Source organism: Candidatus Rhodobacter oscarellae, assembly GCF_001078595.1.
In the GTDB taxonomy this organism is placed as follows: Bacteria; Pseudomonadota; Alphaproteobacteria; order Rhodobacterales; family Rhodobacteraceae; genus Rhodobacter_B; species Rhodobacter_B oscarellae.
Genome location: NZ_LFTY01000001.1, coordinates 689483 through 735530 on the forward strand (window position 1 = coordinate 689483; position 46048 = coordinate 735530).

The 46048-nt window shown below is 63.4% G+C and carries 57 protein-coding genes, 1 tRNA gene, 2 rRNA genes and 1 pseudogene (2 of these 61 cut by a window edge); 27 read left to right on the forward strand and 34 right to left on the reverse strand.

Translation table 11 applies throughout. The features are described from left to right. The 5 genes in view from AIOL_RS03220 to AIOL_RS03240 are tightly spaced (at most 19 nt apart) and all read right to left on the reverse strand, a layout consistent with a single transcriptional unit that may run on beyond the window. Window positions 1-66 carry the beginning of a transporter substrate-binding domain-containing protein gene (locus AIOL_RS03220; protein WP_152912336.1) on the reverse strand. It extends 732 nt beyond the left edge of the window, so the window shows 66 of its 798 coding nt (coding positions 1-66); its start codon is at window positions 64-66; its stop codon lies beyond the left edge, outside the window. A gap of 19 nt (window positions 67-85) precedes the next feature. Beyond that, window positions 86-1003, reverse strand: a complete 918-nt coding sequence (locus tag AIOL_RS03225) for an isoaspartyl peptidase/L-asparaginase (RefSeq protein ID WP_049641559.1) — start codon at window positions 1001-1003, stop codon at window positions 86-88. A 3-nt stretch (window positions 1004-1006) separates the two neighbouring features. Next, the gene (locus tag AIOL_RS03230; protein WP_049641560.1) at window positions 1007-1741 is read right to left on the reverse strand and encodes an amino acid ABC transporter ATP-binding protein; all 735 of its coding nucleotides are present in this window, start codon (window positions 1739-1741) and stop codon (window positions 1007-1009) included. Next, window positions 1741-2412: an amino acid ABC transporter permease gene (locus tag AIOL_RS03235; protein WP_049641561.1), complete on the reverse strand. Its 672-nt coding sequence runs from the start codon at window positions 2410-2412 to the stop codon at window positions 1741-1743. Before AIOL_RS03235 ends, AIOL_RS03230 begins: the two co-directional genes overlap by 1 nt. 2 nt (window positions 2413-2414) lie before the next feature. Further along, complete coding sequence (locus AIOL_RS03240; protein ID WP_049641949.1) at window positions 2415-3077, reverse strand: amino acid ABC transporter permease; 663 nt, start codon at window positions 3075-3077, stop codon at window positions 2415-2417. Between the two features lie 498 nt (window positions 3078-3575). Here AIOL_RS03240 and AIOL_RS25805 point away from each other — a divergent pair, with 498 nt between their 5' ends. Beyond that, entirely contained in the window at window positions 3576-3812 is a 237-nt protein-coding gene (locus AIOL_RS25805) for a hypothetical protein (RefSeq protein WP_152912337.1), read from the forward strand. Here the strand turns inward: AIOL_RS25805 and AIOL_RS03245 are convergent. The 13 genes from AIOL_RS03245 to nth form a co-directional block, all read right to left on the reverse strand. Then, window positions 3809-4294, reverse strand: a complete 486-nt coding sequence (locus AIOL_RS03245; RefSeq protein ID WP_160314395.1) for a hypothetical protein — start codon at window positions 4292-4294, stop codon at window positions 3809-3811. The genes AIOL_RS25805 and AIOL_RS03245 overlap by 4 nt on opposite strands. After that, window positions 4248-5435, reverse strand: a complete 1188-nt coding sequence (locus tag AIOL_RS24835) for a hypothetical protein (protein WP_152912339.1) — start codon at window positions 5433-5435, stop codon at window positions 4248-4250. Before AIOL_RS24835 ends, AIOL_RS03245 begins: the two co-directional genes overlap by 47 nt. A gap of 275 nt (window positions 5436-5710) precedes the next feature. Next, window positions 5711-8491, reverse strand: coding sequence for a formate dehydrogenase subunit alpha (gene fdhF / locus AIOL_RS03255; protein ID WP_049641564.1), 2781 nt, complete (start codon window positions 8489-8491; stop codon window positions 5711-5713). Between the two features lie 11 nt (window positions 8492-8502). Continuing rightward, a complete protein-coding gene (locus AIOL_RS03260) occupies window positions 8503-9138 on the reverse strand; it encodes a LysE family translocator (RefSeq protein ID WP_049641565.1) in 636 nt (211 codons plus the stop codon). Beyond that, window positions 9135-9431 (reverse strand): hypothetical protein, encoded by a 297-nt coding sequence (locus AIOL_RS03265; RefSeq protein ID WP_049641566.1) that lies wholly within the window; start codon window positions 9429-9431, stop codon window positions 9135-9137. The genes AIOL_RS03260 and AIOL_RS03265 overlap by 4 nt, the downstream gene beginning before the upstream one ends. Next, entirely contained in the window at window positions 9428-9925 is a 498-nt protein-coding gene (locus tag AIOL_RS03270) for a hypothetical protein (RefSeq protein ID WP_049641567.1), read from the reverse strand. The genes AIOL_RS03265 and AIOL_RS03270 overlap by 4 nt, the downstream gene beginning before the upstream one ends. Before the next feature lie 13 nt (window positions 9926-9938). Further along, on the reverse strand, window positions 9939-10421 hold the full coding sequence (locus AIOL_RS03275) for a hypothetical protein (RefSeq protein WP_049641568.1): 483 nt from the start codon (window positions 10419-10421) through the stop codon (window positions 9939-9941). Between the two features lie 3 nt (window positions 10422-10424). Next, window positions 10425-10805, reverse strand: coding sequence for a VOC family protein (locus AIOL_RS03280; protein WP_235438854.1), 381 nt, complete (start codon window positions 10803-10805; stop codon window positions 10425-10427). Then, the gene (locus AIOL_RS03285) at window positions 10805-11338 is read right to left on the reverse strand and encodes a Spy/CpxP family protein refolding chaperone (protein ID WP_053101166.1); all 534 of its coding nucleotides are present in this window, start codon (window positions 11336-11338) and stop codon (window positions 10805-10807) included. Before AIOL_RS03285 ends, AIOL_RS03280 begins: the two co-directional genes overlap by 1 nt. A 25-nt stretch (window positions 11339-11363) precedes the next feature. Beyond that, window positions 11364-13052 (reverse strand): NAD(P)H-dependent oxidoreductase subunit E, encoded by a 1689-nt coding sequence (locus tag AIOL_RS03290; RefSeq protein ID WP_049641569.1) that lies wholly within the window; start codon window positions 13050-13052, stop codon window positions 11364-11366. Between the two features lie 85 nt (window positions 13053-13137). Next, window positions 13138-14019: a LysR family transcriptional regulator gene (locus AIOL_RS03295; RefSeq protein WP_049641570.1), complete on the reverse strand. Its 882-nt coding sequence runs from the start codon at window positions 14017-14019 to the stop codon at window positions 13138-13140. 323 nt (window positions 14020-14342) lie between these two features. Beyond that, a complete protein-coding gene (locus tag AIOL_RS03300) occupies window positions 14343-15335 on the reverse strand; it encodes an adenosine kinase (protein ID WP_049641571.1) in 993 nt (330 codons plus the stop codon). Continuing rightward, window positions 15332-15976 (reverse strand): endonuclease III, encoded by a 645-nt coding sequence (gene nth, locus AIOL_RS03305; RefSeq protein WP_049641572.1) that lies wholly within the window; start codon window positions 15974-15976, stop codon window positions 15332-15334. Before nth ends, AIOL_RS03300 begins: the two co-directional genes overlap by 4 nt. 106 nt (window positions 15977-16082) lie before the next feature. On the opposite strand from nth, the gene AIOL_RS03310 reads away from it, so the two are divergent. Beyond that, a complete protein-coding gene (locus tag AIOL_RS03310; RefSeq protein ID WP_049641573.1) occupies window positions 16083-16688 on the forward strand; it encodes a Hint domain-containing protein in 606 nt (201 codons plus the stop codon). A gap of 9 nt (window positions 16689-16697) precedes the next feature. Here the strand turns inward: AIOL_RS03310 and AIOL_RS03315 are convergent, their stop codons facing one another. Further along, on the reverse strand, window positions 16698-17840 hold the full coding sequence (locus AIOL_RS03315) for a flavin monoamine oxidase family protein (protein WP_049641574.1): 1143 nt from the start codon (window positions 17838-17840) through the stop codon (window positions 16698-16700). 95 nt (window positions 17841-17935) lie between these two features. Between AIOL_RS03315 and AIOL_RS03320 the strand changes: the two genes are divergently transcribed. The 6 genes from AIOL_RS03320 (at window position 17936) to AIOL_RS25380 (ending at window position 22282) form a co-directional block, all read left to right on the forward strand. Then, window positions 17936-18910 carry a glutathione S-transferase family protein gene (locus AIOL_RS03320; protein WP_049641575.1) on the forward strand — a complete coding sequence of 325 codons (975 nt, stop codon included), beginning with the start codon at window positions 17936-17938 and terminating at the stop codon, window positions 18908-18910. 69 nt (window positions 18911-18979) lie between these two features. Continuing rightward, the gene (locus tag AIOL_RS03325) at window positions 18980-19834 is read left to right on the forward strand and encodes a bifunctional helix-turn-helix domain-containing protein/methylated-DNA--[protein]-cysteine S-methyltransferase (protein WP_049641576.1); all 855 of its coding nucleotides are present in this window, start codon (window positions 18980-18982) and stop codon (window positions 19832-19834) included. Window positions 19835-19929: 95 nt separating this feature from the next. Further along, the gene (locus AIOL_RS03330) at window positions 19930-20592 is read left to right on the forward strand and encodes an OmpA family protein (RefSeq protein ID WP_049641577.1); all 663 of its coding nucleotides are present in this window, start codon (window positions 19930-19932) and stop codon (window positions 20590-20592) included. A gap of 58 nt (window positions 20593-20650) precedes the next feature. Further along, a complete protein-coding gene (locus AIOL_RS03335; protein WP_049641578.1) occupies window positions 20651-21421 on the forward strand; it encodes a FadR/GntR family transcriptional regulator in 771 nt (256 codons plus the stop codon). Between the two features lie 3 nt (window positions 21422-21424). Beyond that, window positions 21425-21907 carry a metal-dependent hydrolase gene (locus tag AIOL_RS03340; protein WP_049641579.1) on the forward strand — a complete coding sequence of 161 codons (483 nt, stop codon included), beginning with the start codon at window positions 21425-21427 and terminating at the stop codon, window positions 21905-21907. A 234-nt stretch (window positions 21908-22141) separates the two neighbouring features. Beyond that, complete coding sequence (locus AIOL_RS25380; protein ID WP_160314396.1) at window positions 22142-22282, forward strand: hypothetical protein; 141 nt, start codon at window positions 22142-22144, stop codon at window positions 22280-22282. Window positions 22283-22414: 132 nt separating this feature from the next. Here the strand turns inward: AIOL_RS25380 and AIOL_RS03345 are convergent, their stop codons facing one another. The 6 genes from AIOL_RS03345 to AIOL_RS03370 form a co-directional block, all read right to left on the reverse strand. After that, window positions 22415-22969 carry a F0F1 ATP synthase subunit B gene (locus AIOL_RS03345; RefSeq protein WP_049641580.1) on the reverse strand — a complete coding sequence of 185 codons (555 nt, stop codon included), beginning with the start codon at window positions 22967-22969 and terminating at the stop codon, window positions 22415-22417. Window positions 22970-22973: 4 nt separating this feature from the next. Then, window positions 22974-23525, reverse strand: coding sequence for a F0F1 ATP synthase subunit B' (locus tag AIOL_RS03350; protein ID WP_049641581.1), 552 nt, complete (start codon window positions 23523-23525; stop codon window positions 22974-22976). Between the two features lie 74 nt (window positions 23526-23599). After that, window positions 23600-23836 carry a F0F1 ATP synthase subunit C gene (locus AIOL_RS03355; RefSeq protein WP_049641582.1) on the reverse strand — a complete coding sequence of 79 codons (237 nt, stop codon included), beginning with the start codon at window positions 23834-23836 and terminating at the stop codon, window positions 23600-23602. Window positions 23837-23893: 57 nt separating this feature from the next. Further along, a complete protein-coding gene (locus AIOL_RS03360; RefSeq protein WP_049641583.1) occupies window positions 23894-24643 on the reverse strand; it encodes a F0F1 ATP synthase subunit A in 750 nt (249 codons plus the stop codon). Next, window positions 24636-24977 carry an AtpZ/AtpI family protein gene (locus AIOL_RS03365; RefSeq protein WP_049641584.1) on the reverse strand — a complete coding sequence of 114 codons (342 nt, stop codon included), beginning with the start codon at window positions 24975-24977 and terminating at the stop codon, window positions 24636-24638. The genes AIOL_RS03360 and AIOL_RS03365 overlap by 8 nt, the downstream gene beginning before the upstream one ends. A 147-nt stretch (window positions 24978-25124) precedes the next feature. Beyond that, window positions 25125-26021, reverse strand: a complete 897-nt coding sequence (locus tag AIOL_RS03370) for a LysR substrate-binding domain-containing protein (RefSeq protein ID WP_049641585.1) — start codon at window positions 26019-26021, stop codon at window positions 25125-25127. 102 nt (window positions 26022-26123) lie between these two features. On the opposite strand from AIOL_RS03370, the gene AIOL_RS03375 reads away from it, so the two are divergent. Continuing rightward, window positions 26124-26333 (forward strand): hypothetical protein, encoded by a 210-nt coding sequence (locus AIOL_RS03375; protein ID WP_049641586.1) that lies wholly within the window; start codon window positions 26124-26126, stop codon window positions 26331-26333. Between the two features lie 3 nt (window positions 26334-26336). Here the strand turns inward: AIOL_RS03375 and AIOL_RS03380 are convergent, their stop codons facing one another. Beyond that, the gene (locus tag AIOL_RS03380; protein WP_049641587.1) at window positions 26337-26708 is read right to left on the reverse strand and encodes a MarR family winged helix-turn-helix transcriptional regulator; all 372 of its coding nucleotides are present in this window, start codon (window positions 26706-26708) and stop codon (window positions 26337-26339) included. Between the two features lie 145 nt (window positions 26709-26853). Here AIOL_RS03380 and AIOL_RS03385 point away from each other — a divergent pair, with 145 nt between their 5' ends. Continuing rightward, window positions 26854-27228, forward strand: a complete 375-nt coding sequence (locus AIOL_RS03385; RefSeq protein WP_049641588.1) for an ArsR/SmtB family transcription factor — start codon at window positions 26854-26856, stop codon at window positions 27226-27228. A gap of 34 nt (window positions 27229-27262) precedes the next feature. Here AIOL_RS03385 and AIOL_RS03390 read toward each other — a convergent pair whose 3' ends face one another. Continuing rightward, entirely contained in the window at window positions 27263-28150 is an 888-nt protein-coding gene (locus AIOL_RS03390) for a DMT family transporter (RefSeq protein WP_049641589.1), read from the reverse strand. Next, the gene (locus tag AIOL_RS03395) at window positions 28147-29028 is read right to left on the reverse strand and encodes a LysR family transcriptional regulator (protein ID WP_049641590.1); all 882 of its coding nucleotides are present in this window, start codon (window positions 29026-29028) and stop codon (window positions 28147-28149) included. Before AIOL_RS03395 ends, AIOL_RS03390 begins: the two co-directional genes overlap by 4 nt. A gap of 108 nt (window positions 29029-29136) precedes the next feature. Here AIOL_RS03395 and AIOL_RS03400 point away from each other — a divergent pair, with 108 nt between their 5' ends. Both AIOL_RS03400 and AIOL_RS03405 read left to right on the forward strand, forming a co-directional pair. After that, the gene (locus tag AIOL_RS03400; protein WP_049641591.1) at window positions 29137-29733 is read left to right on the forward strand and encodes an FMN-dependent NADH-azoreductase; all 597 of its coding nucleotides are present in this window, start codon (window positions 29137-29139) and stop codon (window positions 29731-29733) included. A gap of 90 nt (window positions 29734-29823) precedes the next feature. Then, window positions 29824-30342, forward strand: coding sequence for a hypothetical protein (locus AIOL_RS03405; protein WP_049641592.1), 519 nt, complete (start codon window positions 29824-29826; stop codon window positions 30340-30342). Window positions 30343-30375: 33 nt separating this feature from the next. Here the strand turns inward: AIOL_RS03405 and AIOL_RS03410 are convergent, their stop codons facing one another. Next, a complete protein-coding gene (locus tag AIOL_RS03410) occupies window positions 30376-30753 on the reverse strand; it encodes a VOC family protein (RefSeq protein ID WP_049641593.1) in 378 nt (125 codons plus the stop codon). Window positions 30754-31013: 260 nt separating this feature from the next. On the opposite strand from AIOL_RS03410, the gene ffh reads away from it, so the two are divergent. The 13 genes from ffh (at window position 31014) to trmD (ending at window position 39426) form a co-directional block, all read left to right on the forward strand. After that, window positions 31014-32510: a signal recognition particle protein gene (gene ffh, locus AIOL_RS03415; protein WP_049641594.1), complete on the forward strand. Its 1497-nt coding sequence runs from the start codon at window positions 31014-31016 to the stop codon at window positions 32508-32510. After that, window positions 32507-33034: a GNAT family N-acetyltransferase gene (locus AIOL_RS03420; protein WP_049641595.1), complete on the forward strand. Its 528-nt coding sequence runs from the start codon at window positions 32507-32509 to the stop codon at window positions 33032-33034. Before ffh ends, AIOL_RS03420 begins: the two co-directional genes overlap by 4 nt. A gap of 151 nt (window positions 33035-33185) precedes the next feature. Continuing rightward, entirely contained in the window at window positions 33186-33716 is a 531-nt protein-coding gene (locus AIOL_RS03425) for a GNAT family N-acetyltransferase (protein WP_049641596.1), read from the forward strand. Beyond that, window positions 33713-34270 carry a GNAT family N-acetyltransferase gene (locus tag AIOL_RS03430; RefSeq protein ID WP_049641597.1) on the forward strand — a complete coding sequence of 186 codons (558 nt, stop codon included), beginning with the start codon at window positions 33713-33715 and terminating at the stop codon, window positions 34268-34270. The genes AIOL_RS03425 and AIOL_RS03430 overlap by 4 nt, the downstream gene beginning before the upstream one ends. Before the next feature lie 2 nt (window positions 34271-34272). Beyond that, window positions 34273-34809 carry a GNAT family N-acetyltransferase gene (locus AIOL_RS03435; protein WP_049641598.1) on the forward strand — a complete coding sequence of 179 codons (537 nt, stop codon included), beginning with the start codon at window positions 34273-34275 and terminating at the stop codon, window positions 34807-34809. Beyond that, window positions 34806-35330 (forward strand): GNAT family N-acetyltransferase, encoded by a 525-nt coding sequence (locus tag AIOL_RS03440; protein WP_049641599.1) that lies wholly within the window; start codon window positions 34806-34808, stop codon window positions 35328-35330. The genes AIOL_RS03435 and AIOL_RS03440 overlap by 4 nt, the downstream gene beginning before the upstream one ends. Continuing rightward, on the forward strand, window positions 35327-35830 hold the full coding sequence (locus tag AIOL_RS03445) for a GNAT family N-acetyltransferase (protein ID WP_053101168.1): 504 nt from the start codon (window positions 35327-35329) through the stop codon (window positions 35828-35830). The genes AIOL_RS03440 and AIOL_RS03445 overlap by 4 nt, the downstream gene beginning before the upstream one ends. Next, a complete protein-coding gene (locus AIOL_RS03450; protein WP_082152395.1) occupies window positions 35827-36450 on the forward strand; it encodes a GNAT family N-acetyltransferase in 624 nt (207 codons plus the stop codon). Before AIOL_RS03445 ends, AIOL_RS03450 begins: the two co-directional genes overlap by 4 nt. After that, on the forward strand, window positions 36443-36742 hold the full coding sequence (locus tag AIOL_RS03455) for a chorismate mutase (protein ID WP_049641600.1): 300 nt from the start codon (window positions 36443-36445) through the stop codon (window positions 36740-36742). The genes AIOL_RS03450 and AIOL_RS03455 overlap by 8 nt, the downstream gene beginning before the upstream one ends. Window positions 36743-36787: 45 nt before the next feature. Further along, the gene (gene rpsP, locus AIOL_RS03460; RefSeq protein WP_049641601.1) at window positions 36788-37198 is read left to right on the forward strand and encodes a 30S ribosomal protein S16; all 411 of its coding nucleotides are present in this window, start codon (window positions 36788-36790) and stop codon (window positions 37196-37198) included. 18 nt (window positions 37199-37216) lie between these two features. Then, complete coding sequence (gene rimM, locus AIOL_RS03465) at window positions 37217-37747, forward strand: ribosome maturation factor RimM (RefSeq protein WP_049641602.1); 531 nt, start codon at window positions 37217-37219, stop codon at window positions 37745-37747. A gap of 30 nt (window positions 37748-37777) precedes the next feature. Continuing rightward, window positions 37778-38581: a hypothetical protein gene (locus tag AIOL_RS03470; RefSeq protein WP_049641603.1), complete on the forward strand. Its 804-nt coding sequence runs from the start codon at window positions 37778-37780 to the stop codon at window positions 38579-38581. Window positions 38582-38622: 41 nt separating this feature from the next. Continuing rightward, window positions 38623-39426: a tRNA (guanosine(37)-N1)-methyltransferase TrmD gene (gene trmD, locus AIOL_RS03475; RefSeq protein ID WP_049641604.1), complete on the forward strand. Its 804-nt coding sequence runs from the start codon at window positions 38623-38625 to the stop codon at window positions 39424-39426. An 18-nt stretch (window positions 39427-39444) separates the two neighbouring features. On the opposite strand, the gene AIOL_RS03480 is transcribed toward trmD, so the two are convergent. Both AIOL_RS03480 and AIOL_RS03485 read right to left on the reverse strand, forming a co-directional pair. After that, a complete protein-coding gene (locus AIOL_RS03480) occupies window positions 39445-40200 on the reverse strand; it encodes a TIGR02186 family protein (RefSeq protein ID WP_049641605.1) in 756 nt (251 codons plus the stop codon). Next, window positions 40200-41117, reverse strand: a complete 918-nt coding sequence (locus tag AIOL_RS03485) for a sulfite exporter TauE/SafE family protein (protein WP_049641606.1) — start codon at window positions 41115-41117, stop codon at window positions 40200-40202. The genes AIOL_RS03480 and AIOL_RS03485 overlap by 1 nt, the downstream gene beginning before the upstream one ends. A 343-nt stretch (window positions 41118-41460) precedes the next feature. On the opposite strand from AIOL_RS03485, the gene AIOL_RS03490 reads away from it, so the two are divergent. Further along, a tRNA-His gene (locus AIOL_RS03490) sits at window positions 41461-41537 on the forward strand. A gap of 61 nt (window positions 41538-41598) precedes the next feature. On the opposite strand, the gene AIOL_RS24840 is transcribed toward AIOL_RS03490, so the two are convergent. Then, the gene (locus tag AIOL_RS24840; protein ID WP_152912340.1) at window positions 41599-41790 is read right to left on the reverse strand and encodes a hypothetical protein; all 192 of its coding nucleotides are present in this window, start codon (window positions 41788-41790) and stop codon (window positions 41599-41601) included. A gap of 67 nt (window positions 41791-41857) precedes the next feature. Between AIOL_RS24840 and AIOL_RS03500 the strand changes: the two are divergent. Next, window positions 41858-42958: pseudogene (locus AIOL_RS03500) on the forward strand (IS3 family transposase). 248 nt (window positions 42959-43206) lie between these two features. On the opposite strand, the gene rrf reads toward AIOL_RS03500, so the two are convergent. Together rrf and AIOL_RS03510 are read right to left on the reverse strand one after the other, a co-directional pair. Further along, window positions 43207-43321: ribosomal RNA gene (gene rrf, locus AIOL_RS03505) — 5S ribosomal RNA — on the reverse strand. Between the two features lie 137 nt (window positions 43322-43458). Then, window positions 43459-46048: ribosomal RNA gene (locus AIOL_RS03510) — 23S ribosomal RNA — on the reverse strand; it runs 236 nt beyond the window's last position.

Consider the following 46048-nt stretch of genomic DNA (forward strand, 5'->3'; position numbering starts at 1 on the left):
GGCCGATCCGGCCATTGCCGCGCACATCGTCGCCGCAGTTAGGGTCTTCTTCAGAAATGATTGCATCTCTTGTCCTCCTTGAACTTCAGAGTTGGTCAGATTGCCGCTTCTCCGGGGCAGACATGCCGTCTTGCCAGTACCAATACGAAACAGGTACCTCGCCGTTCATCGAAACGACTCGATGGTTGTTTTTGGTATCGAACGCATGAATCACCACCTCGCCGAGGAACCCGGTTCCAAGGTCGAGGAGGTCTTCGGCGGCGCGCTCAACCGCCGCATCAAGGGAAAGGCCGAATTTCAGCCCTTCGATAACTGAATGTGCCGTGTTGCAGCGCATGGTCATTTCGCCGGTATGGGTGCAGGCCACCGCGCCAAAGCGGCTGTCGGCATAGAACCCAGCACCGGGGATCGGGCTGTCGCCCAGGCGGCCCGGATATTTCCAGGCCCAGCCGGATGTGGATGTGGCCACGCCCGCACCGCCGGTTTGATCCATGCCCAGAAACACAGTGGTGTCGCGCACGCGCTCCGGGTCAGTGATGACGTTCGAGAGCGGCACCAGCGGGATATCAGGAAACGCAGCGCGCTCTTCGTCGCTGAGAACCATATCCAGCTTCTTGCTCCAGACTCGCTTGCTGTCCGGAAACAGCATGTCCTGCGTGTTGAAACCGATTTCATCTGCGAACCTGCGAGCGCCCTGCCCGGTCAGCATAACATGCGGCAGGCGGCGCATGACCTCGCGCGCCAGCGCCGCGACATGCAACGTACCGGGCACCGCGCCAACGGTGCCGACTTCACGCGTGGTGCCATCCATCACAGCGCCATCGCATTCCATCTCGCCGATCATGTTGGGCCAACCGCCATAGCCAACCGAACGCACCGTCTCAGCCGCCTCGACATGGCTGATCCCAGCGACAAGCGCGTCAACCGCGCCGACACCGGCTTTCAACTGATCGATGCTATGTGCGAAACCGGGTTCGGCTTCCATGTTGGCAATCAGGATCAAGCGTCAGTCCTTTCTGATCTGCGATAGGAATTGCCGAATGCGCGGCACGGCAAGGCCGCCGTTCTCAGCAAAAAATTCTTCTGTCGGCATGTCCACCAGCAGCTTGCCGGCTTCCATGAACACGATGCGTGTCGAAATGCTGCGGGCAAAGGCCACCTCATGGGTCACGAAGACCATCGTGGTGGCTTCGGTGGCCAGTTTTTGCAGGATGTCCAGCACTTCGCCGGTGGTCTCCGGGTCCAGCGCCGATGTCACCTCGTCCAGCAAAATATAGCGCGGCTGCATCGCCAGAGCGCGGCAAATCCCAACCCTCTGGCGCTGACCGCCGGACAATTGCTGCGGGTATTTATCGGCGTGCCCAGCCAATCCCACCTTGGCCAGCAAGGCGCGCGCCTGTTCTTCGGCTTCGGCCTTGGATTTGCCCAGAACCTCAACCGGCGCCAGGGTGATGTTACCCAGCGCAGTCATATGCGGATAGAGGTTGAACAGCTGGAACACCGTCGCCGAGATCCGGCGCGACGCCGCCAGACCGGCCTTGGTCGTCACATCATTCCCGTCAACGGTTATCGTGCCCCCGCTGGGCCGCTCCAAACCGTTGATACAGCGAATGAGCGTCGACTTCCCCGACCCCGAGGCCCCCAGAACCGTGACGATCTCACCGGCATTAACGTCCAGAGTGACGCCGTCCAGAACGGTGCTGTCATCGAAAGTTTTGACCAGATCCTTGATGCGTATCATCAGACCTCTCCCCAAGCGTAAGACCTGCGAATCCGACGTTCCAGACGCGCGCCAGAATGCGCCAGGATCTTGGCACACACATAGTAAATCGACCCGATGACCGCCCAGACGATGAACGGCTCCAGGGTCCGAAGATTGAGGATATTGCCGATCTTGGTCAGATCGAACACACCGATAACCGAGATCAAGGACGTCACCTGCAGCTGGTTGACCAGGATCCCCACAATCGGCCCGATGCTGAATGCCAGGGCCTGCGGACCGATCACCCGGCGCAGGATCTGGATGCGACGCAAGCCAAAGGCCTCGGCGGCATCAATCTGATCGCGATCGATGGATTCAATCCCCGCGCGGATAATCACAAAGGCAAAGGCCGCCGTGTTCAGCGACAAAGTGATGAAGGCCGCCGAGGCCGGTGTCATGCGGATTTGCATCAACGCCGGGATGCCGAAGAACACCAGGAAGAGCTGCACCAGCACAGGCGAATTCTTGAGCGCCTCAGTCACCGCCACGATCAGCGGGTTCACGAAGGGAAACCGGAAGTGATGCACCACCGCGAACCCCAGACCCAAAAGAAGCCCCGCCACGGTCGTCGTCAGAAACAGGGCCAGAGACACGCCCAGACCCTGCGCCAGAAGCACCAAGTCAAATGGCGTGAAGTCAGCAAAACGCATCGTCAGGCTCCAGTCATGAAACGGTTGAGCCGTCGGTGCCACGCCACGATGGCCAGCGAGAGCGCGGTCGTGAAGGACGCGTAGAGCACCAGCAGCACGGCGTAGACCTCAAAGGGTTTGAAGGTCTCCGCAGCCACGATCTTGGCCACGCCCGTCAACTCATTGACGGTGATCGTGGACAGGATCGAAGAGGTCAAAACAAGGTTGATCAGGACAGAGCCTACGGGCCGGACGGAGACTCGCAGCGCAATCGGCAGGACGATGCGAAGGAATACTTTGACGTCGTTCAACCCCGACACCCGCGCGGCCTCGATCACGCCGCGGTCGATGGATCTGATGCCGGACAGGATGACATCGGACACGAAAGCACCGCCAGCAAGCGACAGCGCAATCACCCCGGTCTCAAAGGCGCCGATATAGATGCCCAGCTCCGGCAGCCCGTAGAACAGAAAGAAAAGCTGCACCAGAAACGGCACGTTGCGAAAGATATCACTATAGGCATGCGCGACCCAACGCAGCGCGCTGCGTTGCGATGCGCGCATTGAGGCCACGATGCCACCAAGGATCACAGCGCCGATGATCGCCAGCAAACAGGCAAAGATCGTCAGGGCAAAACCCTGAAGCAAAAACCCAATATAGGGCTCGATCACTCGCCAGACTCGCATGGTATCCTTCCACATGTGAAATCGCTTTCACTTTTTGATCATCGCAATTGGATCAAGACCTGTCAATAGACCTGAACCGTGAGCTGACAAGATTTTTGAGAATCGCGGATGGGCTATCCGTATGCGCTGAAACTCTAGCAATATCAGATCAAAAAGGCGGCGTCGCTGTGCCCGTTGGGCCTAATTCTGCAGCTATGGCCCCTGCCTTGCTGACCAGGCGGGGCGAGAAATTGAGCTGCGAAATATTGCCATAGGGGTCAGGCGGGGGGCGGGTCAGCGGGCGGGTCGCGGGGGTCGTTTCCGAGGGGTTAACCCTGCGCGCGGCGGATCCGGGGGCGGGGCCGCGAATCGGTGGGTTAACGCCTTATTTTGTGGAGAAATCGTCGGTCGGCAAAGCGTCGGCAAAGTGTCGGCCTTGCGTATGGCACCTTGTATGGCAAATGGTGGGGTTAATAGACCGCGCGGTGGGTTTGGGGCTTGTTGAGGGGCTGAGGGGTGGTGCGTGAGATCACGCAGCCTACCGCTTGCTTAGATTGCCGCTCTGTGGACAAAGCGGCCAAATGGCCGCCTTGGGTTGCCGCGCGTCGGATTTGTCACTCCTGGACTGGGCATGCTTACGCAGGAAACCAGAAAAAGATCCATGGGCACGCCGTTTTCTTTGACATTAAGAAAGGAAGTAAAACAATTTTGCTTTTGAAAGTCGATGTGACTTATTTCGACCACATTAAAATTTAACTCCCACGTACGAACAACCGTTTTCCAAGTAGTCCAACATAACCTCCAAAGAACGTTTCAATTACTCCCAGTATTAATTTCAACTCGGCCGGTGACGCGATGCTGGCTTGAAGCGCGAATAACGTGAAAACCATTGCCACCAAAGCCATCAGCAAAAGAAGGGGTAAGATCGTTAGAATCACATAGTTGATTGGGAGTTTTTTTCCCCTGCGACCGCCCCCCCTTGAAACCAGAACATCTGAGTAAGCCAATAGTGCTGTAGAAGCCAGAACCGGGCTCGCCATTAGTATCAACTGAAAGAAATCAGAATCGACTCGTACACCAAGAACGCCGAGGGCAACGAATCCGTATACAAACAAAACAAAATGGCCGCCGATCGCCAAGCTTGCCACCAAGTTTCTGTGAGTGCGCTCGTACATTTCGAAGCCGACCATGTTACCCTTTGCAGAGATGCCACAAATACTCGTATCTGCCTTGGTCATCATAAAAGCTTTCGAAAATCCCTTCACTATCAACCTCGCAGCGCCCCCCAACTTGAGAGGAAACAAAGCTCGCAAAAAGTACTGCTACGGTAGCTTCATCGTCATAATTCAGCTCCACATCAATGAATTCGCGCCGAGGGGGCTCAACGCCGTCGCGCACGCGCGCATTCCCAGTGAAGAGTTTTTCGGCCCATAATACAATCGCAACCTCTTCGTCGGAGAGACCAGGCAAATCGGCGGTGGTAAAAAAAAGATCAAATCTGTCCCAACTGTTCCCATATTCCCTTGAAGCGGATGAAGCAGCCACAATTGACACTCGGTTTTGCAGCGGGAATGGCGGAAGCACAGAACGTCTTACCTCTCTTTGCTGGATTTTGTTAGAGTATCCCTTATGTTCCGGGGTGCGGTCCAAAAACGCTCCGACACTATTGCGAATAAATCTGGCAAACTTCTGCCCGTCCAGTTCGCCTTGACTGGCCGAAATTAATTTTTTTGGTATCGTGAAGTAGCTCACTTCGCCGCCGCCGCAGCCGCCGCCCCAAAGATTGGCGTGAGACACCTCGTCAACCTCTCGAAGTCTTTGAACAACATAGGCTTCCGTCCCAATAGGAACGCTAATCTCGGCGTAGCTTCCATCCCGTAGTTGGACACTCATCGCATCCAATCCTGGTATTGCATCGGTCAATTTCGACACCGTCAGATCGTCGCCATACGCCTCAAGAGCCCCATACAATGCCCCGCACGAATGCTGATAAACGGTCTTGGTTGCTTCAGAAAGTTGTCGCCCACGCCACCTATAGAATTCGACCCCCGGTTTTGTTGTAGAAACCCATGAGATCTTTCCACCATTAATTTCTTTTCTAAATTCACCTTGAAAAACCGGAGTGTCACCATCGAAAACGACTAACCTTAACTTTCCCTGTGCGTAATTTTCCCCTGCAACATTGAAGGTAGATCCACTGACCCCAAGTAATGGTGATATCCCTCCCTGAACGGAAGATCCCTCAAAACGCAAATTAATTATGCTATATGAATACCCATCCTTGGCATAGGAAAATATATATTCATTTGCGGACAAGCTTGATGACATGGAAAATAAAAAAGTCACCACTATATTTAAAAATATTCGCAAATCCGCCATCAGAGCCTCCGCCTGTCAATATGTAAGTTATTTTCGACTATCAATTAGCTAGCGCTCACTCGCAATTTTTTTAGTATTTTACGTGATATTTTATATGCCTACTCCCAATGTGTCTCACGTTCAAGTCAGACTGCTGATTTTGGTCAGATAGGATTCAACCACAATTAAGCTGTCGTTCAAGTGATATGCTGAATGTCGTCATTGGGCTCGGAATTGCCATCCGAGCCCAAACTCAACCGGCCGTTACGGCCCTCCGTCGCGGTGCCCGGCGCGCCCTACTCCGCCGCCATCGCCGCGGCCTTGCTCACCCGGCAGGCCGAGAACTTGAACTCGGGGATCTTGCCGTAGGGGTCCAGCACCGGGTTGGTCAGCACGTTGGCCGCGGCCTCGACATAGGCGAAGGGCACGAAGACCATGTCCTCGGCCACGGCGCGGTCGGCGCGGGCCATGATGGTGATCGCCCCGCGGCGGGTCTCGATGCTCATCAGCTCCCCCGGCGCGATGCCTAGGCGGCGCAGGGTGCGCGGGTGCAGCGAGGCGTTCGCCTCTGGCTCCACCGCGTCCAGCACCGAGGCGCGGCGCGTCATCGAGCCGGTATGCCAGTGCTCCAGCTGCCGCCCCGTGGTGAGCACCATCGGGAACTCCGCATCCGGCACCTCGGCGGGCGCGATGATCGAGGCCGGCGTGAACTTGGCCCGCCCCTCGGGGCGCGGGAAGCCCTCGCCGAACACGATCGGCTGGCCCGGGTCGGTCTCGGACAGCGAGGGGTAGGTCACCACGTGCTCGCCCTCCAGCCGCTTCCAGGTGATGTTGTCCAGCGACTTCATCGACAGCTTCATCTCGGCGAAGACATCGGAGGGGTGCGCGTAGCCCCAGTCCAGCCCGCAGCGCTTGGCCAGCTCCACCGTGATCCACCAATCCTCGCGCGCCTCCCCCGGGGGCGGCACCGCGGGGCGGCCCATCTGCACCTGCCGGTTGGTGTTGGTCACCGTGCCGGTCTTCTCGGCCCAGGCGGAGGCCGGCAGGATCACGTCCGCGTAGTTCGCCGTCTCGGTGATGAAGATGTCCTGCACCACCAGGTGGTCGAGATGCGCCAGCGCGTGGCGCGCGTGCTCGACATCCGGGTCGGACATGGCCGGGTTCTCGCCCAGGATATACATCGCCTTGATCTGGTCGGCATGGATCGCGTCCATGATCTCGACCACGGTCAGGCCCTTCTGCCCGTCATCCCAGGCCTTGTCCCCCCAGATCCCCTGGAAGGCCGAGCGCACGCCGTCATCGCCCACCGCCTGGTAGTCCGGCAGGAACATCGGGATCATACCCGCGTCAGACGCCCCCTGCACGTTGTTCTGCCCCCGCAGCGGGTGCAGCCCCGCGCCCGGGCGCCCCACATGCCCCGTCATCAGCGCCAGGCTGATCAGGCAGCGCGAGTTATCCGTGCCGTGGATGTGCTGGCTGACCCCCATGCCCCAGAAGATCATCCCCGCCTGCGCGGTCGCGAAGTCCCGCGCCACCGCGCGCAGCGTCTCGGCGGGGATGCCGCAATGCGGCTCCATCTTCTCGGGGCTGAAGCCCTTGAGATGCGCCTTCATCTCGTCCCAGCCCTCGGTGAAGGCCTGGATGTACTGCGTGTCGTAGAGCTCCTCCTCGACGATCGTGTGCATGATCGCGTTCAGCATCGACACATCCGCGCCGGGCTTGAACTGCAGCATATGCGTGGCGTGGCGTTTCAGCCCCTGGCCGCGCGGGTCCATCACGATCAGCTTGCCGCCGCGCTTGGCGAACTGCTTGAAATAGGTGGCCGCGACGGGGTGGTTCTCGGTCGGGTTGGCGCCGATCACGATGGCCACGTCGGCATTCTCGATCTCGTTGAAGGTGGCCGACACCGCGCCGGAGCCCACGTTCTCCATCAGCGCCGCCACGGAGGAGGCATGGCAGAGCCGCGTGCAGTGGTCCACGTTGTTATGGCCGAAGCCCTGGCGGATGAACTTCTGGAAGAGATAGGCCTCCTCGTTGGAGCACTTCGCCGAGCCGAAGCCCGCCACCTCGCGCCCGCGCCCCTTGAGGCCCCGCGCGGCGACGTCCAGCGCCTCTTCCCAGCTCGCCTCGCGGAAATGGTTCTGCCAATTCGCCGGGTCCACGTTCAGGCCCTTCTCGGGCGCGTCCGTGCGCCGGATCAGCGGCTTGGTCACCCGGTGCGGGTGGTCCACGTAGTCGAACCCGAACCGCCCCTTCACGCAGAGCCGGTTCTCGTTCGCCGGGCCGGGCGCGCCGTCCACGTTCTTGATCTTGCCGTCCTTGATCTGCAGCTTGATCTGGCAGCCAACGCCGCAGAACGGGCAGACCGACTGCACCTCTTCGTCGAAATCCTTGCTGTCGCCCTGCTGCTGGTCGTCCAGCACCGTGGCGGGCATCAAGGCGCCGGTGGGGCAGGCCTGCACGCACTCGCCGCAGGCCACGCAGCTGGAGCTGCCCATCGGGTCGTCCATGTCGAAGGTGATCTGCGCGGTCGCCCCGCGGCCGGACATGCCGATCACGTCGTTCACCTGCACCTCGCGGCAGGCGCGGACGCAGAGGTTGCAATGGATGCAGGCGTCCAGGTTCACGCGCATGGCGACGTGGCTGTCATCGAGCAGCGGGATGTGGTCAGGCACCTTCGCCGGGAAACGGCTGGCGTCCACCCCGTTCGCGTCGGCCATGTCCCAGAAATGGCTGGACTTGTCGCGGGCCACGTCGCGGTCGGGCTGGTCGGCGGCCAGGAGCTCCACCACCATGGCGCGGGACTTCTCGGCGCGGTCGCTATCGGTGGTGACCTTCATCCCCTCGGCCACGGGCCGGATGCAGGAGGCCACCAGCGTGCGCTCGCCCTCGACCTCGACCATGCAGGCCCGGCAGTTGCCATCCGAGCGATAGCCCGGCTCGGGCTTGTGGCAGAGATGCGGGATCACCAGCCCCTGCCCGTTCGCGGCCTCCCAGATGGTCCAGCCCTCGGGCACGGTCACGTCCTTGCCGTTGAGCTCGAAAGTGACCGTCTTAACTGCGTTTCCGTCTGGCATGGGAGCCTCCCTTAAGCCTTAAGTTCTTTAAGGCCGTCCCAGATCAGACGGCCTCCGAGTAGTCCAAATGCGCCGGCGAAGACGGCCTCTATGCCGCGGGCCGCGCGGGCGTAGCCGCGGGTCGCGGCGGGGGTCGAGAAAGCCCAGGCGTAGAAACCGTAGACCATTAGCCCGCTGGTCGCACCAATAGGCCCGAAGGCCAGCACCTGCGCAGGCGTCAGCCCAGCGCCAAAGAGAAAGGTGGATACCGCCGCCCACATCATCACCGCTTTGGGGTTCGTCAGCAGCACGAAGAGCCCCCTGCGAAACGCGGCCGCGTCCGTTAAACCCGCGGCATCGGCAGAGACCGCAACCGGCGCGTTCCTGACGACGGATTTCGCGGCTTTGAAGGCCATCCACAACAGATACGCCCCGCCCACAAACCGCAACAGCACCAGCGAGAGCGGGAACTGCTCCAGCAGCGCCGCCAGACCAAGCGCCGTCGAGAAGGACCAGACGAACATGCCGATGGCCACGCCGAGCACCACGAACAGGGCGGGTCTGCGCCCATCGCCTAGGGCGGTCGACGCCACCGCGGCCAAGTTCGGCCCGGGTGAGAGCTGCGCGGCGAGCACGCCAAGCCAAACGACGAAGAAGGCCTCAATCATTCGTCGCCCCCCCTGCAAAGCGGCGGAAAGCCTGTTGCGCGCATCAAGCAAGGCCTTATGGCGGGCGCTTTCCAGAAATGGCTGGAGGCATCGCGGGCCGTGGCGCGTGACGTCTCAGCGCGGCCGCTGTCGGTGGTAAGCTTCATCCCCTCGCGCGCGGTCACGTCCTTGCCGTTAAGCTCGAGAGTGACGGTCTTGGTGTCGCTTGCGTCAAGCCGGCACTCGGCTTGGGAGGGCGGCGGGACAAGTCCCGCCCTACCGGCGTCGGCTTGTTGAAACAGGGTGCGGCTCATTCCGGGAGCTCCGTGAGCGCGCGGGTCAGCTCGGCCTGCATGGCGTCGAGATGCGCCCAGAAGGCCTGGTACTCGGCCAGCCGCGCGGCGGGCGCGGCCTCTGGTCGGGCCATCAGGAAATAGGCGGAGCCCTCGGGCCAGGGCAGGAACTCCGCCATTTGGCAGAACTGATAGAACGCCGTGGGCGCCTTGGCCCGCAGGATCGCCACCCCTGGGTGGCCGCTGTCCTCGGTCAGGGGCGCTGTGACGCGGTATGCGAAGTAGCGGCCAAGCTCGGTCTGGGCCGAGCAGCCCACCGCCTCGTGCAGCGAGCGGATCGCGGCGATGTCGCGCCCGTCCGCCAGCCCGCATTCCTTGCGATAGGTCACCGCCAGCATCAGATGGCTGAGGTGCCGGAACTTGCCCCAGAGGCGCGACTGATCCGAGATCGGGCAGGGATCGGCGCCCGCGGCTGTGCCCGCCGCGCATATCAGGGCGATCGCCCGCCATATCACGCCCCGCCCCGCATCATTGTTCCCACCGCGCCGCGGCCACATGGTCCTGCAGCGCCTGGAACAGGGGCGCCTGCGCCTGCAGCATCTCGACATTCACCGCGCCCTGCTCGGTGACGGTAACGCCCAGGTCGATCTGCCCCACGATGGCGCAGTAGGTGTCGAAATCCGCGTCCGAGCGCAGCTCGGTCCGCTTCACCGCGAAGAGGTAGTTCTGGGCCTCGCCCAGGAACTGGCCAAAGAAGGTCTGGTAGGCCTCGCTGCCCTGGCAGCCCACCTGCGCGCGGATCGCGTCAAAGAACGCCTGATCGCTCTCGTCGCGCAGCCCGCAGGAATTGCGATACTCGATGGGGACATGCGCCATCATCAGCGCGCGCATCTGCGCCTCATAGCCCGCCGTGTCATTCGGCGCGGGCAGGTCGTCGACAAAGCAGCCCTGCGCCTGCGCGGGCGCGGCGAGCCAGAGGGCGGCGAGGGATATCAGGGCGCGCAGCGTCACGGGTTACCTATGCTGGTCGATCAGGATGGCGTTGCCGTCGGGGTCGCGCAGGGTCAGGCTCGCGGGCCCGGTGCCATTGGGGTCTGCCTCGGTCTCGAGCCCCAGCCCCTCGGCCTTCAGCCGCGCCTGGATCTTGCGCACATCCGTGAACGTCTCGGTCTCCTGCGCGCTCTGGTCCCAGCCGGGGTTGAAGGTCAGGATGTTGCCCTCGAACATGCCCTGGAAGAGCCCGATGATATGCGCGCCATTCTTGAGGATCAGATAGCCGTGCTCGGCATCCCCGCCCATCCCCTCAAAGCCCAGCGCCGCGTAGAACTTGCGCGAGGCCTCCAGGTCCTTGACCGCCAGGCTGACCGAGAATGCTCCAAGGTCCAAGTCGGCCATCAGTGATCTCCGTGCCCGCCCTGGCTGTGATCGCCCGCGCCATACCCACGGGCCTGTGCGTAGAGAACAGTTTGGTGGCGCGTCAGCAGCGGCTTGGTTTCCAGATGCGCCTGCAAATGGATGCCGCGCAGTTCCGCCCGCGCCGTTTCGGCCTGTGCCAGCATCTCCGCCAGCGCGGGCCTGTCCAGGTCGCCGCTTTCGAAGGCCGCATCGAGTGCTCTCTCCGCCGCGATCAATTGAGCCCCCGTCGCGCGGGCCGCAGCGTTCATCCCATCAAAAATGTCCTGCAGATTGGCCTTCTGGTCCTCTGTGAGCTGCAACTCATCCGCCAGATCCAGCACATGGCGCGGCCCGGGCCAACCGTTCAACTCTGCCGGCAAGGCCAAACCCCAGCCTGCGCCCGCCTCAAGCGCGGTGATATCATCGGACGACAAGGACGCGATGTCGCGACCGTCCAGCCCGGCGTAAGGGGCATCATTCGCAAGCGCCGGCGCGGCCAGCAGCAGCGTTGCTAGAATTACTCGTCTCATCATTTCAGGCCTCTACTCATGTGTCGCATCAAATCTCATCGGCGAAATGCTTCATGGTCAGACGGATCGGGTTCGGCGCCGCCTGGCCGAGGCCACAGATCGAGGCATCTGTCATCACCTGGCAGAGGTCCTCCAGCAGCTCCTGGTCCCAGTGCTCGGCCTGCATCAGCTTGACCGCCTTCTCGCAGCCCGCGCGGCAGGGCGTGCACTGCCCGCAGCTTTCATCCTCGAAGAAGCGCAGCATGTTGAGCGCCGCGTCCCGCGCGCTGTCCTGATCGGACAGCACCACGATGGCCGCCGAGCCGATGAAGGTCCCGTGCGGCTGCAGCATGTCGAAATCCATCGGGATATCCGCCATCGACGCGGGCAGGATCCCCGCCGAGGGCCCGCCGGGCTGGTAGGCCTTGAAGGCGTGCCCGTCCAGCATGCCGCCGCAGGCCTCGATAATGTCCTGCATCGTCGAGCCCGCGGGCAAGAGATGCACGCCGGGGTTCTTCACCCGCCCACTAACCGAGAAGCTGCGCAGCCCCTTGCGGCCGTTCTTCTCGACCCCGCTGAGGCATTCCGGCCCCTCGCGGCAGATCTTGGCGACCCAATAGAGCGTCTCGACATTATGCACCAAGGTGGGCCGGTTGAAGATGCCGACCTGCGCCACGAAGGGCGGGCGATGGCGCGGCAAGCCGCGCTTGCCCTCGATGCTCTCGATCATCGCGCTCTCTTCGCCGCAGATATAGGCGCCCGCGCCGCGGCGCAGGTCGATGTAACCGGGCGCGACGAGCCCTGCGGCCTCCAAAGCGGCGATCTCTGTGGCCAAGATCTCTAGCACCACGGGGTATTCGTCGCGCATATAGATAAAGCAGGTCTCGGCCTCGACCGCCCAGGCGGCGATCAGCATGCCCTCGAGAAAGAGATGCGGCGTGCGCTCCAGATAGTAGCGGTCCTTGAAGGTGCCGGGCTCGCCCTCGTCGCCGTTCACGGCCAGATAGCGGGTGCCCTGGTTCATCCGCACGAAGCCCCATTTGCGCCCCGAGGGGAAGCCCGCCCCGCCCAGCCCGCGCAGGCCCGAGGACAACACGGTCTCTTGCACGTCCTCCCAGTCGCCGCCCTGGCGCAGCTCGGCCAGCTTGGCGTAGCCACCGGCGGCCTGATACGCGGCCAGGTCCTCGTAGGTGACCATATGCGCGTGGGTGTCCTTGGCGGCGATCGCCGCCTGGACCTTCTCCGGGGTCGCGTGGTCGATATGGTTGTGGCCAAGCTCGAGCACCGGCGCGGTGTCGCAGCGCCCCATGCAGGGCGCGCGCAGCACGCGCACCTCGGCGGGGTCAAGGCCGTCCTCTAGGGCCGCCTGCAGCGCCTGGGCGCCCGCCAGCTCGCAGGACAGCGAATCGCAGACCCGGATGGTCAGCGCGGGCGGCGGGGCCTCGCCCTCTTTGACCACGTCGAAATGCGCATAAAAGGTCGCGACCTCGTAGACCTCGGCTTGGGACAGGCGCATCTCGTCGGCCAGCGCCGCCAGATGCGCGGCCGAGAGGCAGCCATGGGCGTCCTGGATCAAGTGCATGAATTCGATCAGCAAATCGCGGCGGCGGGGGCGGTCGCCCAGAAGCGCGCGGACCTCCTCCAGCGCGCTGTCCTGCACCTGCCGGCCCTTGGGGGTCTTGCGGCCCTTGCCGCGCCCCTGCTTCCAAACGCCGGTGCGATCGTCGAGTGGTGCCATGGTTCAGCCTCCTAAAGTTGAGCCTGTATGCCATAACCATTTTATATCTTCAAATCTGCAAACCCTATGCGACCATAAGGAACGCTTATAATGCGTCGACGATGTCCCGCAGTGCCTCGACCGTCGCCAATCCGGGCCCGCGCGCGGCCGACACAAACGAAATCGACTTTGCCAGGACGGGCTCGGTGAGCGCCAGGGCCTCAGTCCCCTCCAGCGGGCCAAGCGAGTCCAGCAGGATCTCGGGCACCACGGTGGCCGCCAGGCCCTCGCGCACCATGGAGACGCAGATCGACATGGCGCTGGCCTCGGCGATGACCTGGGCCACCGCGCCAATCTCTTCGAACACCAGATCAATGATGCGGCGGTTCTGCATCCTGGGCTCGAGCAGGGTGAGCGGCATCTCCGCCGCTTCCGCCCAGGTGATCTGCTGGCGCCCCGCGGCCACCAGGTGGTCCGGCGTCAGCAGGAAGTACCGCTCCTCATAGAGGGGAATGGCCTGCGCGAGGTCCCCCACCACGGCGTCGGAATAGGTCAGGCCCGCGTCCAGGGTGCCGTCCTCAAGGCGCTGCTGGATCTCCAACGACGAGGCCGTCTCGATGCGCGCCAGCACGCCCGGATAGGCCTGATGCAATAGGATCGCCAGCCGCGCGGCAAAGGCCGCGGCGGTCGGGATCACCCCGAACACCAATGTGCCGGTCACCTGCCCCTTGGCGGCAAGCACGTCCTGCTCCAGCGCGCGCATCTCATCCAGGATCTTGCGCGCATGCCGCAGGATCGCCTCGCCTTCCGGCGTCATGCCCTGGTAGCGGTTGCCGCGGCGGACGATGGAGAACCCCAGCCGTTCCTCCAGGCCCCTTATGCGCATCGAAAAGGCAGGCTGGGACACGCCGCAGGCGGCAGCGGCCTTGGCAAAATGCTTGTAGCGGGCCAGGGCCGAGAGGAACTCGAGATCGCGAAGGTCGTACATGCGGGCGACCATGCACCCATGCCCGCGCAATCCGCAAGGGGCGCGGCTGTTCCTTAAATGAGTGCTTCCGCACGCTCTTTTCTATGCAAGACCTTAGGCGACGCCCGATCCGCAGCGTCGCGCCCGGCGTCCGCGATCGCATGCGTATTTGCGACAAGGTGAAATAGGGGCTATTTCACCTTGTCGATAAATACGCAATTCCGAACCGGCGGCTAGGAGACCGTTTGAGTGTCGCGTCGCGGTGCGCCCATCCCCGAGGACGAGGCCGGAGGCTGAGGACGAGACATCCTGTGCCCGCAGACGCGCAGCGGCGGCGGGCTCCTTTAGATCAAGCCCGCCTTGGCGAAGAGCGCCTTAATGTCCTGTGCCGGGCGCGGGCCGATATGGCCCACCACCTCGGCGCCAGAGACCACGCCCATGCGGGCCGCGGTTTCAAGGGTCTGCCCCGTGGCCAACCCGTAGAGGAAGCCCGCCGCGAATTGGTCGCCCGCGCCGGTGGCGTCCACCGGGGTCACCTTGGTCACCGGAGCCTCCACGCGCTCGCCGCCGCGGATCGCAATCACAGGGTCGCCCGAGCAGGTGCAGACCACGGTCTCGCAGGCCGCGGAGGCCTGCGCCAGTGCGGCGTCCAGCGTGTCCGTCTGGTAGAGGGTCATCCACTCGTCGCGATTGCCGATGGTAAAGTCCATCTCGTCGGCCACAAGCCGCTGGAAGTCAACCCGGTGACGGTCGCAGCAGAACGGGTCGGACAGCGTGATCCCCGACATCCCGCCGGCCTGGTGCATCAGGCGCGAGGCCTCTAGGAAGGCCGATTTTCCTTCGTCCTTGTCAAAGAGGTATCCCTCCAGAAACAGGATCCCGCCGCCCGAGAATACCTCTGCGGAGACATCACCCGAATTCAGGTCGGCGCCAGCGCCCAGATAAGTGTTCATCGAGCGTTCGCCATCAGGCGACACGAAGATCATCGAGCGCGAGGTCGGGGCATCCGCCGCCACTACGGGGGCGTTCGGAAAGCCGGTGCCCGCCGCGTCCAGGCTCTTGGCATAGAACCGCCCCAGCGCGTCGTCCTTCACCTTGCCGATGAAGGCCGTGTCCAGCCCCAAGGCGCCAAGACCCGCAATGGTGTTCGCCACCGAGCCGCCCGCGGCCTCGGTGCGGTCCGACATGGCGGCGTAGAGCACCTCGGCCCGCTCGCGGTCCACCAGCTGCATGATGCCCTTCTCGATCCCCATGTGATCCAGGAACGTGTCCTCGGCATGGCTGATCACGTCGACGATCGCATTCCCGATGCCGATGACTTTCACTTCTTTGCTCACGTGGTTTTCTCCTCAAAGGGGCAGAGGTCTTCTATCGGGCAGACCTGACAATTGGGTTTACGCGCCTTGCAGATGTAGCGGCCATGCAGGATCAGCCAATGATGGGCGTGCTGCTGGAACTGCGCGGGGATGTTGTCCTCGATGGCGCGCTCCACGGCGTCCACATCCTTGCCGGGGGCGATGCCGGTGCGGTTGCCGACGCGGAAGATATGCGTGTCCACCGCCTGGGCGGGCTGCTTGAACCACATGTTCAGCACCACATTCGCGGTCTTGCGCCCGACGCCCGGCAGGGATTGCAGCGCGGCCCTCGAAGAGGGCACCTCGCCGTCATATTCATCCACCAGGATCTGGCTGAGCTTGATGACGTTCTTGGCCTTCTGCCGGAAGAGCCCGATCGTCTTGATATGCTCGGTGACGCCCTCGAGCCCGAGATCCAGCATCTTCTGCGGCGTGTCCGCCACCGCAAAGAGCCCGCGCGTGGCCTTGTTCACCCCCGCATCGGTGGCCTGGGCGCTCAGCGCCACCGCCACCACCAGCGTGTAGACATTCACATGCTCAAGCTCGCCCTTGGGCTCTGGCTCGCTCTCGCGGAAGCGCTCAAAGATCGCGTGGATCGCGTGATATCCCAGCTGCTTTGCCATCCAAAGCCCTATGCCCTGCGGGATGCCGGACGGCAAGTGCTGCGTTAACCTCAAATTTTCTTCTTCGCTCTAGCGTTGCGTAAATCAAAATAAAGGGGCTGATTTCATGGACGCGAGCAACAATTTGGACCACGCCAACCCGATCCGCCCGGGGGCAAGCTGGTTTGGGCCCGGCACGCTGATCTCGACAACCGATGGCGATCTGCCGGTGGAATGGCTGGCCCCCGGCGACAAAGTCATCACGCGGGACCGCGGCGCGCAGCCGCTGCGCTGGATCGGCTACCGCCAGGCCGGTGTCGCCCCGATTGACGACTGGCCGATCGAGCTGCCGACCGGAACCGTTGGGCCGCAAGCGCCGAGCGCGCCGCTGTTGCTGGCGCCAGGGCATAAGGTACTGATGCGCGGCCCCCTGGTGGAACACCTCTTTGGGCATGGCGAGGTCTTCGCCCCCGCCGAGGCGCTGATCCTGCCAGAGACCCGCGGCGCCCCCTGGGAGGAGCAGTTCTGCTTCCAGCTTTTATTCGATCACCACGAGATCGTTTTGGCCAACGGGCTGTGGTGCGAATCGACCTATTTCCAAGACGTGTTCGAGGCCCCTGGGGTTGGGATAACGCATCAAAGCGTTGCCCGCCCCGGCATCCAATCCTGGGAAGCCAAGCTTTTGCGCACCCAGGTGCTGCCGGCGCTGCGACGCAGCCGGAACGCGGCCTAGATCCACCGCCTAAAGCACCGCGCGGGCCGTCGCCCTCCCCGACAGGGCCGCGCCATGCACCGTGGACTGGTGGTCGCCGCCCATGGCCTCCCCAGCGAAGAACACCCGGTCGCCCAGCGGCGCAAAGAGCGCGGCAATCGAGTCGAACTCCTGGTAGTCATACTCCATCGAGTAATTACCACGAATATAGGGGTCCTGCGTCCAGTTCCGGGCCTCGGCCTGGATCAACAGCTTTGATGCCGCCCCGTCATAGATCTGATCGAGCTCGGCCAAGACATCCGCGATCAAATCGGCCTTGCCCATCTGCGCGCGGGCGCTGCGCAGGCCGGACGCGGTGTGCAGCCCCAGCAGATGCGTGTCCGCGCCCTTGCCGAACGCCGCGTCGTAATAGGTCTTGTCATCCCAGGTGTCGGCCATCGCAGAGGTCCAGGACTGGGTCAGCAGGATATCGGGATAGAACCGCTCTTTGAACTTCATGAAGACCTTGAAGCCCTCGCCGAAGTTGAACCCTTTGAAGCCCCGCACGCGGGAGCGCGGCAGCGCGGGCGTGAAAGCGATCTCGCCGGACTTCAGGATCCCCAGCGGGACGGTGACGATCACCCGGTCCGCGGCGTATGTCTGCCCGCCCGCGGTGACCCGCACGCCCGGGCCGCTGTGATCGATATGCGTCACGCGGGCGCTGAGGCGCACATGCTCGGCCACAATGGGCCAAAGGAAGCGCTCGAAGAACCCGAACCATGTGGAGCGGTGGAACTTGGCCTCCTCGTAGCCCGGCCAGAGGTTGGGCCAGTCCTGCAGCCGCTTGCGGTGCCAGAGCTGGTAGGTCTGAGGATTGTAGCGGATGGTGCGCACCGCACCAGAGACGTCGCGACCGGCGATCTCGCTGAGCACGTCTGGGTCGGTGTGGATCCACTCGCCGCCAAGGTCTATCGGAAAATCGGCGAACCCGCGCAGCCTTTGCACGCGCCCGCCCCAGCGCGGCGCGGCCTCTAGCACGGTGACCTCGGCCCCGGCCTGGATCAGGTCATGCGCCGCGGTCACCCCCGCCGCGCCCGCGCCCACGACGATCACGCGCGGCTTGCCCGCCGCCCGCAGCGCCGCTGGCGCGGCCAGCCCCGCCAATCCAACCCGCAAGAAATGCCGTCTTTGCATGCACGCCTCCAATGCCTGTGCGCCAGCGCACGCGCCCTGCGCCGTGACGGCGCGCCCGAGCCGCCCTAGCTTGCAGCGCAGCAAGGGAGATCGCAATGGGACAGCTTGTAGACGGCGTCTGGCATGACGTCTGGTATGACACCAAATCGACCGGCGGGAAGTTCGTGCGCTCGACGGCGAAGTTCCGCAACTGGATCACCGCCGATGGCAGCGCCGGGCCCACGGGCGAAGGCGGCTTTCAGGCCGAGGCGGGGCGCTATCACCTTTACGTCTCCTACGCCTGCCCCTGGGCGCATCGCACGCTGATCTTCCGCGCGCTGAAGGGGCTGAGCGACCTGATCACCGTATCGGTGGTGCATCCCGACATGCTGTCCGACGGCTGGAGCCTGGCCGACGATTACCCGGGTGCTACCGGCGACACGCTCTATGGGTTGCCCTTCGCGAGAGACATCTACCTGAAGGCGGATCCTGAGATCTCGGGCCGCGTTACGGTGCCGATTTTGTGGGACAAGAAGCGCGAAACCATCGTCTCGAACGAGAGCTCTGAGATCATTCGCATGTTCAACGAGAGCTTCGATGTTATCACATCAAATGAGATGGACTTTTGGCCGAAAGACCTCAGATCTGCGATTGAGCCGGTCAACGCCCGGATTTACGACACTGTCAACAACGGCGTCTACAAATCCGGCTTTGCCACCACTCAGGATGCCTATGACGAGGCGGTCAGCGCTCTATTTGAGACTCTCGATTCGCTCGAGGACCGCCTCGCCTCCCTTCGCTATCTGATGGGCGATCGCGTGACCGAGGCCGACTGGCGCCTATTCCCGACGCTGGTGCGGTTCGACCCGGTCTACCACCTGCATTTCAAGTGCAACCGGCGCCGGATCATCGACTATCCGAACCTCTGGGGCTACACCCGTGAGCTGTATCAATGGCCCGGCGTGGCCGAGACGGTGAATTTTGACCACATCGTGCGGCACTACCATTACAGCCACGAGAGCATTAACCCGCACCGGATCGTGCCGATCAACCCGGTGATCGACTGGATGGAACCGCACAGGCGCGGATAGTTGGCGCAGGAAACGGGTCGCTTGGCGGGCGCCGGGCGCCTATCTTTGGGGCAACAAGAGGATGTTGCCATGAACGCTCAGACCCCCGAGACCGGCTATCATTACGGCGTGATCCGCCGCGCGTTGGAGATCATCGACCAGGGTGCGGCCGATCTGTCGCTCGACCAGCTCGCCGCCGAGATGCGGATGAGCCCGGCGCATTTCCAGCGCGTGTTCAGCCGCTGGGTGGGCGTCTCGCCCAAGCGCTATCAGCAATACCTGACGCTGGACCACGCCCGCGCCCTGCTGCGCGAGAACTTCACCACGCTGGAGGCTTCGGCCGAGGTCGGGCTGTCCGGCAGCGGGCGGCTGCATGATCTGTTCGTGAAATGGGAGGCGATGAGCCCCGGCGACTACGCCCGTGGCGGCGCCGGGCTGCGCGTCTTCTGGGGCTGGTTTGACAGCCCCTTCGGGCTGGCGCTGGTGGCGGGCACGGAGCGCGGCATCTGCGGCGTGGGCTTTGCCGCGGAGACCGGCGAGGAGGCCACCATGCAGGACCTCCTGTCGCGCTGGCCCAAGGCCGCCTTCGTCGAGGACCCGATGGCGCTGCGCCCCTGGGTGCTGGCCGCCTTCGGGGCCGAGAACGCCGCGGACCCCACCCCGCTCTACCTGATCGGCGCGCCCTTCCAGGTGCAGGTATGGGAGGCTTTGCTGCGCATCCCCTCCGGCCAGGTGACCACCTATGGCGAGATCGCCGAAAGCATCGGCAACCCGCGCGCGGTGCGCGCCGTGGGCACCGCCGTGGGCCGCAACCCGGTCAGCTGGCTGATCCCCTGCCACCGCGCGCTGCGCAAGTCCGGCGGGCTGGGCGGCTACCACTGGGGCCTGCCGGTCAAACGCGCGATGCTGGCCTATGAGGCGGCGCGGGCGGACGCCATCGGCTGATCCCCGCCGACGATCACGGGGTTTTTCTTTGCGCTCGGCCACGCTTCGGCGCTATTCTGCCAGCAACTAAACTGAGGCAAACAAAGGCAGACCCCATGTTTTTTACCCGTATGACAGTGCTCGCGGCGGTCTCTGCGCTGGCGTTAAGCGCCTGCACAAGCACCGATGTGCAAACCTCGGACCCCAACCAGCGCACCAAGGAAGGCGCCGCGGTGGGCGCGGTGATTGGCGGCGTGCTGGGCGCGCTGACCGGCGACGATGGCGGCGAGCGCCGTCGCGGCGCGCTTGCCGGGGCCGTCGTTGGCGGCTTGGTTGGCGCCGGCGTTGGCTATAACCTCGACCAGCAGGCCGCCGAGCTGCAGCGCGACCTCTCGGACGGGCGCATCCAGATCATCAACAACGGCGACCACCTGATCGTGCGCATGCCCGACGACATCCTGTTTGACATCGACAGCGCGGCGGTAAAGCCGGGCCTGCGCTCTGATCTGGCGGTGCTGGCCGACAGCCTGCAGCGCTATCCCGACAGCACCGTGCAGGTGGTGGGCCATACTGACAACACCGGCGGCGCGGCCTATAACCAGGACCTGTCCGAGCGGCGCGCGGCCTCTGTGTCGTCGATCCTGATCGGCTCTGGCGTGCCCGCGGGCCGGATCAACAGCTTTGGCCTGGGCGAGAACCAACCCATCGGGTCCAACCTGACGGTTGAGGGGCGGGCGCAGAACCGCCGCGTGGATATCTCGATCCGCCCGAACCAGTAAGTTATTGAGGCCTCGCCGCATTGGTCATATGATCTGACCAATTTCGCGGCGAGGTCCGATGCCCTTCGAAAAGATACAATCCGAGAAGCTTAGCCATGCCGTTATGCGGCAGATCGAGCTGTTGATCCTGCGCGGTATCCTGCGCCCCGGAGAGCGCCTGCCCTCCGAGCGAGAGCTGTCCGACCGCTTCGGCGTGTCCCGCCCCTCGCTGCGCGAGGCGGTGTCAGAGCTGCAGGAGCGCGGGCTTCTGGACACCAAGGCGGGCGCTGGGATCTATGTGGCCGACGTGCTGGGCTCGGCCTTCTCGCCCGCCTTGACCGCGCTCTTTGCGGCCCATGACGAGGCGGTGTTCGACTATATCGACTTTCGCCGCGACATGGAGGGCCTGGCGGCAGAGCGCGCCGCGCGGCTGGGCTCTGACACCGATCTGAAGGTCGTCGACGCCATTTTCCACAAGATGGTCGCCGCGCATTCCAAACGCAACCCCGCGGACGAGGCCGCCTTGGACGCCGAGTTCCACCTGTCGATCATCGAGGCCAGCCACAACGTGGTCATGCTGCATATGATGCGCTCGATGTATGAACTGCTGCGCGAGGGCGTGTTCTATAACCGCCAGAAGATGTTCAAGCAGCGCATCACGCGCAACGAGTTGCTGGACCAGCACCGGGTGATCAACGAGGCGCTGCAGCGCCGCGACCCAGAGGCGGCCCGCCGGGCCGTGGAGGCGCATCTGAACTACGTGAAATCCTCGCTATCGGACCTGCGCAAGGCCGAGCGGAACGAGACCGTCGCCCAGAAGCGGTTCGAGCATGAGCAAGCCCGGAAGTAACGGATGATCATCGGCCACCTGCCAAGCACGTACTTGGCCTTTCGGTTCCTCACGCCCAAAAGCTGGCCGCGCAGCTTCGTTCTTGGCGGGGTGATCGGTGGCGTGGTCCCCGATATTGATATGCTGTGGTTCTTCACCATCGGCGCGCAGCAGGTGCATCACCACAACTACCTGACGCATCGCCCGGCGCTTTGGGTCGGGTTGCTGATCGCCGCGCTGCTCTTCGGGTGGTCGCGAGGGAGGATGCCCGCGCTTGTCATCGGCCTCGCGTTGGGCGCGGTCTTGCATGTGGTGCTGGACAGCGTCGCGGGGAACATCGCCTGGGCTTGGCCCTTGTCCGACCACGCGCATCCCCTGGTCGTCGTAGAGGCCACGCATAGCCACTGGATCTTGTCGTTTATCAACCACCCCTATTTCCAGGTCGAGATCGCGGTCACTCTGATCGCGATTGCGGTGTATCTTTGGGACAGGCGTAAGACGCGCTGAAACATTGCTGCGGCGCAGAATGTTACAGAATCGCGTGAACTGGGTTAAGGCGACCTTACCCCGGCGCGCGGGTAACACCCCATTTCCTAACGTGTTTTTGCCAGTATCCTGGCAGGTCGTCATTCGATAACGCGAACCCGTAAAGCTCTGACGTCTCGGTGATATTGCTTGGTTTCGCGGGAATGGTGCTGATGTGTTTATCAGGACTGAAACGCCAACGAGAGAGACTGAGCCATGATTTTTTGCACCGCCCACCGTTACATCCCGCAATCCATGCGCAGCCCCAGCGAGATCGCCATGGCCGAGCCCCGGCGGAAGGCGCCGGTCCGGGCCGAGCAGCGCCGGTTCACCTATTCCGATTGGGCCGCGGTTTAGGGCGCTTACTTCGCCAGGCAGGCTTGAGCAGGCGCGTCTGCCCGCGCTGTAGCCTTGGCGCCTCTCTCTTTCGTAAAGAAAAACCCGGGCCTTTGAGCCCGGGTTTCTTTTGTTCGGCAGTGCCGGCAGCTGCTAGTGCAGCTTGGCCTGGACGGTCGAGATGGCGTCGTCGATCAGGGCGTTGCCCTGTGCGGCGGTCATCTGCTTGGCGATCACCGCGCGGGCGGCGGACACGGCCACGCTGACGGCCTCGTCGCGCACCTCTTTGACGGCCTTGGCCTGGGCGCTGGCGATCTGGTCCTCAGCGGCGGTGATCCGGCGGGCCATCGAGACCTTAAGGTCCTCCTTGGCCTGCTCGGCGGCGCGCTGCGCCTCTTCCTTGGCCTGGGTGATGATACGCTCGGACTGCTGCTGCACCTCGCGCTGCTTGCGCTCGTAGCTGGCCAGGATGGTCTGCGCCTCTTCGCGGAGGCTCTTGGCCTCGTCGAGCTCGGCGCGGATGCCCTCGGCCCGCTTGTCCAGCATCCCGCCCAGAAGGCCAGGGACCTTCAGGTAGATGATGATGCCCACGAAGATCAGGAACGCGATCAGCACCACGAAGTTGGTGTTGCTGAGCGAGACGAACGGACCGGACGCGGCAAAGCCGGGCGTCGCGGCCAGGGCGAGGATCAATGAGAGTTTCTTCATGCCCCTACCCTTTCATCTCGGCGGTCACAGCCGCTGTGATCGCCTTCGCGTCGGCCTTGCCGCCCAGGACGCCGACGATCTCGCCGGTGGTGTCCTTGGCAACGGCCTCGATGCTTTCCATGGCGCTCGCCTGGATCGCGGCGATGGCCTTGGCGCTCTCGGCGGCCTTAGCGGCGATCTCGGCATCGGCCTTCTGCGTGGCCGCGTCGAGATCGGCTTGGATCTCGGCCTTGGCCTCGGCGACGATCTTGGACGCCTCCGCGCGCGCATCGGCCAGCGCCTTGTTATAGGCGGCCTCAGCCTCTTCGGCCTTCTGCTTCAGCTCTTCGGCGGCAGCAATGTCATTGGTGATCGTCCCTTGGCGCTCGGCCAGTACGGATGCGATCCGCGGCAGCGCGACGCGCGACAGGATGAAGTAGATCACCACCAGGGTGATCACCAACCAGAAGACCTGGTTGCCCATCCAATCGCCGCAGAGCTGCGGCATGCCCACGGCCCCGCCGTGGCTGTCGACACAGGCGCTGACGGCGCCGTGGGTGTCTGTCTCAGTAGCCATATCGTCCTCCGACCCTCAAGTCATGCCGGGCGCGCGCAAGTCGCGCGCCCAACCCGTAAGGAGTATTCGGTGGATTAGACGGCGAACATCAGCAGCAGAGCAACGAGGAACGAGAAGATCCCCAGCGCTTCCGCGAACGCGATACCGATGAACATCGTGGCCGTCTGGCCAGCCGCGGCGGATGGGTTGCGCAGCGCGCCCGCCAGGTAGTTGCCGACAACGTGGCCCACGCCAACTGCGGCGCCGCCCATGCCCGTGCATGCAAGTCCTGCGCCAGCATAGGCGAGACCGGTAACGATTGCTTCTTCCATGACATTTCTCCTTACGTTGGAAGTTCGTGTAGGGTGGGCAATCTGCCCACCGAAACTTTAGTGATGCGGATGCAGCGCGTCCCGCAGGTACACGCAGGTTAGGATCGTGAACACGTAGGCCTGGATGAAGGCCACCAGGACCTCCAGCGCGTAGATGGCCGTGATGGCGCCAATCGACAGCGGCGAGATCAGCGTCACCGCGGCGAATGCCGCGAACACTTTGATCACCGCGTGGCCGGCCATCATGTTGCCCGCCAGACGAATGGAGTGGCTGACGGGGCGCACGAAGTAAGAGATGATCTCGATCAGCGCCAGGATCGGCCGCAGCGGCAGCGGCGCGGCGCTGATCCAGAACAGCTTGAGGAACGAGATCCCGTGCAGCACGAAGCCCAGGATCGTCACCGCGAAGAACACGCCAAAGCCCATCACCGCGGTCACCGCGATATGGCTGGTCGTGGTGAACGCCCCGGGGAGCAGGCCCAGGAAGTTCGCGCACACGATGAACATGAAGAGCGTCATGATGTAGGGGAAGTACTTGACCCCGTCCTTGCCCGCGACGTCCTCGACCATCTTGTAGATGAAGCCATAGGCGAGCTCGGCGATGGATTGGCCGCGGGTCGGCACCACGGCGCGCCCGCGCGGCAGCACCACCAGGATCAGCACCACGGCCAGCACCGACAGCGCCAGCCAGAACGTCACATTGGTGGGCGTGTACCAGGCCACCGCGCCGTCCCCAAACAGGGGCTTCACGATGAACTGATCCATGGGATGGAAAACCAGACCGCCTTCTGCTTTTTCGTCAGCCACGCGTTTTATCCTCGTCCGTTGCCGGGACCGGCCCGGCGTTCTCTGTCTCTTGGATCTCCTGCGCCGAGCGCAGCATGGTGCGCACCCCGGCGACGAAACCCAGCAATGTCATTATGACCAGGAACAGCGGCAGCGTGCCAAGGACCCAATCGAGCCCGTATCCCAAGCCAAAGCCGATCACGATCCCCGCCACCAGCTCGATCACCATCCGCCAGGCAAGATGCGCCTGGGAATGGTGCTCTTCGATCTTGGGGCGCGGCGCGCTGGCGGTTTTCATCGCCGTGATCCGTGCCTCAAGGCGCTCTAGCTGCGCTTTGTCCACCGGATCGGCCATACCACATGCCCCTCAATCTTCCGGGCGGACACTAGGAATGCGGGGGCACAGAGTCAAGCCGCGCCACACGCGCGTAACTAACTGCTTTTAAATAATTTTATTTGGCGCGCCAAGCCGCCGCACCCCGCCCACGGCGCGCGCGCATATTCAACCACCTGGTTGAGCATCGCGCAGCTCCACCGTCTCCGCCAGCAGCCAGGCGCGGAACGCGCGCACCGGCTTCATCCGCCGCGCGTCCTCGCGGATCAGCAGGTAATACGCCCCCAGCCGCAGCGGCACATCAAATAGCTGCACCAGCTCACCGCGCGCCACATGCCCGGTTACGATCTCTGAGCTTGTCAGGATCACGCCATGCCCCGCCACGGCGGCCTCAATCGACAGAGAGGCGCGCATCCTCCGCCCAAGCTGCGGCAGCGCCTCCGGCGGGGCGCCGCCCACCAGGTCGAACCACGCGCCCCAGGTGTTGCCGCCGCGGTCCTGCAGCATCGGGTGGCGCAGGATATCCAGGGGGCGGTTGATCGTGGCGGCGATCTGCGGCGTCGCGAACGGGTACATGCCGCGATCCGAGATCAGGTCCGCCGGGCCCTCCGGGGTGTGCGTCTTAAAGAACCGGATCACCAGGTCCGCCTGATAGCGCGCAAGGTCCACCAGCTCCCCGGTGGCCTCTAGCTGCAGATCCACCTCGGGATGCGCGCGCTTGAAACCGCTCAGCCGCCCGATCAGCCATTTCAACGCGAAAAGCGGCTCGGAGTTCACCACCAGCAGCCCCTCGGGCCGCCCGGAGATCGCGTCCGTGGCCTCGGCGATCTGGTCAAAGGCCGGGGTGATATGCGCCATGTAACGCCGCCCGGCCTCCGTCAGCGCCACGCCCTGGGAAACCGCCTGAAACAGCCCAACGCCCAGCCGATCCTCCAGCCCGCGCACATGGCGGCTGATCGAGCTATGGGCAACGCCCAGCTCCTCGGCGGCGCGTGAAAAGCTCTGGTGGCGCCCGGCGGCCTCGAAGGCGCGCAGGGCGTTCAGCGGGGGCAAGGAGCGGGACATGAAACTATGTGCAGAAAACGCACATGTAATGTCAAGGATCTAGGTTTGATCCGCGCAGCTGGTGACCACATATTTGCACCATACCTGATAAAGGAGGCCGACATGGCTGATATCTCAACCAACGCCCCCTGGTGGGCGATCCGTCGCTTTGTGCCCAAATTGCGCATACTGCGCCTGCGCCTGCCGCTGCGGTACAGGCCGCGCCCGCCGCTCTCCGATCACTTGGCGCGGGACATGGGGCTCAAAACCTACGAGATCGAGCGGCTGCGGCTGCAGCTTCCCTCCGAGACGAATGTGCATCCAAGGCTTTGACGCTTAAGGCTGCTCGGCATCCAACTGCGCCAGGACGGCGCGCAGCGCCGTCGCGACCTCCTCCTGAGCCGCCTTCGGGACGGCTTGGGCGGCGCGGGCGGCAACGCCCTCCGCGATGGGCGCAAGCTGCGCGAAGGTCTCATAGCCATGGCGGCTTAGGAACAGCCTTACCGCGCGGCGGTCCTTGCGGTCGGCGCGCCGCTCGGCCAGCCCCTTGCGCACCAGCCGGTCGATCATGCGGGTGACGGTCGTCGGGTCGCGCCCCAGGCGCTCGGCCAGGGCGCGCAGGGTCATGCCCGGGTTGGCCTGCATCTGCGCGAGCGTCGTCCATTCCTCGGGGGTGACCTGCTGCCCAAGCGCCTCAAACGCCGCCAAAAGCGCGCGCCGATACGCGAAAGCGACCTTGGTGATGTCCTCCAGGATGGCGATTCTCCAATTAGATGTTATCTACATCTATTGGTATATGCATCTAATGTCCATCTCTTGACCGCGCCCCGAAAGGACCGCTACCCAGCGCGGTGTGACCCAAACAGATCCCCTTGATCAGGTCTTCGCCGCCCTGGCCGACCCGACCCGCCGCGAGATCCTCCGCATGCTGCTGGAGGATGACATGGCGGTGACCGATGTGGCGGAGCCTTTCGAGATGTCGCTCGCCGCGATCTCCAAGCACCTGGTGATCCTCACCAAGGCCGGGCTGATCGCTCAGGAGAAGCGCGGGCGCGTGAAATGGTGCAAGCTAGAGCCCGAGGCGATGAAGGGGGCCAGCGTTTGGATGCAGGGCTTTGGCCAGTTCGAGCCGGTGAACCTGGACGCCTTCGAGCGTTTCCTTGAGACAGAGCTCGATCCCGGGCACCAATCCGCCCGCACGGAGCCGGAGGCGAGTACGGGCTCATAAAGCGTGAGCGCAGCGAACTCATTTAGGTAAAGGCCTACTCCCGCAGAAGCATTAGAAGGGCGATCACGGTTAGCCCGACCCCCGCGGCGATCCAGAGCGGCGGCAGGCCGTGGCCCAGCGCAATCTCCCACAGGATCACCCAGCTTGGGGTGAGATAGGAATAGGCCATGACCTTGGCCGAGGGCAGCACGCGCGCGCCGTATTGCAGCAAAAAGAACGACGCGGCAGAGGCGAAGACCGCGAGATATGCAAGCGCCACCCAGACCACCTGCGGCAGCGCCCCCCAATCGGTGGCGCGGATGTCCCCCCAGGCCCAGACCAGCAGCAAAAGAAACCCGCCCAGCATAAACAGGAACGTGTAGGCCAGCGACTGCTCGCCCCGGTTCAGCAGCCGAAGCAGCGGCACGAATGCCGCGTGAAAGATGCAGCCGATGAAATAGATCGCCTCGCCGCGCCCGACCTCGAAGGCCAGCGCCAGCGCCAACTCGCCGCGAAAGATCACCCACAGCGCGCCCGACGCCCCCACCGCAAGGGCCAAGGCGATCCAGCCGGTGGTGACCTGCCGCAGCAAGAGCCAGCCGAACCCCGCCGTCATGATCGGCATCAGGGTGAAAACGGCGGCCGTGCTTACCGGCGGCGCGGTCTTGAGCCCTTCGAACATCAGCACGAAATAAATGGCGAACATGCCGCCCAGGACAAGGTAGCGCCAGGGCGCGGCGAATGCCGCGCGCGGCACGCCCGTAAAGACCAGCGCCAGCGCCCCCATGATCAGAGCCGCCAGGCCGAACCGCGCAGTGGTCAGCGCCGCGGGCGAGATCTCATTCGCCATCAGCCCGCCCAGGCTGAACGACCCCGCCACCAGCGCCGAGAAGACCAACATCGCCGCATGGCCGCGCATTGGGGCCGATGCCAGTGCCGTCATTCCTGGAACCAGTTCTCGGCTTCTTCCTTTAGGAAACTAGTGAAGGCCTGAACCTTCATGGTGCGGTGCAGATCGACATGGGTTACAAGCCAGATCGGCGAGGACCATTCCTCTAGGCTCTCGGTCACGGCCACCAGGTCGGGGTGCCGCTTGGCATCCCAATGGGTGAAGTAGCCGATCCCGGCCCCGGCGCAGACCGCCTGCTGCAGAACTTGCTGCTCGGTGCCGCGAAAGGTGATGTTCTCATGCGGAATATTCTCGCGGATCCAGCGATCAAACGGCGCCCGCGCCGTCTCGCTGTCATGCGAGACAAAGCGGTGCTCGCGCAGGTCGTGCAGCCCCTGCGGCGTGCCGTATTCCTCCAGATAGTCGGGCGAGGCATACATCGTGCCGTGCTGCTGTTGAAAGAACTGCACCACGTTGTCGGGCTCCTCGGGCTTAGGGCCCGCGCGCACGGCGACATGGGCCTCGCCATATTCCAGGCGGAACACCCGCTCATCGGTGAGAAGTCGCACGATAAGCTCGGGGTGCAGGTCCTGGAACTTCGCCAATGAGGGCACCAGCAGCGGCGCCAGGGCGCTGATCGTGGTGACGATCAGCTCACCGGTCACAGAATCGCCGCGTCCGCGGATGCGCCCGACAAGCTGGGTGAATTGGTCGTCGGTGGTCTGCGCCACGCCTAGCAGATCCCGCCCCGCCTCCGTCGGGGTGTAGCCCCGCGCGTGCCGCTGAAAGAGCTTCGCCCCAAGGCGGTTCTCGATCGCGTCAATATGGCGGATCACCGTGGCGTGGTGCACGCCAAGCGCCTCGGCGGCGCCGCTGACCGTGCCCAGGCGCGCGACGTGATAGGCGGTCTTGATCTCGTCCCAGCTGTCCATCTTACACCTGTGCGCTTCTCAACATGTTCTGTTTGATAATCGCGATTGCGTTCGAAAATGCAAGGGCCAACTGTTGCTGCACAAGCCGATATTAAAGGATGCCCTACCATGACCCACGCCATTCTCCGCATAGACGCCTCCGCCCGCCGCACCGGCTCGATCAGCCGCGGCCTGCTCGACCGCCTGATCGCCCGCTACGAGGCCGAGGGCGGCGCGCAGGTCACCACCCGCGACCTCGCCGACGCGCTGCCCCATATCGACGAGACCTGGATCGGCGCGAACTTCACCCCCGCCGCCGACCGCAGCCCCGAGCAGCGCGCGCGCCTGGCGCTGTCCGATACGCTGGTGGCCGAGCTTCAGGCCGCCGACACGGTGCTGATCGGGCTGCCGATCTACAATTTCGGCGTGCCCGCCAGCCTGAAGGCCTGGATCGACCTCGTCGCCCGCGCCGGCCTGACCTTCCGCTACACGCCGGACGGACCGCAGGGCCTTCTGGAGGGCAAGCGCGCCGTTGTCGCCATCGCCTCGGGCGGGACCGAGGCGTTCTCTTCCATCGACTATGCCACGACGCATCTAAAGCATGTGCTGGGCTTCCTGGGCATCCACGACGTGCAATTCATCCGCGCGGATCGGGCGATGAGCGACATGGAGGCCACCGTGCAATCCGCCAACGCGGCCGTGGATGCGCTTAGTTTGGCGGCATAGGCGGTCATTGCGTCATATCTTTGGGGCATTCGCACCGGATGCCCCGAGTTTTTGGTTCACAGACCGACGCGATGCCCGCATATTCTGCCCATGCGGATCACACATACATCGCAGCACCGGCTTGAAATTCGCTACGTCCGCGCGGCAGAGGCCATCGCGATGGCCATTCTCTTCCTGCTCTTCGCGGGTCTGTTGCTGCGGTTCCATCTCGACACCGGGGCGCTTAGGTTCTTTGCGGATGGCACCAGGCTGCAGGGCGGCGAGGCCGGCATCCTTGCTGCGATCTCTCTGGCGCTGGCCGCTTGCATGGTCGAATATGGCAGCGTGGTGGTGGACCACGACCACAACCTTGTGCGCTCGGACCGGCACACGCTTATCAGCCGCGTCACCCACACGGTAAAACTGCACCAGCTAGAGCACGCCAAGGTGGTCCGGGGCGAGCCGTGCTGGATCGAGCTGACGACCGCGCGCGGCGAGAGCTTTCGCCTGCAGCACCTGCCCAGCGGCAACCAAGAGGTCTACGATGTCGCGGATGCCATGAATGACTGGCTCTCACACCGGGGCCACGGGCAATTGCCGCTGCAAGGGCAGAGCCAAAGCCAAGCCTAACCGAAACGGAGCGTCCCGCAATCAGGGCCGTTGTCAGATCGGGTTAGAGACTTCGATCAAATTGCCCTCAGGGTCGCGGAAATACACCGACATGATCGGGCCCGTGGCGCCCTCTCTCTGACCCGGACCGTCCAGGATTTCGACGCCCTGCGCGCGCAGCCGGTCAGCGACCTCGGCCACGGGGGTCTCTGTCAGCACGCAGAAGTTGCCCGTGCCCGGCAATGTCGCGACCGCCAGCGCGGGCTTGGTGGCCTCGTCTTGCAGGCTGATCTTGTGCGGGCCGAACCAGATGGACCACTTGCCGGGGCGTTCCTCGCCCACGCGCATCGCCAGGGCGTCGCGGTAGAACGCGACCATTGCGGGCACGTCGTGGCAGCTTAGGACGATGTGATCAAAACCTGTTATCTGCACGAGGCGCTCCTCCTTTATGGTTGCAGCTCCGCTGCGCCAAAATGCGCCCCTGGCCGGGACCCTGGCCGCCCCTTGAACGCGCATTGACTCGCGCCCATCTTCCCTTCATAAGACCAGCCAATCAACCGGAAGCTTCGACCTTCCGGTCCCCAACGTCAGGGGATCGCCCTCCACCAGCGTGTTACGCCCGTGGGGGCGAAAGTCGTTTGGGTCATGCCTATATGTGGCCCGAGGAAGCAATAAAAGGGGGCCCTTGCCCGATGTTTGAGAACCTATCAGAACGCCTAAGCGGCGTGTTCGACCGGCTGACCAAGCAGGGCGCGCTGTCCGAGGACGACGTCAAGACCGCGCTGCGCGAGGTCCGCGTGGCCCTGCTTGAGGCCGACGTCTCGCTGCCCGTGGCGCGGGACTTCGTCAAGGCGGTGCAGGAGAAGGCCACCGGCCAGGCGGTCACCAAGTCCGTCACCCCCGGCCAGCAGGTCGTCAAGATCGTGCATGACGAGCTGGTGCATGTGCTGGCCGGCGACAACGAGGACCCCGGCGCGCTGAAGATCGACAGCCCGCCCGCGCCGATCCTGATGGTCGGCCTGCAGGGCTCGGGCAAGACGACCACCACCGCCAAGCTGGCCAAGCGGCTGACGGATGTGAACGGCAAGCGCGTGCTGATGGCCTCGCTGGACACCTACCGCCCCGCCGCGCAAGAGCAGCTCGCCGTGCTGGGCCGCCAGATCGGCGTGGACACGCTGCCCATCGTGGCGGGCGAGATGCCCCGCGACATCGCCAAGCGCGCCAAGCAGCAGGCCACCCTGGGCGGCTATGATGTCTACATGCTCGACACCGCCGGGCGGCTCTCGATCAACGAAGAGCTGATGGCCGAGGTCGAGGCCGTGCGCGACGTGACCACCCCGCGCGAGACGCTGTTGGTGGTGGACGGGCTGACCGGCCAGGACGCGGTGCACACCGCCGAGAATTTCGACCAGCGCATCGGCGTGTCCGGCGTGGTGCTGACCCGGATGGACGGCGACGGGCGCGGCGGCGCGGCCTTGTCGATGCGCGCGGTCACCGGCAAGCCGATCAAGTTCGTCGGCCTGGGCGAGAAGATGGACGCGATCGAGGAATTCCATCCCGAGCGCATCGCGGGCCGCATCCTGGGCATGGGCGACATCGTCTCGCTTGTGGAGAAGGCCCAGCAGACCATCGAAGCCGAGCAGGCCGAGCGCATGATGAGGCGCTTCCAAAAGGGTCAGTTCAACATGAACGACCTCAAGTCCCAGTTTGAGCAGATGCAGAAGATGGGCGGCATGGAGGGCCTGATGGGCATGCTGCCCGGCGTCGGCAAGATGCAGAAACAGATGGGCGAGGCCGGCGTCGACGACACGATGATCCGCCGCCAGATCGCGCTGATCCAGTCGATGACCAAGAAGGAACGCGCCAACCCGCAGATCCTGCAGGCCAGCCGCAAAAAGCGCATCGCCAAGGGCTCCGGCATGGAGGTCTCCGAGCTGAACCGCCTGCTGAAGATGCAGCGGCAGATGGCGGACATGATGAAGAAGCTCGGCAAGGGCAAGGGCGGCGCGCTGCGCCAGATGCTGGGCGGCATGTTCGGCAAGGGCGGGCCCACGCAGGCGGATATCCAAAAGGCCGCGGCCTCGATGGGTGGCCCCGGCGGCGGCATGCCCCCGGGCGGCCTACCAGGCCTCGGCGGTGGCGGCATGGCGCTGCCCCCGGGCCTCTCGGGCTTTGGCAAGAAGAAGTGACGAATTACCCGGCCATATCCCCGATCCGCACGGATCGCCTGACCCTGCGCGGCCTCGCGGCGCGGGACCTGCCGGGCTATGTGGCCTATCGCCAATCGCCGCGCTCCTCGGTCCCGACCGCCACGATGACGGCAGAGGCCGCGACCGAGATGTTCAACGCCATGGTCGCGCAATGGACGGCGCGCGGCTTTGGCCGCTATGCGATAACCACCGACCCCGAGCAGCCGGGTTTTGGCCATGTCGGACTGCTTCAGGCCTCCGATGAGGACGAGGCAGAGATGACTTGGACACTCTGGAACGAAAGCGTGTCGGGCCAGGGCTACGCCACCGAGGCCACCCGCGCGATCCTCACGGAACTCTTCGCCAAGGGCTGGCAGAGCATCCCCGCCTATATTGACCGCGACAACGCCGCCTCGCTGAAAATGGCCGCCCGCCTCGGCGCCGCCGAGGATACCGCAACCCCGCCGCCCGCGCATTTTTCCACCGCGCGCCGCTTCGTGCTAACGCCGGAGGGCATGTCGTGACCCCTGCTTCTTCTTGGCCAAAAATACGGGCTGCGCGCCCTCTCCACCAATACGACGCCAATGATGGAGCGTCGCCTCGCCACGCACCTAAAAAGAGCGCGCGGAAGCGCCCATTTGGATCAAGGCTCGCTCAAACAAGGCCCGCTCGAAGATGACCGCACTGCACAAAATCCCCACCCTCACCACCGAGCGGCTGGTGCTGCGGGCGCCCACCATGGCGGATTTCCCGGCCTGGGCAGCGTTCCGCGCCGACCCGGTGCGCAGCGCGGGCGTGGGCGGGCCGCACGGGGTGGGCGACGCTTGGGAGAAATTCGCCGAGATCATCGGGCATTGGCATTTCCATGGCTTCGGGCGCTTCCTGGTGGCCGACAAATCCACTGACGAACCGCTTGGCGTCGTCGGCCCCTTCCACCCGCCCGATTGGCCCGAGCCAGAGATCGCCTGGTCGGTCTTCGCCGCCGCCGAGGGCAAGGGTGTGGCCTTTGAGGCCGCCCTGGCCTCGCGCCGATGGGCCTATGAGACGCTGGGCTGGACGACCGTGATCAGCATGGTGATGCCGGGCAACACCCGCTCCTCCAAGCTGGCCGAGCGCATAGGCTGCACCCGCGATCCCGATTATGTGCACGAGGATATGGGCGCTATGGAATGCTGGCGGCACCCCGGCCCGGGAGGCGCGTCATGAGTATCACCCCCGCCCCCAACCTGGAAACCGAACGCTTCATTCTGCGCAGCTTTAACGCCAGCGATTTCGAGCCCATCGCCGCGTTCTTCGCCATCAAGGAACGCTCCTGGGGCTTTGGCGGACCGAAGAATCGCAACGACGCCTGGCGCTGGTTTGCTGCGGCGATCGGGCAATGGCACCTGCAGGGCAAGGGCTATTGGGCGATTGAGGACAAGACCACCGGCGCGGCGCTTGGCATGACCGGGATCTGGGACCCCGAGGGCTGGCCCGAGCCCGAGCTTGGCTGGGTCGCGTTCGAGGGCGCCGAGGGCAAGGGCGTGATGGCCGAGGCCGCCACCGCGGCCCGCCTGCACGCCTATACCGCCTGGGGCATGGGCCCTCTGTGCTCTCTTATTTTTCCGGGCAACACACGCTCGATCCGCCTCGCAGAGCGACTTGGCGCAACCCATGAGCGCGATGTCGAGACGCCCACCCATGGGCGCGAGCATCTCTATCGCCATCCCGCGCTCCAGGATCTGCTCGTGCCCGCAAGCAGCGAAGCGGTGGGGCATTAGGCATGACCGCGCTGCTCACCAACACCCCCCTGATCGAGACCGAGAACTTGATCCTGCGCGCGCCGCAGCCCGGCGATTGGCCGCAATGGGACGATTTCGCGCGCTCGGATCGGGCGCGCTACATCGGCGGGCCCTATACCCAGGGCAAGTCCTGGCGCGCCTTCGGCCATGCGGTGGGCATGTGGGTGCTGCGCGGCTTTGGCTCTTTCATAGTCACCGAGCGCGGCAGCAATACCGCCATCGGCATGACCGGGCCGTGGTTCCCGGCGGATTGGCCCGAGAAGGAACTCGGCTGGACGATGTGGCGCGACGACCTGGAAGGCAAAGGCCTGATGTTCGAGGCCGCAAGTGCGGCCCGCGACTTTGCCTTTGGCCAGCTCGGCTGGGACACCGCCGTCAGCTATATCGAGGCGGGCAATATCCGCTCGGTCGCTTTGGCCCAGCGCCTGAGCGCCGTTCTAGACCCCGACGCGCCGCTGATGGAGACCGACAAAGAGGTCCTGGTCTACCGCCATCCCCGACCAGAGGGGCTGTCATGACCGCACCGACGCTTCAGACAGAGCGCCTGACCCTGCGCGCCCACCGGATGGAGGATTTCGACGCCTTCGCGGCGCTCTGGGCGTCCGAGGACAGCAAGTTCATGGGCGGGCCGGAAGACCGCAACATGGCCTGGCACCTCTTCGCAGGAGAGATCGCGAGCTGGCAGCTGCAGGGCTTTGGCTACTGGACGCTGGAGCGTCAGAGCGATGCCGCCCTGCTGGGCGGCTGCGGGTTTGGGCGTCCTCCGGCCTTCCCCGAGCGCGAGCTGGGCTGGTATCTCTACGCGGACCATCGCGGCCATGGATATGTGACCGAGGCGGCCCGCGCCGCCCGCGATTTTGCCTATGGCACGCTGGGGTGGAGCACCCTGGTCAGCTATATCTCGCTCCAGAACGCGGCCTCGATCGCGGTGGCCGAACGCCTTGGCGCGGTGCCCGACGCCACCGCGGCCTATGCCGATGGCGACACGCCCGAGGACACCGTGGTCTATCGCCACCCGGCCCCGGAGGCGCTGCAATGATCCAGACCGACCGGCTTACCCTTCGCCGCCCCGTGGAGGCGGACCGCGCGCCATATGTGGCGTTCTACACCAGCGACCGGCGGGCGCGCACCGGTCTGCGGCAGGACGCGGGTGCCGCAAGCGCCGGCTTTGACGCGGTGATGTCCCATTGGCAGTCCAAATCCCATGGTCGCTTTATCGTCGAGACCGGCGGCCATGTGATCGGGCTGGTCGGGCCGCACCAGCCAGAGGGCTACCCCGAGCCGGAGCTGGCTTGGCACATCTGGAGCGATGCGCATGAGGGCAAGGGGCTCGCCTTTGAGGCCGCGCAGGCCAGCCGCGACTACGCATTTGGCACGCTGGGTTGGGCGACCGCTGTCAGCTACATCGCCGACGACAATCCGCGCAGCTTGGCGCTGGCGCGCCGCCTCGGCGCGGTGCGCGACCCAGGCGCGGCGCTTTTGAACCTCCCGGCGCCGCACGGCGCCTTCCGCCACCCGAACCCGGGGGCCTCTCAATGACGCGTCGTCCCTTTCTGATGCCCCTGCCCCAGGGCGAGGCGCTGCGCCAGGCGCTGGTGGCGGTGATCCCGCGGCTGGAGACCGAGCGCCTGATCCTGCGCGCGCCCGAGCTTGCGGATTGGGAGACGCTAGAGCCCATCTGGCGTACCGACCGCAGCGCCTTCATCGGCGGGCCCTTCGACGAGGAAGAGGCCTGGCTCGACTTCGCCAATGCGGTGTCTGGCTGGCTCTTGCGCGGCGTGGGCTATTGGACGGTCGCCCGCAAATCTGACGGCGCGGTGCTGGGGCTCTTCGGGCTGGGCATTGAGACCACCGATCCCGAGCTAGAGCTGGGCTGGCTCTTGGTGGCCGAGGCCGAGGGCGCGGGCTACGCGCTTGAGGCCGCCGCTGCGGTGCGGGCCTATGCCTTCGACACGCTGGGCCTGCCCAGCCTGATCAGCATGATCCACCGCAAGAACACCCGCTCCATCGCTTTGGCCAAGCGCCTCGGCGCGGTGGAGGACGAGGGCGCCGTGCCCGCGATCTATCGCGACACCGACACCGCGTATCGCCACACGGCACCGACGTCAAACCGACGTAATACCGACGCAATACCGACAGGGCAGAACGACCATGACTGACGACGCAGTAACCCGCGCCCAGGAGCTGCTGAAGGAGCACCGCGCCAGCATCGACCGGCTGGACGCGATCCTGGTCTACACCCTGGGCGAGCGCTTTGCGCATACCCAGTCCGTGGGCAAGCTGAAGGCCGCGCATGACCTGCCGGCCTCTGACCCCGACCGCGAGTCGCGCCAGATCGCGCGGCTCAACCAGCTGGCCGAAGACGCCGAGCTGGACCCCGAATTCGCCAAGAAATTCTTGGAGTTCATTATCGCTGAAGTGATTCAGCACCACCGGAAACACCAATCGTAGGATGGGGTTACACCCCATCTCCGCCATTCCAAAGGAGACACCACAATGGCAATGAAGATCAGACTGGCCCGCGCGGGCTCGAAGAAACGCCCGTTCTACCGCATCGTGGCCGCCGACAGCCGCATGCCGCGCGACGGCCGCTTTATCGAAAAGCTCGGCACCTATAACCCGCTCCTGCCCAAGGACAGCGAAGAGCGCGTCAAAATGGACATCGAGCGCGTGAACTACTGGATCAGCCAGGGCGCCCAGCCCACCGACCGGATCGCGCGAATGCTCGAGGCCGCAGGCGAGCGCCCCATAGCCGAGCGCAACAACCCCAAGAAGGCAGAGCCCGGCCAAAAAGCCAAGGACCTCGCCGAGGCGAAGGCCGAGAAGGCCGCCGCTGCAGCAGAGGCCGCCAAAGAGGCGACCGAGGCACCTGCAGAGGAAGCCGCAGCCGAGGAGACGGCGGAGTAATCCGCCCCTTCTAAGGGCTTGGCCAAGAACAAAGATAAGGTCTGTGTCGGCGCCATCGCCGGCGCCTTCGGCGTGTCGGGCGAGGTGCGGCTGAAAAGCTTCTGCGCCGAGCCCGAGGCGGTGGCCGATTACGGCCCGCTATCCTCTGAGGATGGCGGGCGGACCTTCACGCTCAAGATCACCCGCCCGATCAAGAACGGCTTTGCCGCGAGGGTGGAGGGCATCCGCAAAAAGGAAGCCGCCGACGCGTTGCGCGGCACGCGGCTCTATGCCGACCGGTCCGCATTGCCAGATCTGCCGGACGACGAATACTATCACGCCGACCTTATCGGCTTGACCGTTTTGGACACCGGCGGGGCAGAGCTGGGGCGCGTGAAGGCGGTGCTCAACCATGGCGCCAGCGACCTGCTTGAGGTGGCCGTAAAGGGCCAGAAAGAGCCTGCGCTGCTGCCCTTCACAATGGAGGCGGTGCCCACCGTCGACGTCAAGGCGGGCCGCATTATCGCGGATCCCCCAGAGGGGGTCTTTGATCGGGCCGACGATGCCTAGCGCCCTCGCGCTCGGCACGCGGGCAACCCCGTGACGCGCGTCATCATCCACGCCGGTTTCCACAAGACCGGCACGACCAGCCTACAGAGCTTTCTCAAGGCGAACCGCGCGCGGCTCGCCCCGCATGCGGCAATCTATATGGGCCAGCAGCTTGGCGAGGCCCGCCGCCTTGGGCGGATCTATGGCGAGCGGCCCCTGCCTTGGCGCCGATGGGCGTTTCGCCGTGGCCTGACCGCGTTCCTCAACGACGTGCCCGATGCGCCGGTGATCCTGATCAGCCGCGAGAGCCTCTCTGGCGCGATGCTTGGCGCGTCGCGTTTCGGGCGCCCTGCCACGCGCTATGCGCCCGTAGCCATTCGCCTGGCCAAGGAGATACTGGGCGCGGTGCGCGGGCGCTTTGGATCGGAGGCGCAGGTGGAGTTCCTCTACACCATCCGCGAACGCGACAACTTTCTGCGCTCGGTCTGGGGCCACCAGCTGCGCACAAAGCCGCTGACCGAGGATCTTGCGACCTTCACCGCCCGCTTCGCTGACGGGTTCGACCTAAGGCGCGAGGCCGAGAAGATCGCCAAGGCCGTGGCCCCCGCCCAGACCCATATCCGCGCGCTCGAAGAGACAAGCGGCGACGCTCTGGGGCCTGGGCGTTTCGTGCTCGACCTGCTGGGCCTCGCAGAGGACGGCATGTTTGTTCCGCCGCCCGATAGGCATGCCGGCGCCTCCGACGCCCTTTGCGCCGAGCTCTTAGAGCTCAATCGGTCCCGCCCGGCCGGATCGGCGCTGCGCCAAAAGAAAGAGGCGCTGTGGAAGGCGGAACAGGGCGCGCGCCGCGAATAGCCCTTGCGTGGCAGCGGGCGCTGCGCGTATCCCCGCCCCCCATGGAGAAGCCCACAAAATCCCACGGTCGGTTGTCTATTAAGGCGACGGTGCAGCCGCGCGCGCTGATGCGCGACAAGCCCGTGCTCGCCCAGGCCTGGACCGCGAAGGTGATCACGCTCTTCCCGCAGGCCTTCCCCGGCGTGCTGGGGGCCTCGCTGACCGGCAAGGCGCTGGATCAGGGGCTTTGGCAACTGGAGCCCGTGGATCTGCGCCCCTTTGGCGAGGGCAAGCATCGCAACGTCGACGACACGCCCGCCGGCGGCGGCGCGGGCATGGTGCTGCGCGCGGACGTGATGGGCGCCGCAGTGGAGCACACAATGCGCGGCGTGGACCGGGGGCGCTGGCCGCTGATCTACCTGTCGCCGCGCGGTCGCCCCTTTACCCAGGCCACCGCCGAGCGTCTCAGCCAGGCGCAGGGCGTGACGATGATCTGCGGCCGGTTCGAGGGGCTCGACCAGCGCATCATCGACCATTACGACATCGAAGAGATCAGCCTCGGCGACTTTGTCATGACCGGCGGCGAGATCGCCGCGCAGGCGATGATCGACGCCACCGTGCGGCTCTTGCCCGGCGTCCTCGGGAACGCTGAGAGCGCCGAGGATGAGAGCTTTTCCAACGGCCTACTGGAGCACCCGCAATTCACCCGGCCCGCCGTCTGGCAGGGCCGCCCTATCCCGGATGTGCTGCTGTCAGGGGATCACGGCGCGGTCGCGAAATGGCGCCAGGCGCAGTCCGAAGAGCTGACTCAAGAGCGACGCCCGGACCTTTGGAATGCGCATCAAAACGATGGCGACGACACCTAAAGCCGCCGCCCATCGCGCCTAGCTGCGCACGTAGCGGAACACCGCAGAGGCAAGCCAGCCCGCGGCGATCGCGATCGCCAGAGACATAATCCCGTAAAGCAGCGGCTGCTCGCGCGACAGGTTGTAGAGGAAACGCTCCAGCCCGACCTTTCGCACGTAGATCTTCGTCTCATGTGCGTCGATCACATTGCCTTCGCGGGTCAGGAAAATACGGACCTTATAGTTCCCCTCCGTCAGGTTCGCAGGCAGTGCGACAGAGGAGCGAAACAGCGTGCGCTCGCTCAGAATCACCGTGTATGGCCGCTCTTGATAGACTCTTTCGCGCTTGCGGATGCGGATCAGCGCCTCGGTAAAGCGTTCGGCATCCATGATGCCCTGCGGGGCATCGACGCGCCGGATCGCGCGCTCTATGGACACATTATGGCGCAGGTCCTCGGTCTCGCTGAGCACCTCGTCGAACCGCCCCGTGGTGGCGACCTTGTAAAAGCTCGGGGCCGAGTCGACCTCTACCGCGTCGCGGTTCACCCAGATGCCGAACCACTTCTCTTTGCGGCGCACCATGACGGGTTCGGAGGGGCCCTCGACCGCAATGATCACGTCGATAGGTAGGTCAAGCCCATCCGGTGCCTCGCGCTTCACGGCCCCGAAGATCAGGATCTCGGAGCCATCGAAATTGGCCGTGATCGACACCCGGTTCTGGCTAAGCCCCGCCACAACCGTCTCGGACTGGGCGGCCCAAGGGAACAGCAGCAGAATGGCGATCCAACGCAGCATCAGTGCCCCCCCGCAGCGCCAAGGGAGTAAAGCTCGTTCGGCTGCACCAGAAGGTCAAAGGCCAGCTTGCCGCAGACCCCCAGCACGATCAGCGCCAGCAGGATGCGCAGCTGCTCGGCCTTAAGCCGCACCCCGATCCGCGTGCCGATCTGCGCGCCGACGACCCCGCCGACCAGCAAGAGCACCGCCAGCGCCATGTCCACCGTGTAGTTCGTGGTGGCATGCATCAGCGTGGTGAAACCGGTGACAAAGATGATCTGAAACAGCGACGTGCCCACGACCACCTTGGTCGGCATGCCCAGCAGATAGATCATCGCGGGCACCATGATGAACCCGCCGCCCACGCCCATGATCGCCGCCAGCACCCCCACGAGCAGCCCGACGATCAGCGGCGGGATCACAGAGATATAAAGCCCGCTGGTGCGGAACTTCATCTTGCCCGGTAGCGCGTGGATCCAGTTGTGCTTTTTGCGCTTGGGCGCGGCGCCGGGCTTGCCCATGCGGCGGATCGCGTTCAGGCTCTCGACGAACATCAGCGCGCCGATGATCCCCAAAAACACCACATAACAAAGCCTTACGAGCAGATCGACCTGCCCGACGGCGCGAAGCGCGGCAAAGACCTGCACCCCGATGGCCGCCCCCACCAGCCCGCCAATCAGCAACACCGTGCCCATGCGGAAGTCCACCGTCTTGCGCTTGAGATGCGCCAGGAGACCCGAAAAGGACGAGGCCACGATCTGGTTCGCCTCGGTCGCCACGGCCACCGCGGGCGGGATGCCGATGAAGAACAACAGCGGCGTCATCAGGAACCCACCGCCCACACCAAACATCCCCGACAAGATGCCGACGAGGCCGCCAAGGCCCAGCAGTAGGAAGGCATTCACCGACACCTCGGCGATGGGAAGATAGATTTGCATGGGAGCTCGAATAGGTCGCGCTTTTCGCGCCCTCATACCTAATGCAGAAAGGTTTCAACACCGTTTGCACCTGCGGCAAATCGGAACAGTTGCAAGGGCCATACGCGGCGAGATCGCCAATTGGGGGGCGGGACGATGCCTGGGGGCGCCCCTCGGCGCCCCGGCGGATCACAGGGCCAAACCCCTAGAAAATCGAACCGGAAAGCCGGCGTTCTGATCAGCTGAAAGTCAGGCTTGCCGCAGGTATTCCAGTGTGCTAACTCGCCCGAACTATACGGTTTTGGGAGACCTACCGGGGACTTGGATTTGCCGCCAATCCCCCAAGCTCCTGAAAACAAAGGATGCCGCCTTAGCTCAGTTGGTTAGAGCGCTGGATTGTGGATCCAGAGGTCCCCTGTTCAAGCCAGGGAGGCGGTACCACAAAATCAAAGACTTACGCGGGTGATTGGAAGCGAAGCTGGACTTTTGTCTCGGTTTTGTCTCAGAAAAAATCGGTATTAAAAGGTGTGCGGCCCCAGAGTATGAGAACTGTGGATTTGATAACCCGCGCAAAATCCACCGTCGCTGGTCGCAATTTATGCTCATCGGTTGCTTTTACAGCTTGATCCCAACTACGCTGACCCTCTCTCGGCGGACTTGTCGTAACCCGGGCATCGTGATGCTCTTCAATCATGGTGACCTGCTCCCATGAAATGTCCTGCGTTTGAGGTTAGCCTGTTCTCCAACTGAGGAGACAGACGATGAAGAGAAGCCGTTTTCGTGAAGAACAGGTAATCGGGATATTGAAGGAGCATCAGGCGGGCGCGACCGCGGCTGATCTGTGCCGCAAGCACGGCATCGGCGATGCGACGTTTTACAAATGGCGGTCCAAGTGCGACGGCATGGAGGTGTCTGGTGCGAAGAAGCTGAAGGCGCTGGCCGAGCAGATGATGGATGTTTCGACCGTGAAGGAGATGTGGGGAAAAAACGTTTGGAGCCTGGATCGCGACGCCGTGCTGCGACCTGAGCCAAGATTGAGAAACGATACAACCAAAAGCGGGCTTTTGCTTTGGCGGGCATTGATCCGCATATGTATCAACGTGCATCCAAGCGCCCAGCGGAGACCGATCTGAGAGATCGGTTGAAGGAGCTGTCGTCAGAACGGCGGCGTTTTGGGTATCGCCGCTTGCTCATCCTGCTCAAGCGCGAGGGATGGCAGGTTTTTACGCCGCCGTTGACAGAATTGGAAGAAACTGTACCGGATCTACCGCGAGGAAGGTTTAACCGTTCGCAAACGGGGCGGTCGCAAGCGCGCTGTGGGCAGCAGAACACCCATGGCGATCCCGCAGGGACCGAACCAGCGGTGGAGCCTAGACTTCGTATCTGACAGCCTGTCTTGCGGACGCCGGTTCCGCATCTTGAATGTGATCGATGACTTCAGCCGGGAATGCTTGGCAGTGGTGGTTGATACGTCGCTGTCAGGCGAGCGGTTGGCCCGTGAATTGGTTCGGATCGCTGAGATGCAGGGTTATCCCTGTCTGGTTGTCAGCGATAGCGGCACTGAACTGACTTCAAATTCGATCATGAAATGGCAAGAAGACCGCAAGGTCGATTGGCATTACATCGCCCCCGGTAAGTCGATGCAAAACGGATTCGTGGAAAACTTCAATGGACGCATGAGGGATGAATGCTTGAATGAACATCTGTTCGATAGTCTGCGCCAGGCACGAAATCTGGTGGCAGCATGGCGCACCGACTTCAACCACCACCGGCCCCATTTTAGCCTCACTGGCATGACACCGGCGGAATATGCTAACCGGTCAGAAGAAGACCAAAACCTGAACAGAGCAAACCCAAATTAGCGGACCCTAAGCGGAGCAGGTCACCGCAAGCAAACCCGGAGCGGTTCAAGGTCGGACAAAAACTCCAAATGAGTTAGCCTAAATTCTCGGAGGCTTAGAGGAGCGGTTCAGCTCGCGTGGATGCGGGCGAAACTCTTCCCAGCATGTTGCCCATATGATCGAGAATTTTAGCACAAAAAAAAGCCACCCTGAGGGGCGGCTGTATTTTTTGTACCATCGTTGAGAGATACACGCTTGGTTCTTACTAGGTTTGGCGATGACCTACTCTCCCACGCCTTAAGACGCAGTACCATCGGCGCTACCGTGCTTAACGGTCGAGTTCGGGATGGGATCGGGTGTTTCACTGGCGCTATGATCACCAAACCGAGAAAGAACCAAGTTTCGACGTCCCCCGCGGGACGTCTGTCAAGTACATGTTAGTGGTGCTCTTGATCCGCTGGCTTTGCGCGAGCAAAGCTCAGCATGTCCAACCAGGGCTGTTCGCCTGGCTTCTACTGGATCAAATCAAGCCTATCGGACAATTAGTACCAGTCAGCTGAATGCGTTACCGCACTTACACCTCTGGCCTATCGACGAGGTGGTCTACCTCGGTCCTCAGGGAGATCTTGTTTTGAAGGGGGCTTCCCGCTTAGATGCCTTCAGCGGTTATCCTGTCCGAACATAGCTACCCAGCACTGCCGTTGGCACGACAACTGGTCCACCAGTGGTTCGTTCACCCCGGTCCTCTCGTACTAGGGGCAACTCTTCTCAAATCTCCTACACCCACGGCAGATAGGGACCGAACTGTCTCACGACGTTCTAAACCCAGCTCACGTACCTCTTTAAACGGCGAACAGCCGTACCCTTGGGACCTGCTCCAGCCCCAGGATGAGATGAGCCGACATCGAGGTGCCAAACGGTGCCGTCGATATGGACTCTTGGGCACCATCAGCCTGTTATCCCCGGCGTACCTTTTATCCGTTGAGCGATGGCCCTTCCACGCGGGACCACCGGATCACTATGGCCGTCTTTCGACTCTGCTCGACTTGTCAGTCTCGCAGTCAGGCTGGCTTCTGCCATTGCACTCAACGAGCGATTTCCGACCGCTCTGAGCCAACCTTCGCGCGCCTCCGTTACTCTTTAGGAGGCGACCGCCCCAGTCAAACTACCCGCCACACAGGGTCCCGGATCCGGGTAACGGACCGCGGTTAGACATCAAGCAATGCAAGGGTGGTATCTCAAGGGAGGCTCCACAGGAACTAGCGTCCCTGCTTCAAAGCCCACCACCTATCCTGCACATGCATGGCCTGATGCCAGTGTGAAGCTGTAGTAAAGGTGCACGGGGTCTTTCCGTCTAACCGCGGGAAGCCTGCATCTTGACAGGCAATTCAATTTCGCTGAGTCGATGTTGGAGACAGTGGGGAAGTCGTTACGCCATTCGTGCAGGTCGGAACTTACCCGACAAGGAATTTCGCTACCTTAGGACCGTTATAGTTACGGCCGCCGTTTACTTGGGCTTCAATTCGGAGCTCTCACTCCTCCTTTTAACCTTCAAGCACCGGGCAGGCGTCAGACCCTATACGTCGTCTTGCGACTTCGCAGAGCCCTGTGTTTTTAATAAACAGTCGCCACCCCCTAGTTTGTGCCCCCAGCTCCAAGTTGCCTTAGAACTGGGCCTCCTTCTCGCGAACTTACGGAGGTATTTTGCCGAGTTCCTTCAACATCGTTCTCTCAAGCGCCTTGGTATACTCTACCTATCCACCTGTGTCGGTTTAGGGTACGATCTAATGGAGGGCTATTTCCAGGGACCCCTAAGCAGCCCACCCAATCCGATAAGGGTGAACTACCTTCGAGATCCGTCACATCCTCCTGGCCCAGGAATATTAACCTGGTTCCCATCGACTACGCCTTTCGGCCTCGCCTTAGGGGTCGGCTTACCCTGCTCAGATTAGCTTTAAGCAGGAACCCTTGGATTTTCGGCGACAGGGTCTCTCACCCTGTTTGTCGCTACTCATGTCATCATTCTCACTAGTGATCTCTCCACGGGATCGCTCACGCGCCCGCTTCACAGAAAGCCTCGCTCCTCCAACGCGGCCGAGGCCGCTAAGGAGGAAAGAGACTATTTCACACTACGCTCCGCTACCATGCCTTACGGCATCCTAGACTTCGGCTCATGGCTTGAGCCCCGTTACATCTTCGCCGCAGGATAACTTATTTAGACCAGTGAGCTGTTACGCTATCTTTAAAGGATGGCTGCTTCTAAGCCAACCTCCTGGTTGTTTTGGTCGTCCCACCTGCTTTCCCACTTAGCCATGAATTAGGGGCCTTAGTCGTAGGTCAGGGTTGTTTCCCTCTCCACGACGGACGTTAGCATCCGCCGTGTGTCTGCCACGATTGTACTCCCGGGTATTCGGAGTTTGGTTAGGATCAGTAAGCCTGTGGGGCCCCATTACCCATCCAGTGCTCTACCCCCCGGGGTAAGACGTGACGCTCTACCTAAATAGATTTCGCGGAGAACCAGCTATCTCCGAGTTTGATTGGCCTTTCACCCCTAGGCACAGCTCATCCCGTGACTTTTCAACGTCAGTGGGTTCGGTCCTCCAATACGTGTTACCGTATCTTCAACCTGGCCATGCCTAGATCACTCGGTTTCGGGTCTGATCCCACAAACTCAACGCCCTATTAAGACTCGCTTTCGCTACGCCTACACCTAACGGCTTAAGCTTGCATGTGAGACCAAGTCGATGACCCATTATACAAAAGGTACGCTGTCAGCCCTCAAGGGGCCTCCAACTGATTGTAGGCGTTCGGTTTCAGGTACTGTTTCACTCCCCTCGTCGGGGTGCTTTTCACCTTTCCCTCACGGTACTGGTTCGCTATCGGTCAGTAAGGAGTACTTAGCCTTCGAAGGTGGTCCTCCGATCTTCAGACAGAATTTCACGTGTTCCGCCCTACTTAATACGTCCAATCGAGCTTCCTGTACGGGGCTGTCACCCGCTGCGGCCGACCTTTCCAGGTCGTTCCAGTCACTCTCATGGCTCGGCTGGTCCCCGTTCGCTCGCCGCTACTAGGGGAGTAGCTATTGCTGTCCTTTCCTCCGGGTACTTAGAT

Excerpts from the sequence above, each read along its gene's own strand:
- AIOL_RS03230 (WP_049641560.1), bottom strand. The coding sequence starts at position 1,741 with ATGATACGCATCAAGGATCTGGTCAAAACTTTCGATGACAGCACCGTT.
- AIOL_RS03235 (WP_049641561.1), bottom strand. The coding sequence starts at position 2,412 with ATGCGTTTTGCTGACTTCACGCCATTTGACTTGGTGCTTCTGGCGCAG.
- AIOL_RS03240 (WP_049641949.1), bottom strand. The coding sequence starts at position 3,077 with ATGCGAGTCTGGCGAGTGATCGAGCCCTATATTGGGTTTTTGCTTCAG.
- AIOL_RS03245 (WP_160314395.1), bottom strand. The coding sequence starts at position 4,294 with ATGACCAAGGCAGATACGAGTATTTGTGGCATCTCTGCAAAGGGTAAC.
- AIOL_RS24835 (WP_152912339.1), bottom strand. The coding sequence starts at position 5,435 with ATGGCGGATTTGCGAATATTTTTAAATATAGTGGTGACTTTTTTATTT.
- fdhF (WP_049641564.1), bottom strand. The coding sequence starts at position 8,491 with ATGCCAGACGGAAACGCAGTTAAGACGGTCACTTTCGAGCTCAACGGC.
- AIOL_RS03260 (WP_049641565.1), bottom strand. The coding sequence starts at position 9,138 with ATGATTGAGGCCTTCTTCGTCGTTTGGCTTGGCGTGCTCGCCGCGCAG.
- AIOL_RS03265 (WP_049641566.1), bottom strand. The coding sequence starts at position 9,431 with ATGAGCCGCACCCTGTTTCAACAAGCCGACGCCGGTAGGGCGGGACTT.
- AIOL_RS03280 (WP_235438854.1), bottom strand. The coding sequence starts at position 10,805 with ATGGCCGACTTGGACCTTGGAGCATTCTCGGTCAGCCTGGCGGTCAAG.
- AIOL_RS03285 (WP_053101166.1), bottom strand. The coding sequence starts at position 11,338 with ATGATGAGACGAGTAATTCTAGCAACGCTGCTGCTGGCCGCGCCGGCG.
- AIOL_RS03290 (WP_049641569.1), bottom strand. The coding sequence starts at position 13,052 with ATGGCACCACTCGACGATCGCACCGGCGTTTGGAAGCAGGGGCGCGGC.
- AIOL_RS03295 (WP_049641570.1), bottom strand. The coding sequence starts at position 14,019 with ATGTACGACCTTCGCGATCTCGAGTTCCTCTCGGCCCTGGCCCGCTAC.
- nth (WP_049641572.1), bottom strand. The coding sequence starts at position 15,976 with ATGGCAAAGCAGCTGGGATATCACGCGATCCACGCGATCTTTGAGCGC.
- AIOL_RS03310 (WP_049641573.1), top strand. The coding sequence starts at position 16,083 with ATGGACGCGAGCAACAATTTGGACCACGCCAACCCGATCCGCCCGGGG.
- AIOL_RS03315 (WP_049641574.1), bottom strand. The coding sequence starts at position 17,840 with ATGCAAAGACGGCATTTCTTGCGGGTTGGATTGGCGGGGCTGGCCGCG.
- AIOL_RS03320 (WP_049641575.1), top strand. The coding sequence starts at position 17,936 with ATGGGACAGCTTGTAGACGGCGTCTGGCATGACGTCTGGTATGACACC.
- AIOL_RS03325 (WP_049641576.1), top strand. The coding sequence starts at position 18,980 with ATGAACGCTCAGACCCCCGAGACCGGCTATCATTACGGCGTGATCCGC.
- AIOL_RS03330 (WP_049641577.1), top strand. The coding sequence starts at position 19,930 with ATGTTTTTTACCCGTATGACAGTGCTCGCGGCGGTCTCTGCGCTGGCG.
- AIOL_RS03335 (WP_049641578.1), top strand. The coding sequence starts at position 20,651 with ATGCCCTTCGAAAAGATACAATCCGAGAAGCTTAGCCATGCCGTTATG.
- AIOL_RS03340 (WP_049641579.1), top strand. The coding sequence starts at position 21,425 with ATGATCATCGGCCACCTGCCAAGCACGTACTTGGCCTTTCGGTTCCTC.
- AIOL_RS25380 (WP_160314396.1), top strand. The coding sequence starts at position 22,142 with ATGATTTTTTGCACCGCCCACCGTTACATCCCGCAATCCATGCGCAGC.
- AIOL_RS03345 (WP_049641580.1), bottom strand. The coding sequence starts at position 22,969 with ATGAAGAAACTCTCATTGATCCTCGCCCTGGCCGCGACGCCCGGCTTT.
- AIOL_RS03350 (WP_049641581.1), bottom strand. The coding sequence starts at position 23,525 with ATGGCTACTGAGACAGACACCCACGGCGCCGTCAGCGCCTGTGTCGAC.
- AIOL_RS03355 (WP_049641582.1), bottom strand. The coding sequence starts at position 23,836 with ATGGAAGAAGCAATCGTTACCGGTCTCGCCTATGCTGGCGCAGGACTT.
- AIOL_RS03365 (WP_049641584.1), bottom strand. The coding sequence starts at position 24,977 with ATGGCCGATCCGGTGGACAAAGCGCAGCTAGAGCGCCTTGAGGCACGG.
- AIOL_RS03370 (WP_049641585.1), bottom strand. The coding sequence starts at position 26,021 with ATGTCCCGCTCCTTGCCCCCGCTGAACGCCCTGCGCGCCTTCGAGGCC.
- AIOL_RS03375 (WP_049641586.1), top strand. The coding sequence starts at position 26,124 with ATGGCTGATATCTCAACCAACGCCCCCTGGTGGGCGATCCGTCGCTTT.
- AIOL_RS03390 (WP_049641589.1), bottom strand. The coding sequence starts at position 28,150 with ATGACGGCACTGGCATCGGCCCCAATGCGCGGCCATGCGGCGATGTTG.
- AIOL_RS03395 (WP_049641590.1), bottom strand. The coding sequence starts at position 29,028 with ATGGACAGCTGGGACGAGATCAAGACCGCCTATCACGTCGCGCGCCTG.
- AIOL_RS03400 (WP_049641591.1), top strand. The coding sequence starts at position 29,137 with ATGACCCACGCCATTCTCCGCATAGACGCCTCCGCCCGCCGCACCGGC.
- AIOL_RS03405 (WP_049641592.1), top strand. The coding sequence starts at position 29,824 with ATGCGGATCACACATACATCGCAGCACCGGCTTGAAATTCGCTACGTC.
- ffh (WP_049641594.1), top strand. The coding sequence starts at position 31,014 with ATGTTTGAGAACCTATCAGAACGCCTAAGCGGCGTGTTCGACCGGCTG.
- AIOL_RS03425 (WP_049641596.1), top strand. The coding sequence starts at position 33,186 with ATGACCGCACTGCACAAAATCCCCACCCTCACCACCGAGCGGCTGGTG.
- AIOL_RS03430 (WP_049641597.1), top strand. The coding sequence starts at position 33,713 with ATGAGTATCACCCCCGCCCCCAACCTGGAAACCGAACGCTTCATTCTG.
- AIOL_RS03435 (WP_049641598.1), top strand. The coding sequence starts at position 34,273 with ATGACCGCGCTGCTCACCAACACCCCCCTGATCGAGACCGAGAACTTG.
- AIOL_RS03440 (WP_049641599.1), top strand. The coding sequence starts at position 34,806 with ATGACCGCACCGACGCTTCAGACAGAGCGCCTGACCCTGCGCGCCCAC.
- AIOL_RS03445 (WP_053101168.1), top strand. The coding sequence starts at position 35,327 with ATGATCCAGACCGACCGGCTTACCCTTCGCCGCCCCGTGGAGGCGGAC.
- AIOL_RS03450 (WP_082152395.1), top strand. The coding sequence starts at position 35,827 with ATGACGCGTCGTCCCTTTCTGATGCCCCTGCCCCAGGGCGAGGCGCTG.
- AIOL_RS03455 (WP_049641600.1), top strand. The coding sequence starts at position 36,443 with ATGACTGACGACGCAGTAACCCGCGCCCAGGAGCTGCTGAAGGAGCAC.
- rpsP (WP_049641601.1), top strand. The coding sequence starts at position 36,788 with ATGGCAATGAAGATCAGACTGGCCCGCGCGGGCTCGAAGAAACGCCCG.
- trmD (WP_049641604.1), top strand. The coding sequence starts at position 38,623 with ATGGAGAAGCCCACAAAATCCCACGGTCGGTTGTCTATTAAGGCGACG.
- AIOL_RS03480 (WP_049641605.1), bottom strand. The coding sequence starts at position 40,200 with ATGCTGCGTTGGATCGCCATTCTGCTGCTGTTCCCTTGGGCCGCCCAG.
- AIOL_RS03485 (WP_049641606.1), bottom strand. The coding sequence starts at position 41,117 with ATGCAAATCTATCTTCCCATCGCCGAGGTGTCGGTGAATGCCTTCCTA.
- AIOL_RS24840 (WP_152912340.1), bottom strand. The coding sequence starts at position 41,790 with ATGATTGAAGAGCATCACGATGCCCGGGTTACGACAAGTCCGCCGAGA.